Here is a 56819-nt window from a genome sequence, read left to right as displayed (position 1 = left end):
TTTCATCGTTGGACTCGGACAATTACTAGTCGCACTTGTCTTCAGTGAGATTGTTGCGCAATACCCTGTTGCAGGAGGAGTTTATCCTTGGGCACGAAGACTATGGGGGCGCAAGTGGGCGTGGATGACTGGCTGGGTTTACTTAATGGCCTTGCTTGTGACGATTGCCAGTGTCGCGTACGGAGCTGGACCTTATCTAGCACAAGTTTTGGGTTTTGAAGTATCGGTGGACTCTGCGATTCTTTGTGCAGTAGTCCTTCTTGCACTATCGACTATCATCAATTTTCTTGGCACAAAGGTTCTCGCGGCTGCAGCAGTTATTGGTTTTGCTGCTGAACTTATCGGTGCGCTTGTAGTTGGATTTTGGTTGCTTATCACACAAAGGGTGCACGGTCTTGATGTGCTCTTTGATTCTTTTGGTGCTCAAGGTAGTCATAGCTACATGTATGCATTTGCAGCAGCTGGATTAATTGGAATTTTTCAATATTATGGGTTCGAAGCCTGTGGTGATGTTGCTGAAGAAGTACCGAATCCAGGTGTTCTTATCCCAAAGGCAATGCGTCGGACCATTTACATTGGCGGTGCTGCAGCAACTTTTGTTTGCCTTGCTTTAGTACTATCAGTTGCTGATATCCCAGCAGTTATCGCTGGTAAGGACGTAACGCCTGTTGATACCTTACTAAACGATGCATTTGGTGCTGTTGGCGCGAAGATTGTACTGGGTATTGTGTTGATTTCTTTCCTTTCATGTGTAATGAGTTTACAAGCGGCAGCAAGCAGACTTGCCTATTCGTATGGCCGTGATGACATGATTGTAGGAAGCCGATTGTTAAAGAAATTTTCGGCTGCTCGTCACATTCCACCTTATGCGCTGCTTCTTGCCGCAATTGTCCCAGCCCTCATTGTGCTTGGATCAAAAGTGTCTACAGATGCGCTCACAAAGGTAATCAGTTTTGCGGCATTTGGCATTTATCTTGGATTCCAAATGGTTGTCTTTGCTGCACTTCGAGCTAGACTAAAAGGATGGAAGCCAAGTGGTAAGTATCAATTGGGCAAGTGGGAACTGCCCGTCAATATTGGTGCGCTTGTCTATGGAATCATCGCAATGATCAACATGTGTTGGCCAAGAACGCCAGATGCACCTTGGTATGATAACTATATCGTGCTCGTTTCAGGAGTCATAGTTGTAGGTATTGGTTTACTGTATATGATGATTCATCGTAGCTACGGACATAGCAATGTGCCGTATAATGTTGCGATACCGAAAAAATATATCTCTCATAAAAACAAGCGCAATGACATGTCAATGTAGGTTTGTTGCTAACTCATATTAGCCACTCTAAAGGGTTTTCCTTCTTCACTTTTTTTATTCGTAAAAATCTCTTAAACTTTGATTACCAGAAATTATATTTTCACTCGTTTTTTTTTTCACGCATCCCGTAAACTAGACTGGACACTCACATATTAAAACAGAAGGGTTCGAGATCTTTTAAAGATTCTCGAACCCTTCTGCTTATGTTCAATTATTCTATCAACGCAGACTTACATTTTACTAATTTTTTATTCATCCCCATCCGTCCTTCCATTGGCGAAAGTTAATGGACGTAATCGGTTTTTCTTTTCCAGTCATTTCACTATACATATAATCGATTCCTTTGATCATTGCGTAGAAGGTTACAACAGGGATTATCAATGCAGTCGTAAAAGGTATCATTCCTTTTCCCTCCATTTATCCAATTCTTCATCATTCACGTTAATGGCATAACTTCTGCCTTCCTTCTTCAAATACCCTTCATTTACTAATTCCACCATCATGGCATGAACCTTATTATTCCCTAAACCTATCAATCTTGCTAACTCATTTACTCGGAGCTCACCAGTGTTTGCGATCCAGTGTTTCAGCTGGTCAATTGGTTCTTCTTCTTTGACCTCTTGAATTTCACCCTCCACAACAACCCCGTCAAACAGATGAATAAGCTTATCAAAGATATCCTCCTCCTCTTCCTTATTCAGTGTTAATACTGGGGCTTGGAATCGTTTAAACTCATTCTTACTGCCCTCAATCTTAGCGATACGGTCACAAAGTAACGGGTGAGTTAATTGAATAAGGAAAAGCAAAGACCACAAAAATTGTGGTCTTTTTTTTGCTCAAAAATCAACAATTTACTTTAACAGAGCCAAAATTTAAAATTGAAAATTTTACAATTACATTCTTTGAGTTGTTGTGGTAAATGAGGTCATTTTGAGGTCAGCATAAATAAAAAGGGATAGATTTCTATCCCTTTTGTTTCTACTTGTTTTAATGATCAACATCTTATTAAATACTATATAAAACCCCCTATAAAATAACATTTATATGGAATTACATATAACCGAAGCAGCCTTTTTTAAATTGTTCTAACTGGCAGGTTAGTGAAAGAGGAATTCGCTTTCAAAACTAGAATTTAAATTAATAACTAATGGGATAGGAAGGAGATTCTTATGATAATAAAGGGTTTTGGAGGAATCTTTTGGAGGACTAAAAATCTAGAGGATATAAAAAAATGGTACAGTAAAGTCCTAAAAATTGAAATTGAAAATTGGAATGGTACCATTATTACACCACAATCAGGCAATGAAACTATCTTTTCCTTCTTTTCTGAAAATGACCGCTATTTTCCAACAGAACAACAAGTGATGTTAAACTTTCAAGTTGAAAATTTGGATGACAGTATCAAACATATAGAAAAAATGGGTATTCCCCTTGTTATGGAAAAGACGATTAATGAATTTGGAAAGTTTATTTGGATTGAAGATCCAGAGGGAAGACGTATAGAGCTTTGGGAGAAGTAATAGGATAATAATAAATTTTGTTGTTGAACTACCATGAAAATAAGTTTCTTTAATAATGAAAAATGACAATACTTAAGAAGACCCTGCTCAATCGTTTAAAAAAGAGGAGAGCGTTAATTAGTCTATGGATTAAGGTTGACTGGATTAAGGTCAGTATCAGTATGGACACTTCCCAACCATTTTCATTCTTTGTGGTGGATCGCCGATTTTTGCGATTCATGGATGGCTAACGGGTGCTTACTTCAATAAGGAAGGTTGCTGAGGCAGCCTTTTTCTTATGGCACTAACGGGGCAGGTTAGTTCAATAACAAAAATGATAAAATGATACAACCAGGCAAAGTGAGGCGAACTATTTGAGAATTGAATTAGCTACTGATAACGAGATAGAAAAAATATATACAAAATTTAAAAAATTCAACACCCATCTTTTGAAGGAGCCAAGAAAGGTGTTTCCTATTATTGGTATTATGGATGTATATAATCGAGTTCTTACTGAACAAGAGGCACGAGATTTACTAAGCAGTCATCACGAGCATAATTTAAAGTATGGTTCCAGATTTTTAAGTGCAATTACCCAAATTTATCATACAGATGGCGAAGTATTTGTTCATATCAATAAAAATGGAATAAGCAAAGAGCAAGTCAAATTCATTCTAGGCTTCTTAAATCGTGTGGAGGCGAGTGTTTTTAGAAAGATGTTCGCTATCAAAGAGGGCATATACAAAATTGGTGATGAAGAGGCACTTCAGTTTCTGGTTAACCTTTCAGTTGAAGAATTGTATTTTTCAAATTTTTTCTTTCCTTCACTTGAAACAGTTATTATCGGAAATTATGAGCTATGTTTTCCTGTGTATAGTAAGAAAATGGAAGGGTTTGATAAATGCCGAGAGATTATTGAACGAAATGGTTTATTTATACGACAGTAAGCCCGGAGCTGTCTTTAAGGCAGCTTTTTCTTATGGAACTATCGGGGCAGGTTAGTTCTATAAGGTGGGAATATTTTTATATATGAAATAGTATTTTTTTCGCTTATGCTGAGAATAAAAAAGAAGGTTAAGATGTATGAATATCACTGATTTACTTGTTTTGTCTGTGGTTTTAGGCTTAATTTATGGTTTTAGGGACAAGAAATTTAAAAAGAAAAGTTTTTTCAAAACGTTTTTAATATTTTTCACATCAGGTCTAATCTTCATCATAACAGGAGATCTATTTTTGAATAATTTATTAGATAAATATCTTCCTAATGAAAAATATGGGATATTGCTATTTGGAGGTTTGTTATTGTTATACCCTATTTATACAACAATTAAAGGATTTAAAAAAAAGACCACTAATTCACTTCGTTAATTATCTATAGGGTGCGATCCTTTCATATTGAAAAAACGGGGCAAAAAAGAATGATAGTTAAACAGTGATTACAGAAAATTGTTATAAAAGGTGGTTTTATGGATACTTCAAGTTATATATTTTTAGCAATTTATTGGGTCGGAATTATTATATGGTCGCTTAAAAATAAGGAGAAGGCTAAGAAGGAATTACTTCAAATAAAGAAAAATTGGAAGACAGGAGTATCAATATTGCTAATTGTTTTATTTCCATTTTTAGTTTTGGCTTCAATGATATTTGTATTGTAGTTTGTTTTAATTGTTAAGTTAAAGTAGCAGGATGGCAAGATTGTGAAGGAGTGTACTTAAACTAACGGGTGCGTTAGCTGAAGATCAGAGCTGTCTTTAAGGCAGCTTTTTCTTTATGCAACTATCGGGGCAGTTTAGTTGAAGTGGAGAATTAGTTATTTATCCTTTATTTTACATTCTAAAAAACACCTGAATTTTTGTTATTACCTAGTTTCCAAAAACTATCTACATATTTGGTATAGAGTCAACAAATACTAACAAAAAATGTTTAAGGAATGAGAAAAATGATGGATTTTTTAGAAGACATATCTACCTTACCTTATGTATTAAAGGCATTGTTAATTTTTTGTACTGCAATTATTCTTCTGCGTATCGCAGGAAAGAGATCACTTGCAGAAACAACAGTTTCGGAAGCTGTGTTAAGGATTTCGATTGGTGCTGTACTAATCCAACCTTTAGCATTGAAAGAGGAATGGCAAGCAGTATATGCTGGAACTTTGCTCATTATAGGAATTGTATTATTAGCAAAAATACAAATATGGTTTCCAAAATCCAGAAAGTTTATTAATGGAGTACCATCAATACTAATTAAAGATGGAAAGGTGAAGTTAGAAGAGCTAAAAAAAGCCAGATTAACGACAGATGAGATACAAAGTGCACTTCGCCAAAAAAATATAGGAAATGTCGAAGATGTTGAATTGGCGATATTAGAGTCCAATGGTAAAATAGCGACTAGCCTAAAGCCAAACAAAGCACCCGCAACCAAAGAAGATATTCAAAAAATTTTAGATATCTTAGCTGAAAATGGTATTCGTTCCTCATCACAAAATCAATCTGAAGCGAAAACGCCACCATTATTTAAAGAAGCTTATGACGAGGGAGACATAGTGGACTATAAATCTTAGAGACATTAAATAAGCTGTTTTTTTCTTTAGTACAAAGATAATACACAATACATAAGCAATGTTCTTCAACTAACGGGTGCGTTAGTTGAGATCCGGAGCTGCCAATTGGTGGCTCTTTTTCTTATGGAACTAAAGGGGCAGGTTAGCTTAATAAGAACAGGACAATCAATATACTATGTAGAATATAATAAGATGATATTGTTTAAAGATTTAGAAAAAACAGTATATAAAAATTAGGAGGGTTTGTTATGGTTCATGCAAAAGATGTTTTATCGGATCAGTTGTTGGCAAATGCTAATGACCCAAGTTGGTACCTACCATTTTCAGATTCAGTAGAAAGATTGTCTGAGGAACATGCATTTTGGAAGCCAAACGAAGAAAGTAATAGTATTGCTGAAATTGTGCAGCATCTACTATATTGGAATCAAACATGGCAAACAAGGTACCAAAAATCTCACGTTGATGCTGTGCCTTCAATAGGAAATAATAATAACAGCTTTATTATTCCTGAAAATCATACTTTTGCTGACTTAAAAAAACAACTATTAGAGGTGCTTTTACGTTGGCAAGAGTTATTATCTGAAGAAAAAGTTGAGAGAGAAGTTAATGGTTATCCTGGACACGTGAAATGGTGGGCAATACTCGGAAATGTGTCAACTCATAACGCATATCACATTGGTCAGATCATTTATATCCGGAAGTTGCAAAATAGCTGGGAAATAGATGCAGGAGTAGATAAATAAAAGTTGCACTAGTGCCTACTTGAACTAACGGGTGGGTTAGCTGAAGATCGGAGCTGTCTTTAAGGCAGGGGCATAATGCCTTTTTTGTAGAATGGGGTAATAGTGGTGAGTTAGATAAAGAGGGAGAACTTATTACTGGTGGTTTACTTCGTTGGATACAAGAAGGAACTTATGTAGAAATGGAGAGCTCACGGGTATCAAGGAATAAAATGTTGGAAGTTGCAAGGTCAATGAAATAATTTAATGAACTAAAGGGCAGATTAACAAAAAAGTGAGACCAAATGTTCATCTGGTCTCTTGCTTATTATTTCTCAGGTTTAATATAAGGGACGATTTGTGCAGTTGCACCTACAGAAGAACCACGAATAAAATCTTGATTTTCTAATGCTTTAAAATTTTGGGTTTGACCAGTCAGCATTATCCCTAATATTTTTACTTCATCAAACTTTTTATTTTTATTAGAATTTAAAAACTCTTGGATTGTTTCGTTAAAGCCATTTGCATCATATTTTTCAAGTGCTTCAATAAAGCTTTTATATGCCTCTTTAGGTGAATCAGATGGATTAAATCCATAAACCTCTATACCAGCAGGTCCTTTACTTTCATCAACAATTGGTGATGTCATATACAACCATACGATGTTTAAATTATCGGGGATTTTTGCTTGAATTTCTTGAAATGTATAAGGCTGATCGAAAGAAACCGCAACTTCCGCAACCTGGTTTTCCATTTGTGAAATTTCCCCAAGTTCATTTTGTACACCATCATGGTACTTTTGAATTGAAGGATGATAAAAAGTCGCCACTTTATTCTTAGTTTGTTTATCATACTCATAAAATTCCGTATCAGACCAATAAAATCCCGGTACTAACTCATTGTAATCAATTTGGGATCGAAGCCAATCATATGAACTTGTAAGTGTGCTCCATTGTACTAAGTAGCCATTAATATTTTTAGAACGATTCGTCACAATGTTGCCACCAAACATGGAGGAATTACTCGTAACTTGAGAATCGATTTGAATATTAGGTTCGGCAATTGCATTATGTAAAAAGAGCTGATCGTGAAGTCTTGTAGAACTTTTCGCTGCAAAGTAATTGCCAGTTTTATAAAGGATCGGTAATAGAATAAGTACAACGATAATTGAAGTAATGACGATTTTTAGTAATTGTTTTCGTTTAGCTTTTTTTAAAGCATCTTTTAACGAAGTGTCCATTAATGTTTTCCTCCTATTTTTGAGTGAATAAATTTACGTGCACGATGTAATGTTTGCTTTACACTGTTTACTTTAATGTCCAAAATAGTCGCAATTTCTTCATATGAAAAATCATAGTAATACTTTAAAAAGAAAGCTTCTTTGTATTCTTTTTTGACGTCTTTTAATAAATAGAAAATCTCATCCTTATTTAAAATGGCATCAAATTCGCGGTCTGTATATTGTAGCTTCGAATAAATTTCTTCGGTTATGAAGATGTTCTGCTGTTCCTTTTTTCTTTTCAAGTCAATATATTCATTGAGTGCTACTCTAAAAAACCACGGACGCATATTGCTCTCAGTTAGATCATCTAACAGTGTGTACACTTTGTAAAAAGTATTTTGAATTATATCTTCCGCATCTTCTTTTTGTGCTCCTTTCGCTAGTAATAGATTGAACACTTCCTCGCCTAAATTGATAAGATAGGAGGCTAGTACATTTTCTTTTTTCATCATTTTTCCTCCCTATACTTATACAACGAATAAATAGTAATAAATGTATACACTTAAATGAATTAAATAAAAAGTTTTGATTTATTAACGGGGGCTATGTTATACGATTCGCTTTCCGAAATTAAATATCTTATTATCACACACAAGAAATACTTTTGAAGGTTGGAAAGATTTAAATTACTATAATCTGTCGTAAAACCTTAATCAGTGCGTTAGCTGAAAATCGGAGCTGTCTTTTAGACAGCTCTTTTCTTATGGAACTAAAGGGGCAGGTTAGCTGCACAAGCATAGGAAATAAAACACACCGTATATCCCCACTAATGGTAAAATAATGTTATAAAAACGGAGGGGTTAGATGGGAATTACTAATATAAGCATTAAAGAGCGTATGGATTTTCATAATGTAAATGGATTGAGCATTGCAGTAATTAATAAAGCTCAAATTAGTATGGCAGAACACTATGGTTTACTTGAGGCAGGAACGACTAAAATTGTAAATAGTAATTCTATTTTTAGTGCTTGTTCGATTAGTAAGTTCTTAACCGGGATGCTTGTTTTGCTACTAACTGAACAAGGTCTTGTTGATTTAGATGAGGATATAAACAAAAAGCTAACCTCGTGGAAAGTTCCTGATAATAAATTTACTGAAAACCAATATGTCACATTAAGAAGCTTGCTTAGTCATCAATCTGGAATTATAGACCCAGAAGATAGTTTTATGGAACTTAATTCGAATGACGGTATTTCCTCAATTGTTGACCTCTTAAAGGGACACACACCCTATTGTAAAGTGCCTATTCAAGTGAACTATGAACCTCAGAGCGACTTTCAATATTCAGATGCAGGCTATTGTATAATACAACTACTTTTAGAAGATGTGACTGGTAAACGTTTCGAAGAAATAATGGCCGAACTAATATTTCAACCATTAAAAATGCACAACAGTTCATTAGCAATGACCATTTCAGAAGAGAAAAGTGATAACTTTTCTTGTGGTCATAAAAAAACTGGAGAATTAGTTGATGGAAAATATGCTATATATCCCTATCAAGCTGCGTCAGGGCTATGGACAACACCTTCAGATTTATCCATTTTGGTTATTGAATTAATTAATTCTTTAAAAGGTAAAAGTAAAATTGGACTTTCTGTAAGTAAAGCAAAAGAACTGATAACCTCCCAAGGTTGTAAAGAGTGGACTGGACTAGGGGGGTTTTTAGATGACTCAAAAGGAGAACTAGAAATTTCAGCGCTTGGTTGGGGAGTAGGCTTTCAATGTATGATGGTTGCATATCCCTATTTAGAAAAAGGATTAGTCATAATGACAAATACAAATTTAGGTGTCCATCAATTGGAAGGGATCATTGGTGAAATATATGATTCCTACACTTCTGGATTGTGAAGAAATGTACTTAAACTAACGGGTGCGTTAGTTCATTAAGGATCACTAAAAATAATCAAACTATTTAATAAAAACTGTATACTAAATCACGAGTTTTGGAACAAATAATAACTTATTTATAATATCGTGCTTAATCGATAAAGATCAAATAAACGCCAATCCCTTATAGATATGGGATTGGCGTTTTGGCGTACTTCTTAAAGTTACAAATATGTTAAGTTCATTTTATAAACAACATTTTAAGAAATGTTTTTCAATTCCTCTGTTAATCGTAGGAATTCTTCTTTGTTTTTATCCTGTAATGACTGGTCAATCTCTTTTCGGATTTGCTCTTTTCGGAAATTAAGAAGGGCTTTGTTTATCACCATTTCAGCAAATTCAGAATCCTTGACGTTTATTTCAGGTTGTGGTGGTGTATTAGCCAAATTCTTTTCCATAGGAAACCAACTCCTTGACCTTTTTTCTATTATACCAACAGTTTTCAGACTATTCAAATATTACACTTAGTAGTTCCATAGTATCTATAGCCAATGAGTTTATTTTTGTTGAAAAATAATACTATTAGTGTGAAATTACACTAAAAAGGAGTATTTAGTATATATGGAAAAAGAAGAATTCATCAATTTAATATCAGAAAAAATGAAACTTGTCCGAACAGAACAAAGTTTTTCTCAAGATAAGATGTCTGAAATTCTAGGGATTTCAAAAAAAACACTAGTTCAAATTGAAAAAAGAAGAACAGAAGCCAATTGGACCACCGTTGTTGCATTTTGTGCTTTGTTTAATCATAGCCAATTGTTGATATCATCAATTGGTGACAATCCAGTTGATTTTGTTCAGTTAATTGCTAGCAAAAATGGTGGTACGCCTAAAGAAAAAACAATGGGTGGTAAGATATGGTGGAAAGAAATCGAGTATAGAGGGGATTTTCGTTTGCAACAAAATTTGATTAGTAACCATTACCGTATATTGGATCAATATGATTATCGTTGGCATAGTTCTTTTGATAAAGAAGAGAGTTTAAGTCGTTTAAATGAATTACAGGAGGTGGGGACTATCGAGATAGACAAAGGTATAGGGATGGGGATATATGAAGAATAAGATTTTGCTTGTTCTAAGAAAAATAGTAATTGGTATTCTAATAGTCTGTTTATACTGTTTTCCTTTTGTTTATTTTTCAATGCACCAAGATTTTGCTAACCGTTCAATGCTTGGCTATTTAATTATGATTGTAGTGACTTCACTTCTTGCTTTCTTCGGCAAACTCTTTAATAATTCAATCTCTCTTATTATTGGTAATATATTATCTGTAATAATTTCATTTTATTTCATAAGCGAGATGACAGGGAACGAACGATGGGGTGGCTATTTTAAGCCACTAACTCCATATCAATTATTAATCTTGGTTAGTTTTTTGAATTTGATTCCTCAGTTCTTCGCTATGAAGTTAGCAAATAGAAACAAAAATAAAGTTAAAGATTAATTTGATTAAGAAGAGTAACTTCTTGAATTAGAAGTTACTCATTTCTTTAATAAATATCAACAATATTCATTAACATAGCCTACATAAAAAGAAAAAGTAATAAAAGCCTACTTCCTTAAATAGCAAGGATCGTAGGCTTTCTTTATTCTTATAAGTGTTTAATTTACAATAAAGTCGTACCGATTTGAAAAAAGTTTAACCGTTTTTCTTATGGAACTTGGGGCAGGTTAGTTCGAAAAGACAAGAAGGATTAAACAAATCTATTATTGAAAAAAAGAGTGATTAACAGAGATAATTTTATCAAACTAACTTGTGCTATAGTTCAAGATGTGGGGCTTCCACCACCATTATCAAATGAATTGAGGATGGAAATTGAAATGAAGAAAAATATGTTTAGTTTTACGTCAGCAATGGTTGGAGTTATAGCTCCATTACTTTTATTTGCTGCAATTGAAATAATCAAGTTTAGTGATATATTACTAATTAGTAGTTTGAGCCTGTATGGTGTTTCTATTGTTTGTACGATTATAGCTGTAAAAAGGAAAGAAAAAAATAAGATAAAGTACATCCCACTCATTTCATTAATCCCCTTTACTCTTTATCAATTATTAATTTTATTGGTTTATTCATTAGGGAAATTCATAAATGGGTAGATTAACGGGTGCGTTAGCTGAAGATCAGAGCTGTCTTTAAGGCAGCTTTTTCTTATGGAACTATCGGGGCAGGTTAGTTGAAAAGTAATAATAAAAAAAGTGCTTGTTAAAAAAGAAGAAAAACCTTAACTCGTTACAATTATGAAAGCAGCCGATCATTGTGATCGGCTGCTTTTTTCATCTAACTGGCGGTTAATCTATTTTAAACTGGTCTTTATGTTTTTCTACAAACTCTTTAAATGAAGTTAATTTGATATTGTAAGTTTTTAATAAATCAATATCTACATTATAACCAGCTACGTTATCCCATTGCTGACCTCGTACAGATAATGGATGAGTTCCTTGCTCTAATGCTTCTTCAATACTAAGTGTTGAGATTTTAATCTCTTTTCCTGTTACCTCCGAGATGATCTCGGCAATTTTATTATATGACAGCGATTCGGCAGCTAACTCAATATTATGTTCATTGAATTTTTCAGGATTTGCGAAGGCTGCACAAACAAAAGCAGCGATATCTTCAACTGCAATGTGATCTATACGTGTATCCGCAAACGTCACAGTTTGTATTTCCCCTTGTTTTAAAAGAGGATACATGGACGCCACTTTCACTTCATCAATGAAATTATTCATAACAGCTGCTGGTTTCACGATCGTCCATGAAGAAAAGCCTGCTGAACGAACAGCTTCCTCTATATCCCACTTATCTGTCCAATATTTTTCAAACCAATAACCTGTTCCCCATTCTGGGAATTCAGAATATCTGCTTGTAGCTGCAACAGAAGTATGCACAAATTGTTTTACGCCACTTTTACTTGCACTTTGAATTAATGCAAAAGCCTGTTTTCTCTCTCTATCCGTTTCAACGGTATCGACTCCAGAAATTGGCACAGAAAAAACAGCATCGACATGTTTCATTGCATTTTCCAAAGAGGATGGGTCATCGAAGTTACCTACAACAGCTTCTGCCCCTTTTTGAATAAGTGCCTGGGCTTTAGAAGAATTTTCATCTCTCACTAAAATACGAACTTTAAATCCTTGTTTTAATGCTTCATTTGCAACAGCCCCTCCTTGTAAGCCAGTAGCACCCGTAACTAAAATTAATTTTTGATTGTTCAGATTCATGTTGATATCACCTTTCATGGTCTATTTTTAGTTTCGTTGTAAATGATAGAGCTCAGCAAGTTTCTCATATAATTTTAATCGCGTATCAAAGCCTTCTTGTCCAGTTGAAACGATGAGTTCTTGGACACCTAGAGTATCCGCTAGAATATCCAATTTATGCTTCAATTCACTCCATGTACCTATCACAATAGTAGATAAAAACGATTGTGCAGCTTGATGATGCGTTTCAGAAAACCGTATCTCATGTGCCTTCAGTGGATCGAAACCGTTGAAGTGCCCTAAGCTTTGTAAAAATTTTAAACTTAGGATTTTTTTTTGATATTCCACTTCTTTCTCCGTCTCTCCGCTGATTACTGAAACACCTAATATAACATCTGGTGCTGACACGCCATGATTTGCTTGATAAAGCTTACGATACAATGAGATGGCTTCTTTTGCCCCTGCCGGATTAAAATGATATGCAAAAGAGTAGTTGGCTGCTTCAATTGCAGCAAGTTGGGCACTATAAGGGCTTGACCCTAGAATCCAGATTGGCGGAAGTGGTGCGTCTTGTGGCATCGCAATTATCTGGGCAATTGAATCATCAGACAACGACTCTGAAGGATGGTCATATCCTCTTAATTCACGAAGCAATCCCTGTAAATCATCTGCGTTTAATGCATTCATAGAGCGACGTAAGGCAAGCGCAGTTTTACTGTCAGTTCCAGGTGCACGGCCCACACCCAAATCAATGCGGTCTGGGTAAAACGTCTCCAGTAGTTTGAAGTTCTCAGCTACTTTCAACGGAGAATGATTGGGAAGCATGACGCCACCTGAACCAACCCGTATGCGCTGCGTATTCGCAGCTATTTGACCGATTAAAAGTTCGGGCGAAGCGCTGGCTACGGAGGAAATATTATGATGCTCCGTGACCCAAAAGCGTTCGTAACCTAGTTCATCCGCTTTACTCGCTAGTTTAACCGAATTTATTAAAGCTTGTTTGGCTGATGTTTCTAGATCGACTGGAGCCATATCCAATATAGATAAACGTTGAACCATGTTCTGCCTACATCCTTTCTATTGATTGTTTTCACGTCCATATTGATAAGGTACTCCTAAATGCTCACGTAAAGTTGAGCCCTTCAATTTCCATTCCTCCATCATGAAACAACTTATTTTAAAACCACAGCAAATGTGGTACTATTACCTTATTACTTACAAGTGATAATAACAAGTACTATTATTTTTAATAGGTACTATGTTTTTTGATAGTAATGAGATTTCAATTGGCTATTTAGGAGGAGAAATATGACTAAAAATACTAAGTTCCGTACACCTGACTGTGCTTTAGCAAAAGTTCAACAAATGTTAGGAGGAAAATGGAAACTCTTACTACTATGGTATCTTTCAGAGGAGCCTAGACGTTTTGGAGAGATCCGTCGATGTTTTCCGGAGATTACTGAGGCCATGTTGACAAAACAGTTGAGGGAACTGGAGCAGGATAAATTAATCCATCGTGAAGTATTCAAAGTAGTTCCGCCAAGAGTAGAGTATTCATTAACAGATTTAGGATCAAAATTTTCTCCAATTATAGAGGCAATGTATGATTGGGGGGAAGAGAATTTGAAGGATTAAACCCATTCGATAATTACTTGATATACTTGTTTTTTGATAGTCGCTAAACACGATTAGCGTTACTATTAGGGGATTCGTTTCTCATATTTTGTTATTCATTATTTATTAAGCTAACAGGGGCGTTAACAACAAGAGGAAAAGAAACACAAACAATAAAGATTTTTAGGATGGGATCGCATTGGTTCCATCCTTTTTTTGATACACATAAGAGAATGTGAAGGTTTCTACTTAAACTATAGGGTGCGTTAGTTCTATAATGATCACTAAAAAATAATCAAACTATTTTTTAAAAATTTTATACTAAATCACTAGAAAAGAACCCTTTTTGATCAATCTCTTTTCAAAATGGATTGTATTTATTTACGCTAATATGAGGGTTCAGGAGGACCTTTTGATTAATCTTTACTTCAAAGCTACTGTTGGTTCTTTTTTAACAGATGCTTTAGCACAATACATACATGAACTGAGTTGGAAAGTTCTCTCCAAAGAATAAGAAATAAGAATGGCCGAAAATCAATTTGATTTTTCGGCCATTTTAATATTTGAAAATGGGGAATTCAAGTATTATTTTTCTACAGATGCAAGAATGTCTTCAGCTAAGAGTTTAGATCCACTAGCACCTTTTAGATATTTCAATGTTCCTTCACTAGACCAATCAAATATCTTTATACTGCTCATTCTTTTATTTACTTCTTTAATGTTTAACTGGTTGGAAACAAAATTATAATTTGAAGGGATAATTTTATTGCCGGCTATAGCAAAAGCATTTAAACAGACTATATGAGTTAGTCTATATTGCTTATAATCACTCCATTCAACAGGTAACAACTCTTTAATACAATTAAAATAAGTAAGAGTTATATTAAGTATTTTTTCCTTAGGTAATTCGGCTATCTTTGTATTTTTAATTAATAACAAAAGAAAGTTATATACATTTTGTAAAGTAATATGCTTTTCTTTAGTTCTTTTAAAAATCTACTTAACGAAGTACCTATACCTTTAGCTTTTGTATTAATAATATCAAAAAATTTAATTTCTTCATCTTCATCTAAACAGTGAAAAGCTTGGAAGGGCACATTTAAAATCGCACTAGTTTCTTTTGTATATACTCCGATTCACCCAAATTCGAAGTTTTTACCTATTGACCTTCCAATATTTAGGCGGACTTTTTCATCTCCCTGAAATCCTCTTCACCGAAGATAAGCAATCATTTCATGCTTTCTACTATCAGTTCAGTAAAAACGAAGTCATATCTAGCCGATTGTGATAATTAAGGTATAATGATAGGGGAAAGATATTTTGTAACGGATTAGGTGAAGATGATCATGAAGCTAATCATTGCGGAGAAACCAGATCAAGGTTCAACGCTAGCAGCTCAATTTAAAACGAAGAAACAGCAAGGCTATATAGAAATCATGCCGAATGAACTTTTTCCCGATGGAGCTTATGTAACTTGGGCTGTCGGGCATTTATGTCAACTTGTTTCACCGGAAACCTATCATTCAAAATGGAAAAAATGGTCGATGGAAACGTTGCCGATGATTCCTGAGAAATTTCAATATGAAGTGACCCGACAAAAGGCAAAGCAATTCAATGTTGTGAAGACCTTACTTAGGAAACCGGAAGTCGATGAAATCATTCATGCAGGTGATGCCGGGCGTGAAGGAGAATTGATTGTACGCAATATCGTTAATCTATGCAATGTCAATAAACCGATGAAACGTTTATGGATTTCCTCTTTGACCCCAAAAGCGATTTATGAGGGATTCCAAAATTTGAAGAGCGAGGAAAAAACCAGGCCGCTCTATTATGAAGCGTATACGAGAGCTTGTGCGGACTGGGTTGTGGGAATGAATGCGTCTAGAGCGTATAGTATTTTATTGAAACAAAGGGGCGTTTCGGATGTGTTTTCAGCTGGAAGGGTTCAGACACCGACTCTTGCTTTGATAGTGAAGCGGGAAATGGAAATTGAGCAATTCAAGTCTGAGCCGTTCTGGGAAGTGTTCGCTGACTTCAAGATGGATGGAAAGAAATATCAGGGAAAATGGCAGCAGAACAATGATCCGAGAATAAAGACAAAAGAAATGGCTGATAAAATTGCCGCCTTTTGCAAGGGTAAGGAAGCTGAAATAGCTGAAATGGATACTGAAAGGAAAGAATTTCAGCCGCCTTTGTTATTTAATCTATCGTCATTGCAAGCTACAGTGAACAAGATTTATAAATATTCACCGAAACAGACGCTTGATATAGTACAAAGTTTATATCAAAAAGGAATCGTTTCTTATCCACGTTCAGATTCCAATTATGTAACGGAAGGGGAAGCCGAAACATTTCCCGATATCTTGCAAAAACTAAGCGGATTTTCAGAATATGAATCCCTGTTTCCTTTGCCACAACCGAACATCATGAATAATAAAAGGTTTGTAAATGAAAAAAAAGTGACTGATCACTATGCAATTATCCCGACAGAGCAGGTAACCGACCCGAAGCGGCTTTCCGCCGAAGAACGGAATATTTATGACTTGGTGGTACGCCGGTTGATTGCGGCTCATTATGAAAAAGCGATTTTCGATTACACCACCATTAAAACGCTTGTCGATAAGCGTGCGGAATTCATTTCTAAAGGCAAACAGCAGATTCAAGAGGGATGGCGCAAAGTGATTTTCCAAGATGACAAGGATGATGATATCATTTTGCCGTCCGTTTCCAAAGGGGATACTGGAAAGGTCGCCAATATAAAGGTGAAAGAAGGAAAAACCCAACCTCCTAAGCGCTATACAGAAGGTCAGCTGATCACTTTGATGAAAACAGCCGGAAAGCATCTGGATAATGAAGAGTTAGAAAAAGTTCTGATGAAAACCGAGGGTCTCGGAACCGAAGCAACTCGGGCTGGCATCATTACCATGCTCAAAGACCGTAAATACATCAATGTCAAAAAAAATCAGGTTTTTGCGACAGATAAAGGGAAAGTGCTGATTACTGCCATCGGGGAGAAAATCCTGGCTTCACCTGAAATGACAGCCAAATGGGAACAGCGTTTGAGGGAAATCGGTGAAGGAAAGGCTTCAGCCGGCGGATTTATGGAAGCTGTTAAAAAGATGTCAGCAAAAATCATCAGTGATGCCGTGGAATCATCGGAAAAATGGGATTTTCAAGGGCTGGATACCGAGTCGATTCAACGGAGCGGCTCTAAAAAAAGAAGCTCGGCATCTGTGGGCAGCTGTAAACTATGCGGTTCTAAGATTGTCGATAAAGGGGAATTCTATGGATGTGTAAGTTATCAAAAAACAAAGTGTAACTTCACCATCTCCAAAAAAATCCTTAATAAGAAAATCAGTCAAGCAAATATAAAAAAGCTGTTGGCGAGCGGTGAAACGGATCTGATAAGCGGTTTTAAAAAAGGGGAAAAAACCTTTGATGCCATTCTATCGTGGTCCGATGCTGAAAAGAAGATCAGTTTTACATTCCCAACAGAACAAAACATCAAGCAAACTTGAGAAGAAGCATCATTAAAGGCGCCCTGAGACTTATATCTTCTTGTTTCGGGGCCGTTTATATAGTAAAATTTTTAGATATGCGTTTGAATGGGAGGATTCCGAATGCCTACACCGAGCATGGAGGATTACATAGAACAAATTTATTTACTTATTGAAGAAAAAGGATATGCAAGAGTTTCCGATATTGCCGAAAATCTTTCCGTCCACCCATCTTCTGTTACAAAAATGGTACAAAAACTGGATCAGGAAAAATATTTGATATATGAAAAGTACCGGGGTCTCGTTTTAACCGCAAATGGGAAAAAAGTTGGTAAAAGGCTCGTATACCGTCATGAACTTTTAGAACAGATGCTAAGGTTGATTGGGGTCAAGGAAGAAAATATTTATCAAGATGTAGAGGGGATTGAACACCACCTTAGTTGGAATGCCATCGATAGGATTGGAGACCTGGTTGAATTCTTTGAAGAATCTCCTGACCGTGTCGAGGATTTACGTAAGATACAAAAAAGAAATGAAGAAAATTCAAAATAAGCTGCCGCTGGCAGTTTTTTTTATGTATTTGAAAATCGCTAGGGGTGACGTTTTAAAGGAGGATTTTTGAATTAAGAGCAGAATAGCTATAGGGAAGCCCCGGTCGGGAATTAGGGGGTATATGGGAGGATGAATTTCAGATGAATTTACATACATGGCATGAAGAGTCGAAAAAGGAATGGGATGTTTTTGCACCTATGTGGGTGAAGAATTCGCAAGAAATGTGGGAAACTGGGAGCCGGAAAAACATTATTCCTTTCTTTTCTGAATTTGTACCTTCGGGAGTGAAGGTGGCTGACATAGGCTGTGGAGATGGAGTTGGTTCCTTTAAATTGGCCGAAGCGGGATTTAAAGTAACCGGAGTTGATTTATCCAATGTGATGATTGAATTTGCAAAGGGAAAAACCGCTCAACAACCAGGACTTTCTTTCCTGCAAGGAGATTTTTATAATCTTCCATTCAAAGATGAAGAAATGGATGCAGCAATGGTCATTAATTCTTTGGAATATACGGGTGAACCATTAACGGTGATGAAGGAAATCCAACGGGTAATAAAGCCTGGAGGTTATGTCTGTTTTGGAATACTTGGTCCAACAGCTGAACCACGAAAAAAATTCAGTTTTCAACGGTTATTAGGGGACCAAGTCATCATGAATACAATGCAGCCTTGGGAATTTGAAAAAATGGCTTTAGAAACGGGATGGAAGGCAGTAGCTGATACCGGCGTTGCAAAGAGAGGGGTGGACTATGCAAAGCTGGGACATTTTTCAAAGGAATTAAAGCAAGCTGTATCGTTCATGTGGCTGTTTCTCCTGCAAAAAGAGGTGGGGCAGTGATGGAGAAGTATCAAATCGATCAATTCGTTGAAAAGACGAAGCAGCAGGATAAAGGGCAAGGATTATTCGAACTTGAAACGGAACGAATCCTGGAGATTAATTTGGAAAAGCAGATCTGGGCAAAAATGGGGACGATGGTTTCTTATCGAGGTCATGTTAAATTCGAGCGGGAAGGCATCTTGGAGCATGGTCTTGGTAAACTCTTTAAAAAAGCTTTGACTGGTGAGGGGGCATCCTTGATGAAAGCGACCGGAAGCGGCAAGCTATACATCGCCGATCAAGGGAAGAAGATTTCTATTTTACAGTTAAATGGTGAATCGATCTGTGTTAACGGAAATGACTTACTTGCATTTGAGCCGGGGATTTCATGGGATATAAAAATGATGCGGCGCATTGCCGGGTTATTGGCAGGGGGATTGTTCAACGTAAGGCTCGAGGGGAGAGGCATGGTCGCATTCACTTCTCATTATGAGCCGCTTACTTTAATGGTGGAACCTGGGAATCCGGTCTATACGGACCCGAATGCCACAGTAGCTTGGTCAGGGGAATTGCAGCCTGAATTCGTAACGGATGTTTCATTGAAGTCGTTTTTTGGGAGGGGAAGCGGCGAATCCGTTCAAATGAAATTCGAAGGTCAAGGATTTGTGGTCGTCCAACCTTTTGAAGAGGTGTACTTCGGTAATAAGGAATCATGAAACAAACAACCTGAGTCAGAAACTCAGGTTGTTTCCCATGATAATCCGAAGTGGCTTCCCAAGAAAACGATTCACTTAAAAGTGAAAGCTTCTTTTTTCTTACCCTTTCAATCCCACTCATAAGGGGTAGATTGATAGACATAATAGTTCAGCCAATTAGAGAACATCAAGCTGCAATGGCTCTTCCAGCGGTGGAGAGGTACCTTGGTCGGATCGTTATCAGGAAAGTAATTTTCAGGGAGTTGCGTATTGATCCCACGCTCTCTATCGCGCCTGTATTCTTCACCTAGGGTATCGGCATCATACTCGAAATGGCCGGTAACCATAATTCTTTTTCCGTCAATCGAAGCAGCGATCAATACACCAGCTTGATCGGACTGTGCGAGAACCTTCAATTCAGGATGGTTAACTAATTTTTGATAGTCAATATCCGTATGGCGTGAATGAGGGGCCATAAAATAATCATCGAATCCGCGGACTAGATTTTCATTCGGTTCAAGGACCTCATGGGTGTATACGCCGAAGCATTTCTCTGGAAGTTCGTATTTGCCTATTCCATAATGATGGTACAGGGCAGCTTGTGCCCCCCAACAGATATGTAGGGTGGATGTGACATTTTCGCTTGACCAGTTCATGATATTCTGCAGTTCTTCCCAATAATTGACGTCTGAAAATTCCAGCTTTTCTACTGGAGCACCTGTAATGATCAAGCCGTCATATTTCTTCGTGCGAATTTCATTAAATGATTTGTAAAATTGATCTAAATGAAATTTACTTGTGTTTTTTGATTCATGTGTGCTCAAGCGCAGGAATGATATATTTACTTGAATGGGAGTATTGCCAAGAAAGCGCAGTAACTGGGCCTCCGTTTTTTCTTTCTCTGGCATTAGGTTTAATATTAATATATTCAATGGACGGATTTCCTGATTGGTAGCTCTTTCCTCATCCATAACGAAGATATTTTCCTGTTCTAAAATTTCTCTTGCTGGCAGTTGTTCTGGAATTCTGATTGGCATGATTAGCCTCCTTCTTCAAAAATCATAATATTTTAATTATATAGAAAATTATTGAATAGAAAAGCTATTTTAATAATTTCTTGTAAATCCCGAAGGAAATGGCCCGGAAATGGTAAAATGGGAAGATCATGAATACATAAACTTATAAGTTGGAGAGGTGTTTGGAGATTGTTTGATCCTACAGCATTTGAGAACATGAAAGTGGTATTGGAAGGAGCGGTTTACGATCGTGACTTCATTGGGGATATATTGGTCATAAACCGTGATGATATAGTGAATCTCTCGACCATGTCCAGATCATATAAGATTGAGATGGGATTGAAAAAAACAATGGCGCCCATTTCGATTAGCGGTGCCATCGAGTTACACGCTTCTCTCAAGAACCTAAGTTCGGAGTTACTCGATGCCGATATTGATGATACGCATACGGGCTGCACGGTCAATATTTTCATTTCTTTTCCCAAAAAGCTTGATGAGGTTAATGCTGAACAATTGTTGAACGACCTGGAAAAAATTTGGGGAGATCAAAGAATCATTACAGTGACGACCAGCGATACGGTCAGTAAAAAAATGCAACCCGTTACTTCATCTATATATAAAGTATCATTTGGAAGACTGGTAAAAGAAGAGCAAATGGATGATTTGGAAGACATGGTAGAGTATTTGATTCAATCCATCCAAGCAGTGAAGATTCCAGGATGATAGGCAAAGGATAAAAGTTGGTAAACGTACCTTTAAATACGGTAAAATGAATCATCATACTAAAGGGAGAGATCATATATGTCCATTTACGAATTTGAAGTCAATAAAATTAATGGCGAAACCATCTCGCTTGAGGAATATAGAGGGAAAGTGATGATCATAGTGAATACCGCAAGCAAATGCGGTTTTTCGCCACAGTATGATGATTTGCAAAGCCTGTATGTACAATATAAAGAGGATGGGATTGTCGTACTTGGTTTTCCGTGTAATCAGTTTTTGAATCAGGAGCCTGGTGATGATCTGGAAATCGATTCATACTGCAAATTGAATCATGGTGTAACTTTCCCGATGTTTGCCAAAGTGAATGTTAATGGAAAGGAAGCCCATCCCTTATTCAGCTATCTGACTGAAAATGCTCCCGGAGTGATGGGATCCAAATCGATAAAATGGAATTTTACAAAGTTCTTGATTGACCGAGATGGAAATATCGTCAGCCGGTATGCGCCTAAAACAAAACCTCTGGAAATGGAAGAGGATATAAAAAAATTATTATGAGAAATGATTCGAGTCCAACGGAAGCTTCTGTTGGGTTCTTTTTTTTAGGTTAGAAATTTAATGCATGCATCCGGTTTTAAAAGGGGACAGATGGTTGGGATGTTGAATATAATAGAAGACACAAATGAGGGGGGAAAACATGGAACGAATTGCATGGGTAACAGACAGTACGGGAACTTTAGACGAAGAATTATCATTGAATGAACATGTATACGTCGTTCCGATGGTCGTCATCATCGATGGGAAGGAATATGAAGATGGCGTCGACCTATTACCTGAGGAATTATACCGTCGGATGAGTGAGGATAAAATCACCGCCACTACGTCACAGCCGTCGGTCGGCAGATTCCATGAGTTATATAAGGAGCTTGAAAAACGCTATGATCGAATCATAGCCGTACACCTTTCAAGTGAATTGAGCGGCACCGTTTCCGCGAGCAGGCAAGCTGCACAAATGGTTACAATCCCCGTTGACGTTTTTGATACTTTACTTATTTCCTTTCCGATGCTATTAATCTTGAAACGGCTCATGCATCATATTAATAATGGCGATTCCATCAATGAGGCCTTCGTCAAAACGAGAATGTATGCGGATAACCATGAAACTTATGTATTAATAGGTTCTTTAGATCAGCTGCACCGCAGCGGCAGACTAACAAACGCACAGTATATTCTAGGAAGCCTGTTAAGCTTTAAACCCATCATTTCAATCGAAAACGGTGTGCTTCATACTAAATCTAAGCCCCGGAACCTTAAAAAAGCGGAAAAACAGATCTTCACTGATTTTCGCAGATCAGTCGAAGCAGGAAATGTAAAAGAATGCACCATATTATATGGAGCAATGTCGGAGCAGGCACAGAGATGGAGAAAGATGATTTCCGAAGAATTTCCTCATGTGTTGACCCATGTATCCCCACTTGGCAGTGCCATCGGGGTGCATACCGGTGAACAGACGATTGGAATCAGTTGGTTCAATGAAGATTAAAGCACACCATTATTGAGAACCATGGTAAAATAGATAGGACATGGAGTGGTGAAATGAAACAAACGATGATTGAATTAACGGAGAAGTATGTATATGACCAATTGAATTCTGATGCCAGCGGCCATGATTGGTTCCATATCGATCGTGTACGTAAGCTGGCTTTACATATTGCAAAAGAAGAACGAAAAGGAAATGAGTTCATCATTGAATTGGCGGCCCTGCTTCATGATATCTCGGATGATAAATTAAACCAGGAAGCCGATGGAGGCTGGAAAAAGCTTGATTCTTGGTTCGATGAAATAAAGTTGGATAATGATAGTATGGATGCCATCAAACAGATCATCAATACAATTTCATATAGTGCAGGGCAGATGAAGCTTCCCTCGATCGAGGCTGAAATTGTTCAGGATGCGGACCGCTTGGATGCAATTGGTGCCATTGGCATAGCCAGGACATTTGCATTTGGCGGAAAAAAGGGACAACTTATGTATGATCCTTCATTGCCCATAAGGGAAAACATGACCAAGAAGGAATACAGGAATGGCAAAAGCTCTTCCATTCATCACTTTCATGAAAAGTTATTGCGTTTGCAAGATATGCTCAATACTTGTACAGCCAAGAAGATTGCAAGTGAAAGGCATGAATATATGATTGGATTTTTGGATGAATTTAATAAGGAATGGGATGTACGATTATGAAAGTTTTTAGCATGGAAAATGTAATGAAAACCCAAGGGGAAAAGCTGCTTTTTAAAGATGTCTCTTTTTCCATAACCGAAGGGGAGAAAATCGGGATCGTTGGAATAAACGGCACCGGTAAATCGACATTATTGAATATTATCGCAGGATTGGAAGACAGTGATTTAGGAAAGAAAGATCACCCGAATGATTACACGATTTCCTATCTATCCCAAGACCCTCATTTCGATGAGGAATTGACGATCATGGAATATATGTATGAAAGTTCAACTCCTGTATTTTCGTTGATTAAAGAATATGAAAAGACACTCGTTCAACTCCAGGTAGATCCGCAGAATGGCGCAGTACAGGACCGTTTGTTAAAGCAACAGCAGGATATGGACACGCTTGGCGCCTGGGATACAAGTGCCAATGCCAGAACGATACTGACCAAGCTTGGACTTCCTGATCACTCAAGGAAATTGGGGGAACTGTCAGGTGGCCAAAAAAAACGTGCGGCCCTGGCAAAAACCTTGATTGAGACCCCTGATTTACTGATTTTGGATGAGCCTACCAACCATCTCGATTTCGAAAGCATCACTTGGCTTGAAGAATATATGGGGAAATATCAAAAGTCCGTTTTATTTGTAACCCATGATCGATATTTCCTTGATCGTGTGTCCAATAAGATTTGGGAAATTGCCCAAACGCAGCTTTTTGAATACAAAGGAAACTATGCGGATTATTTAGAATCAAAGGCCATTCGTGAAGAGAACGAGTCAGCTGAAAGAACGAAAAAGGAAAGTCTATTCAAAAAGGAACTGGCCTGGATCCGTAAAGGAGCCAAGGCCCGTACAACGAAACAAAAGGCCAGGATCCAACGCTTCGAAACATTGGAATCAGGTGTAAAGGATAAGCAGAAAACAGAGAACCTGGAAATGGAATTAAGCGGTGCCCGTCTTGGGAAAAAGGTGCTTGAGATGCAGGATGTTTCAAAATCCTTCGGTGATCGAACCATCATCAACCATTTCTCCTTCCTCTTCAAACCGGGTGATCGGATTGGGATCGTCGGTAATAATGGCAGTGGAAAGTCAACCTTGTTAAATATCCTGGCCGGTCGGGAATCCATAGATGAAGGTAACATGGAAAAAGGGCAAACCGTGAAAATAGGATACTATACTCAAGAAAGCGTCGATATGGATGAGAATTTGCGCATGATAGAGTATATTCGTGAAACGGCGGATTCCATTGCCCTTAAAGATGGCAGTTTCATATCGGCTGCGCAGATGCTTGAAAGGTTCTTGTTTCCAATGGGATCGCATGGAACGCCAATCCGCAAGCTGTCAGGAGGGGAGAAAAGGCGTTTATATCTCCTTAACATATTGATGTCGGCACCTAATGTCCTGCTTTTGGATGAACCGACGAATGATTTGGACACGCAAACCTTGACCGTTCTGGAGGATTATTTAGAAACGTTTTCAGGTGTAGTCATTACCGTATCACATGATAGGTATTTCCTGGATAAGACGTGCCATCAGCTCCTTGTTTTCAAGAATAAAGGTGATATTGATTTCTATTACGGCAATTATTCAGAGTTCTTGGAAGAAAAAACGGAAGAGACCGTGCCGGTAAAAGCACCGGAACCTCAGATGAACCGGACCGAAAAGAAAAAGAAAAAACTGACCTATGCGGAAAGTAAGGAATGGGAAGGAATCGAAGGGAACATGGAACGGGCCGAGCTGCGCCTGAAAGACATAACATCAGAAATGTCAGCGGCGGGAAGCGATTTTGAAAAAGTACGCCTGCTGCTTGAAGAAGAAAAGGAACTAACGGATAAATTAGAGCATTTGATGGAAAGATGGACGTATTTAGCGGAAAAATTGGAAGAGGAATGAGTATGGAGACTGGTCCAAGGGAGCAAACTTGGATCGGTCTTTTTTTTGCCAATCTCAATTGCATGAGAATCTGTTGCCGATGTGATAATATCTAGTACATGGAAACGTCTTGTAAAAGGAGAGAAATGCATTGAAAATTAAGTCGATAGAACCTACACCAAGTCCGAATACAATGAAAATCAATTTAACTGAAGAGCTATTAGCTGGTAAGAGCAATAATTATAAGAAAGATCAAGCTGACCAGGCACCCCAGCTGATCAAAGATTTATTTACGATCGAGGGAGTGAAAGGGGTATATCATGTTGCGGACTTTTTAGCCGTTGAGCGAAATGCGAAATATGATTGGAAAGATATCTTGGTCCAAATCCGTCAGGTTTTCGGGGAAAAAACCGAAGAACAAAATCAACAAACAACGCTAAATGAACATTACGGAGAAGTAACTGTTGCCATTCAACAATTCAAGGGCATTCCGATGCAAATTAAAGCAAGCGATAGCCAACATGAAAAACGTTTTGCCTTACCGGATTATTTCATAAAGGGCATTGCCGCTGCCCAAAAAGAAGATGACAATGTAGTCCTGCTTCGAAAATGGAAGGATTATGGCGTAAGATATGGTGATATGGAAGATATCGTGAAGGAAGTATCGGATGAGCTGATTGCAGCTTATCCGGAAGAACGAATTAATCGGCTAGTAGCCGCTGCAAATGAAATGGTGGATACGAAGGAAGCATTTTTGAAACGACCAAAAATTAAACTGACTGCAGAAATGCTGAATGACGAAAGCTGGGAAAAGCGTTATCAGGCTTTAGAACAAATGGAAGATCCAACGGTTGATGATATACCTGTATTGGACATGGCACTCTCCGACAGTAAGGTCTCCATTCGAAGGCTCGCGGTCGTATACTTGGGTATGATCGAGGATAGAAAAGTGCTCCCGAGCTTGTATAAAGCATTGAAAGATAAAAGTGCGGCCGTAAGACGAACGGCTGGTGATTGTTTATCAGATCTTGGCTTCGAAGAAGCGATGGGAGAAATGTCTCAATCACTTTCGGATAAAAATAAATTGGTTAGATGGAGGGCGGCGATGTTTTTATACGAAGTGGGAAATGAAACGACCCTCCCTTATCTTAAGCAAGCGGAACAGGATCCTGAATTCGAAGTGGCCCTTCAGGTCAAGATGGCCATTGACCGTATAGAAAATGGGGAAGAAGCAAAAGGTTCGGTTTGGAAGCAAATGACAGAATCAAGACAAGCGAATGACAAGTGATTTGGAATAACCCAGGCAAAAGGCATGCGGATGATTTAATCCGCATGCCTTTTTATTTTTGAGGGTCGTTTCCAGTCGTTTGACATAAGTTCCCCTCACGTCTAATCCCAAAACATTAGTTTCTATTATATAAATTGATCTCTATTATTTTAGTAAAATGATTTTTGTAGATATTTAGTGTTGAATGGTTGCATTTGTATGTAAATATGTTAGAATTTTTAGAGTATACTAAAAATTATATTATATTGAATCATTAAACATTTAGTGGAAATTGGGGGTACAACAAATGTCTACATCAAATATGAGAAGTGACATGATTACAAAAGGGGTCGATCGAGCTCCACATAGAAGTCTGCTGCGGGCAGCAGGTGTTAAAGAAGAAGATTTCGGTAAACCGTTCATCGCGGTTTGTAATTCATATATCGATATCGTTCCAGGTCATGTCCACCTTCAGGAATTCGGAAAAATAGTGAAGGAAGCGATTCGCGAAGCGGGCGGTGTTCCTTTCGAATTTAATACGATCGGGGTAGACGATGGAATTGCGATGGGTCATATTGGTATGCGCTATTCTTTGCCAAGCCGTGAAATCATCGCAGATTCCGTAGAAACTGTTGTATCGGCACATTGGTTTGACGGTATGGTCTGCATTCCAAACTGTGACAAGATAACGCCGGGAATGATGATGGGAGCACTTCGTGTCAATATTCCTACAATATTCGTAAGCGGCGGACCCATGAAAGCAGGTAAAGATAAAAATGGTAAATCTCTTTCATTAACATCCGTTTTTGAAGGGGTGGGTGCTTATCAAGCAGGTAATATCAATGAAGAGGATTTGCAGGAAATCGAGCAGGTTGCATGCCCTACTTGCGGTTCTTGTTCAGGAATGTTCACAGCAAACTCCATGAACTGCCTGGCTGAAGGATTGGGACTTGCACTTCCGGGAAATGGTACGATTTTGGCGGTAGCTGAGGAACGTAAGGAATTCGTTAAGAAATCCGCTAAACAGTTGATGGAGATAATCAAACAGGATATCAAGCCTCGTGATATCGTAACGATTGATGCAATTGATAATGCATTTGCCTTGGATATGGCGATGGGCGGTTCGACCAACACCGTTCTTCATACACTTGCATTGGCACATGAAGCAGGTTTTGAATATCCGATGGAACGCATAAATGAAATAGCTAACCGCGTACCGCATCTAGCGAAAATCGCACCGGCATCCGATTATCATATTGAAGATGTACATAATGCCGGTGGTGTAAGTGCCGTCATTAATGAGTTACTCAAAAAACCAGGTGCCTTTAATGGAGATTGCCTTTCTGTCTCAGGTAAAACGCTCCGCGAAAATGTTGCCGGTTGTGAAATATTGGACAAGGATGTAATCCATCCATTGGATAATCCGCATTCTGAGCGTGGCGGGCTTGCTGTATTGTTCGGTAACCTTGCTCCTCAAGGCTCCATCGTAAAAGTGGGGGCGGTTGACGCATCAGTTGGTGGCTACCACAGGGGTCCTGCCATTTGTTTCGATTCCCAGGAAGATGCACTTTCCGGGATCATTACCGGAAAGGTTAAAGAAGGGGATGTAGTGGTCATTCGTTACGAAGGGCCTAAAGGTGGGCCGGGTATGCCGGAAATGTTGGCACCAACTTCCCAAATCGTCGGGAGGGGACTTGGAGCGAAAGTCGGTTTGATCACTGATGGCCGCTTTTCCGGTGCATCTCGAGGCATCAGCATTGGTCATATATCCCCTGAAGCAGCTGAGGGAGGCCCAATTGCCTTTGTTGAAGATGGTGATATCATCGAATTGGATTTGAATAATCGCAAAATCCAATTGGAAATTTCCGATGAAGAATTCGAAAAACGCAAAGCGAATTGGAAAGGCTTCGAGTCAAAAGTCAGAACAGGCTATTTAGCACGTTATTCCAAACTTGTAACGAATGCCAGCTCAGGCGGAGTGATGAAAGTTTAAGTTAAAAGGAAGACTAAAACATGGTGGCAGAATGAAAGTGGATTCTGTCACCATGTTTCTTTGTGGGAAACAATGAATTTTACAAAGCTTTAAGCGTCATTTTTGCATATTCACTTAACAATATAGTATGATTATTCTAATTGAAGAAATGTAACCAAGGGGGTTTTTTTATGTCGATGGCATATGATGAATATATGAAGCAAATGGTGAAACCAATGCGTGCGGAACTGGTGCAAGCAGGTTTTGATGAGTTGGAATCCGCTGAAGCGGTTGAAAACTTTATGGAATCGGTAGAAGGTACGACACTTGTGGTCGTGAATTCCGTTTGTGGATGTGCTGCCGGGTTAGCCCGTCCAGCTGCTACTCAAGCCGTACTGCAAGCAGACAATAAGCCAGATCATTTGGTAACTGTATTTGCCGGCCAAGATAAGGAAGCGACTGCTAAAATGCGGGAATACTTTGATGGAATAGAACCTTCTTCACCATCAATGGCTCTTTTAAAGGGCAAAGAGGTCGTACATTTCATTCCACGCCATGATATAGAAGGACAGCCAATGGAAGCTATCATGGAAAATTTATTGGCAGCGTTCAGTCAAGTAAAATAAGTGATAAAGCGGAATGTCCTGGAAACAGGGCATTCTTTTCAAATTTAAGAGAGTATGAAGGGGTAGGGATCCATGTTTGTCACAACAGTAGGAAGAGCCGATAAAGAAACGATGATATTAGCAAAAAGGTTAGCTGAAGAATTACATATCCCCTTTATAGCCCGAAGAAAACAATCGGTGAGAGATATCCAAGCGGAACAAAATGAAGATGATTGCCTTGTTTTTGGTAAAAAACGGATGGAGTTATATCGATACCAGGAAAAAGAACCATTCTTTTTCCACCCGAACCTAGCGATGATCCGTATAAAAAGAATAATGCGCGGAGAGAGTGATCCATTTCTCATTGCCGGAGATATAAATGAAGGGAACTCTGTGCTTGATTGTACCTTGGGTTTGGGCTCTGATGCGATTGTCGCAAGTTTCAAAGTGGGTGAACATGGACAGGTTGTCGCATTGGAAGGAAATCAATATTTGGCCTTGCTCGTGGACCATGGGATGAAGACATGGGAGGATGCAGAAGAAACGATGATTTCTGCGATGAGAAGAATAGAGGTCATGCAAGGTGATCATTACGAAATTTTGAAAACATTGCCGGATAATCATTTTGATGTCGTATATTTCGATCCCATGTTTGAAGAAACGATTCAGGAATCGAATGGGATCAGGGGACTGACTCATTTTGCGGAAGGTAAGGATTTATCTGTGGAAATAATGAAAGAAGCCAAGCGGGTTGCGCGAAAGAGAGTCGTGTTGAAAGACCATTTTCGCAGCTCCCGCTTTGAGGAATTTGGATTTGATGTAATAAAAAGAAAAACATCCAAATTTCATTTTGGCTTCATTTCCATTCAGTGATCAAGATTTATAATCTGTTTCGTCCAGGCCCATGGCACAGCCTTCTCGGCTTGAATCGGCAGCACCATAGTTAGAGCCATCAGGGTTGATTTGAATCGCTTGGACATTCCCTATTGAGTGGGGAACTTCATTAAAGGCGAAGCCCATTGCTTCCAAGTGGCCTTTGCTGGTCATATCAATTCCTGCTTCCCATTCAATATGAGGGCCCATTGGAGTGAAAATTCTAGGTTCTTCGATGGCTGCTTTCAAATCCATTTTCATATCGAGTACATTGATGATCGTTTGCACGACTGAACTGATGATGGTTGGTCCTCCAGGTGAACCCAGCGTCAAGATCGGCTCGCCGTCTTTAAAGATGATCGTTGGGCTTTTACAGCTGACTGGGCGTTTATTGGGCTGCACTTCATTCATGCCGCCTGGAATGGAATCGAAATCAGTCAGTTCGTTATTCAGCATGAAACCATAGTCGGAAACCATGATGCCTGATCCGAATGGATGTTCCACTGTAGACGTGCATGCTGCGATATTCCCCCATCTGTCACGGACGGTGAAGTGTGTGGTTTCACTGATATCCTCTTCATTAGGCTGAGGTATGACTTCCCTTTGCTTCACGGAATCATAAATCCAAGGGTTTCCGAAGTCAATGGCATTATTTCTTGTTTTGAAATTAATGAATGAACGGCGTTTAGCTATATAATCATCATGCATGAGACCCGCCAACGGCAATTCGGCAAATTCGGGATCAGCGAGAAATGCCTTTTTGTCTGTAAATGCCAGACGCATCGCTTCTGCTATTAAATAATATTTTTCCCAAGAACGGACGTCATATTGTTCTATTTGGAAGCTCTCCAATATTTTCAGGATTTGGATGACCGTGAATCCGCCAGCACTTGGGGCATTTGATGACGCAATTAGATAATCCTTATAAGTCCTATACATTGGTACATCGATTGTAGCTTTATAGTCCTTTAAATCAGAAAGCTCCATGAACCCTCCAAGCTCCTGTATACAGGAAATGATGCCTTCTCCGATTTCACCTTCATAAAAAGCGGAAATTCCTTCACGTTGTAAGATCCGATAGGTATTCGCCAGCTTTTCTTTTATAAGCAAATCGCCATCCTGATAGGGTTTTCCGTTTGGCATGAAGAATTTACGCGCTTCATCGCCCAATCGATATTCAAAGTTTTTAAGAGCGTCGCAAAGAACCCAATTGACGGGAACTCCCTTTTCTGCAAATTCAATGGATGGCTCGATGAGGTCCGCTAATGGCTTACTGCCATTTTCAGCGAGTGCTTCATCCATAGCTTTCAGTATTCCGGGTATGCCTACCGCTGTGGCTTTGATTGATCTTTCTTTAAATGGGATGACTTTCCCTTTTTCATCAAGAAACATGTCTCGATGTGCTGCTTTAGGTGCTCTTACATGCCCATCGTATATTTTCGTTTCCTTATTTTTAGCGTTATATACCATTAGGAAACCACTTCCGCCGATACCGGTCATCATGGGTTCCACAATATTCAGGGCAAATTGGATGGCGACCGCCGCATCGACAGCATTTCCACCTTCACGTAATATTTTTTCCCCTATGGAAGTGGCTACCGGATGAGCTGTAACGACCATTCCGGCGCCCCCTGTAGCTGTTTCCCTTTTATAATCCTTATCTTTAATGATTTCATTGTTGTTTTCCAAAATAATTCCTCCATTATTCAGTCCTTTTATCTGCCAAAAGGTAAGGCTTATGTTTGAATGAAAAGAAAACCTTGCCATTGTAGAAGAATGACAAGGAGATTTTTCGTAGGTATTCATTTATTCTTAATCAGCAAATGATAAATATACGAAAAATGCTAATGTTACAAGACATAAAGCCACCATGGCAGTCGAAGCCATATAAGACCCCTCCTTAAAAAGACTTGAATCTAATTAAGTTCTCCAAAAATCGTCAAAATCCTTCATTTAAATGTAAATTTATTGATATTTAATAAAAAAGTTCGAGTTCATAAACTTTATATAGGTATTTATCCTTTTTTTTGATTTTTAAAACATGGGTAACTATATATTCGTAATTACCAAAAAATAAAAGTATACTAAATATAAAGACAATACAAAAAAGGAGGGGGAGTGTGATTTGAAAGCGGCGGTTTGGTTCAGGAAAAGTCTCGTCATTTTAGTATCCGTTTTGACGTTTGGTCTTGTCACTCCTTCAGATCTGGCGTGGCTTGCGGAAGCCGATTCGTTAAAGGATACTAAAAAAGGGTTAGTGGAAGAAGAGGGATTATCCTATCTTCCTTCGCAAAATTCTACTGAACTAGAAGAGGAATTCAACCGGGAAGAATTTTTATCGGGCATAATGAATAAGGCAGAGGAAAACGCATTTGTGAAATTTGGCGAGAAGATCAATCCTAAAATTGGTGATGAGTTCAAAATGGTCATATTACCAAAGATGGAAGAAGCCATTACCGAAATGGCTGCCCAATTTCCAGACGAGAAATTACAGCAATTAACCATCACTGAGCAGCCGAGTGCGGGCAGGGCCGAAAAAATATTTCATATTTATGATACAAACAGCGGCAAGGATATCATCAGATTCCATGTCAGGCAGGAAAATCCTCCACTGGAAGGGTATTGGTTCGATTTTCATTATCATACCCATCATGATTCATTTGCCACCCATTATAATATAGGGAAAATATATTGGGATAAAAATACGCCGCCAGAGTGGACGAGTAAACAAAGGATCTCATAGCGGTTGGTTTCGTTGATTTTATGTAAGTGTAAGAGTATGATGAAAATGAAGTGAATTTCTAATAGCATCGAAATGATACGTTGTCATGCAACGTATTTATTTTGTGTTGAAATAAAAGCAGAGTTTTTATCATAACGGGGAACAATGTGAACAATGTTATTTTAAAAGGTTTTCTAATTTTGCGGTTATAGTAGCAGAGGAGTCTTTATCATGTCAGAGTTGTTAAATAACATCATGCAAACGTATGCACAGTTTTTTGACTGGCATATGTGGGTCGAGGTTTTATCCGACCCGGTGAGCTGGGGATTGATTGGAACGCTCGTATTAATGGAAGGGTTGCTATCAGCGGACAACGCTTTGGTATTAGCGGTAATGGTCAGGCACCTTCCGGAAAAACAACGGAAAAAAGCACTTTTTTACGGTTTATTAGGTGCTTACGCTTTTAGATTTATAGCGATTGGAATCGGTGTTTTCCTCATTAAGCTTTGGTGGGTGAAGGTAATTGGAGCAGCCTATCTTGGTTGGCTCTCATTTAAATACTTTAGGGATAAAAGAAAAAAACAAGCTGATGAAGATATTCAGGGAATGAATAAAAACAGCATACTGATCCGTATGTTTGGTACCTTATGGGGAACGGTTGCCGCAGTGGAATTGATGGATATAGCATTTTCCGTCGATAGTGTCTTGGCCGCATTCGGGGTGAGTGAAAAAGTCTGGGTGCTTTTGACAGGGGGAATGATTGGTGTCTTGATGATGCGGGGAGTGGCGGGATTATTTCTAAAATTGATAGATAAGGTTCCTGAATTGGAAACTGCCGCATATGTCCTTATCGGATTCATTGCTATAAAAATGTTATTGGCCGTTGCAAGGATAGAAATCCCGCCTGCAATCTTTTTTGCCTTTATTTTGCTGATTTTTGGCACCACGATCGTATTCCATTTGAAGAAAGGGAAAAAGCTTAAGGAACATGGTTGAGCACTATTTAAAAAAGCTGCCATCGAAAATGATGGCAGCTTTTTGTCGCAAAAGTTTCAGAATGGTATGATTATTCAGGTGTTCTTGGTAGAAGAAGAATCGTCAAAACTCAATTAGAAAATGCTATCGGCAATAAATTGTCGTCGGACAATACATTTTGCACCGATGCTTGGAGGGCATTTTCTCAAAGTGATAATATATCAATAAGTAGTATGATAGTAGAAAATTGTCTTTTCAAGACAGATGTTACTTATAAAGAGTTAAGATTATCAACCTTTAATAAATGAATACATTGGAACTACGGGGGCGGAAAATTGAATATAGAAGTTGGCTATTTCCCGAAGAGATATTATGACTCAAATCCTGATGCTGGAGGTTTTTTCCCGTTTGCAATAGAAGGCACTACGCCATATGTTTTCTCAATGGATGGCTTTTATCTACCAGAATGTGATCAAAATTTCCTGCCATTGTGGATGAGAAACATTCAAGCATTTCCACTTTATTTTTGTGCTGAGGTTTCTTCTTATTGCAAAGATGAGTTTGAACATAATTGCAAGGAATTCAATATCAGTTATAGATACTTAACTAACCGATACGTTGTTACTGAAATCCAGAATGAAAAGCAGTTTCAGGAGATTTTCCCTTTCTACATTACTCTTGGTAGTGGGAATGATTTAGTTTTATGGTCTACAAACAAAGATGTATTTAGAGTAGAACAAAGAGAATGGAAAGGAAATTGGGAAGGGAAAATTGCGGGAACAGTAGTGGTTAAAGTAGAAGTCGATACAAGTATTTTTTGGATTGGCTATGATGGAGATAACATTGCGGTTATCTCAAGTCAATCGAATTTCGCAACATATAAAAAAATAATCAAGACTTTTCCCGATTTTGTAGTTCCAAAGCTATGTAAGTACGAGTAATTTTAAAAATTAAAATGATTATGAGACCCCTGATAAGAGAAGGTCTCATTTATTTGACTAAAAAACAACAATATTATTTAACATAACCAAAATGTTAAAACAAAGTTGATTGAAGCGGAAGGTGCGAGACTCCTGCGGGAAAAGCGAGTCGAGGGTAGACCCCACAGGCACAAAAGCGCCGAGGACGCTACCGGACCGCCCGCGGAAAGCGAGTGCCTGGAGCGGAAATCAACGTCTAAATTGTGTACATATAAAAAAACTGTAGGCAAACTTGATTTTTCATCGAGGTTGCCTACCCGTCTGAAGCTGACATCAAATATGATGTCAGCTTTTATTTTGGAAAATATCAATTATTTGAAGAAGGACTGTAAATGTTGTGAAGAAAAGCAATGGCAATAAAAAGTTAAGCCAAAGTGAAGACAGTAGCGGATGCAGCAGTATGCCAAATAAGATGGAGAAGAGAAAAAGGTCGAGAATGATGAACACTCTTAAACTGTAAATATCAAGCACTTCTTCAGCAAGTTCTCGGTGCTCATTCAAGATTGCTTTTTTATTATTGGTTTCCATGCGATCACCTTAAACCTTTTACGATTATATACTGTTGATATATGAAAAGTGCGGATCAATGGTTCTTCTCATGATGAATGGCAACCGAAATTACCAAAAAAACATAGAGTTTTTACATTAGGGCAATATGTTATACTAATATAATAGTATCGAAGGTTTAGAGTTTTTAAATAACATATATTTTCTTAACATAAATGAGGAATGAAGAAGGGGGGAGAAGCGTTTGAAAAGGAAGAAATGGTTATCCATACTTGCATTATTTGTCTTTTTATTCTCAATGCTCTCCTATTCATTAGCGAAGGATGAAGGGGTGAAATGGCGGAATTTACCCAAAGATAATCTTTTAAGACAAGCTGAGCTTTTTAAAGGCAATAAAGAATTGCAACGAATATTTTTATTTCCAGAAGAGGAGTACGATGAAAGGGAAGCACTTAAAATTGCTGGTACAATTAATAAACTGCCTCATTCCCTTTTGAAGAAAACTGCTGAAAGTGGTGTGAGGATCAAACTATTCGATGGTGATTTAACAGAAAATCAATCCGCGGCAAAATTAAAGGGGAAAACTCCGCGTGGTTATTTAAATAAAGAAACAACTTGGGATGATGTGCCTGGTATGGGCGGATCACATACGGTATTGGTTAAAATCGGGGCAAGTGACAAGGGCAACGGGCATGGCTCCGTTAATTTGGAACTGCATGAGCTGGGGCATTCTATCGATAATATAGTGTTTGATGGAATCCGTGAAGACATGGATTATTTGAAGATTTGGGGTAAGGAAGTGGATGGGCTGTTTCCCGGGATTACGTATTTTTCCAATTACCCTGAGGAATACTTTGCAGAAACGTTTGCCATGTTTTATGTGAACGATGAACAAAATCAATTGCTTAGACAAAAAGCCCCCAAGACTTATAATTTTATTAAACAATTAGATTAAACATTGGGCAATAATACGTTAAAATAAGGAGAATGAAAGTAGAAAAGGTGGTTTATCATGAAGCAATATTTAGATTTATGTAAGCATGTACTCGAAAATGGAACGCAAAAGGGTGATCGTACGGGAACAGGAACGATCAGTACCTTTGGATATCAAATGAGATTCAATTTAAAAGATGGATTCCCTGTACTTACAACGAAAAAGGTTAGTTTAAAAGCGATTATCCATGAACTATTGTGGTTTTTGAAGGGTGATACGAACGTTGGCTACCTTCAGGAAAATAGCGTGCGCATTTGGAATGAATGGGCTGATGAAAAGGGAGAATTAGGTCCGATCTATGGTCATCAATGGCGTTCTTGGGGAACGGCTGATGGAAGGCAAATCGACCAAATCAGTGAGTTGATCGAACAAATCAAAACGAATCCAAATTCAAGAAGGCTGATAATCAGTGCTTGGAATGTTGGGGAACTGGACGAAATGGCCTTGCCGCCTTGCCATGCTTTCTTTCAATTCTATGTCGCTGATGGTAAGCTTTCATGCCAGCTATACCAACGTTCAGCGGACGTCTTTTTAGGTGTTCCTTTTAACATAGCTTCATATGCGCTCTTAACGATGATGATCGCCCAAGTGTGTGATTTGGAAGTTGGCGAATTTGTACATACTTTCGGGGATGTCCACATCTACTCTAACCACCTTGAACAAGTGGAACTGCAGTTGACTCGTGATCCCAAACCATTGCCAATCATGAAAATCAATCCGGATGTGAAAAATATCTTTGATTTTAGCTTCGAGGATTTCGTTTTGGAAAATTACGAAGCTCATCCCCATATAAAAGGTGAGGTTAGCATATGATTTCATTGATAGTTGCTATGGATCAAAATCGTGTGATAGGTAATAACAATAAACTGCCGTGGCATTTACCGGCCGATTTGCAGTATTTTAAAAAAGTGACGATGGGCCATCCGATCGTCATGGGCCGAAAAACATTTGAATCGATCGGCAGGGTCCTGCCTGGCCGGGAAAATGTCATCGTTACCCGCAATCAGGATTTTAAAGCGGAAGGCTGCGTAGTTTTACATGATATAGCACAAATCAAAACGTTTGCAGATAGCCATGATGAGGAAGTTTTTGTGATTGGCGGAGCCGAAATCTTCAAGGAAATCCTTCCTGTTACCGATCGCCTGTATATAACGGAAATCCATGAAACCTTTGAAGGTGATACTTTCTTTCCAGTGATTGATGAAAATCAATGGGATAAAGTCTCCTCAAAACCAGGCAGCATCGATGAAAAAAATCATTATGCACATGATTTTATTATTCTACAAAAAAAATAAAGTGCTAATCCGATTATGGGGAAATGACCATAATCGGATTTTTTTGGTATGAAACGAACAAAAGAAAGAATTTTTAGAAAAATCAATTACATTAATAACAGTAAAGTGCTATAATGATTGAATTCATTAAGGAAGGAAATGAGGGATTGTTATGAATCAGACTGCATCTAAGAATAGGGGGATTCAATTGGAAGATATTCTAATTGCCTATAGAGAACTGAAAGAAATCGTTTTGCATACTCCTTTACAAAAAAATCAGAGGCTCTCTGAAAAATATGATTGTAATGTTTATTTAAAACGCGAGGACCTACAACACGTACGTTCCTTTAAATTAAGAGGGGCTTACTATAAAATGAAAAGCCTGACCGCTGAAGAGACGAAGAATGGAGTCGTTTGTGCCAGTGCAGGAAACCATGCACAGGGAGTAGCTTTTTCCTGTAGCCAATTAGGTATCCATGGGAAAATTTATATGCCTGCTACAACTCCAAGGCAAAAAGTCGATCAAGTGCAGTTATTCGGAAGGGATAATGTGGAAATCATCCTTGTCGGGGATACTTTCGATGATGCATTTGCCATGGCGATGGAATGCTGTGAAAAAGAAGAGCGTTCCTTTATCCATCCATTTGACGATGAAAAGGTAATCGCCGGGCAGGGTACAACGGCTGTAGAAATCCTGAATGATTGTGAAGATGGAATCGACTATGTATTTGCCGCTATGGGCGGTGGCGGTTTAATGGCCGGAGTATCGAGTTATTTCAAATCGGTTTCCCCAAATACGAAATGCATTGGAGTTGAGCCGCAAGGTGCTGCTTCGATGGAATACTCCTTCAAGGAAGGAAAAGTTTCTGAGCTTGAAAACATAGATACATTCGTTGACGGGGCAGCTGTCAAGTGTGTGGGACAGTTGACATATCAGCTTTGTAAGGAAAACCTGGAAGATATCGTTGTCGTCCCTCCAGGCCAAATCTGTACGACGATTCTCGATTTATATAATCAGCATGCGATCGTAGCAGAACCGGCAGGGGCTATATCTGTAGCCGCGTTGGATTTATACAAAGAACAAATCAAAGGCAAAACGGTTGTATGCATGGTCAGCGGAGGGAATAACGACATTGGGCGTATGCAGGAAATTAAGGAGAAATCCTTATTATATGAAGGGCTGCTTTATTACTTCATCGTGAATTTTCCGCAACGTGCCGGAGCTTTAAGGGAATTCCTTGATGAGGTGTTAGGACCGAATGACGATATAAGCCGTTTTGAATATACGAAGAAAAATAATAAAGAAAGCGGGCCGGCCCTAGTTGGTGTAGAATTAAAAGATAAAAATGATTATGAAGGGCTCATTCAGAGGATGAACAAGAAAGGATTCTCTTTCGTAGAGGTCAATAAAGACAGTAATTTATTTCACTTATTGATTTAATCATGGATTAAATGTTAAATTAGGATAGAATAATACCTATGTTTTTACATTTTATTCTGCCGGCCCAGTCGTATATGGGCATACTGTCGATAATTGTTACCATTCTATGACGAATTGCCAGTTTCCTTTCAATTGGTTGGAAATGGTATTATAATCGGGGTAGGTCTAATTACAACACCAAAGGGGATGTATCCATGTCGAACATTGGAGTACCTGGTCTAATTCTCATCTTAATATTGGCTTTAATTATCTTTGGTCCGAAGAAACTACCAGAAATTGGACGCGCATTTGGACAAACACTTCGTGAGTTTAAAAAGTCCACGAGTGATTTAACAAAAGGTGATTATGAAGAAGATAAGAAGCTGCAACAAAAAAATCATGAATGATTGAATGCTGGGCGTAAGATGCAACCGTCTTGCGCCTTTATGCTGGAACAAAGATACGGATTTTCAGATGAAGGCGTGATCAACTTTGGAAGATAAAGAATTAAATATCATCGATCATCTCGATGAATTGAGAAAACGGCTCATCATTACAGCTGTTGCTTTTGTCATCTTTTTTATCGCCAGTTTTATTTATGTTGAGGAGATTTATAATTGGTTCGTGAAAGATCTCGATTTTGAACTGATGGTATTGGGACCGAGCGATATTATCTGGATTTACTTTATGCTTGCAGGTGTCGTAGCCATTGCGGCAACGATACCGGTAATTGCCCTGCAAATCTGGTTATTCGTTAAACCCGCTTTGATGCCAAATGAAGTAAGGGCGACCCTTGCATACATTCCGGCACTTTTCCTGCTTTTTATCGGAGGGCTTGCTTTCGGTTATTTTGTCATCTTCCCGACCATTCTTCAATTTTTGATTGAATTGGGCGATGGGATGTTCATAACCAGTTTTACAGCGGATAAGTACTTTTCATTCGTATTTAATATGACGATACCTTTTGCTGTTTTATTCGAGCTTCCCGTCGTTACCATGTTTTTGACCTCCCTTGGCATAATTAATCCTTATGTGCTTCAAAAGTTAAGGAAGTATGCATACTTTGTACTTGTTGTCATAGCGATATCGATTACGCCGCCCGACTTTATGTCAGACTTTATGGTGATGGTTCCGCTGCTGTTATTATATGAAATCAGTATTTCTTTATCTAAAGTCGTCTATAAACGAAGGGTGAAACGTGAAAGCTTGCGGGAAGGCACCTACGAGGAAGGTTTATAAAAAGAGGTCCATAAAGGCATTTTGTCCTTTATGGGTCTTTTTTTTTGTGAAAGTCAATCTGATTTGTCTGTTTTTTTACACATTTGAATATTTATACTTTTGGATTTATTGTGTATAATGTAAGCAATCGGTGAAAAATGAGGATTGATATTTTGATGTTCAAATGCTTGGAATTCAAAGATTGTTTTGGACATAAGGTCACAATTTCAGAAATACCTGTCTTACTGCCTAGTGATCCGAATTTTTTTATGTTGACCGTGCGTTTGGAAGTATTTGTAAAGAAGGTTTTTGCCAATAAAGATCATAAAGAAAATTACTCATTTAAGCATTATTTAGCATCCGTACTCAAATGGCCCGTTTATAACAAGCTTTTTTTTGGAAGTTTACTAAATAATGCTTAATGCGGACTGTTCCATAGCTAACATCTCCGTTAAAAGAGATGACACGAATGCCATGCAATATCTAATAAATCGGCATGTGTTCAGGTTAGCTCATGGGACGGTCTTTTTTTTGTGTGAACATTTCAAAAGACTAGTATCACTTCACTTGATAAAAAAAGACCTTTGGTTTGAATGCGTACCTTGAATAGGTATAATACAATAGATATGTTAATTTAGGGATGTGTAATGATGAATAAAGTAAAGATAGTAACAGACTCGACAGTAGATATGACACCAGAGGAACTGGAATTTTATGATATAACTATGGTCCCTTTATCGATTTTTATAGATGGGGAGACTTTTTTGGATAAGGTTGAAATCGAACAAGAAGAATTCCTGAAAAGAATGAACCAGTCAAAAGAACTGCCAAAAAGCTCACAACCAGCCGTAGGTACCTTTGTGGAGGTATATGATGAACTAGGAAAAGACGGAAGCGAGATTATTTCCATACATATGACAGGTGGCATGAGCGGTACAGTTCGCTCAGCGGAAAGCGCAGCAAGCATGTCTGAAGCGAAGGTTACCGTTCTTGATTCGAAATTCATTTCAAAAGCGATGTCATTCCAGGTGATCGAGGCAGCGAAGATGGCGAAGGAAGGGAAATCCGTAGCTGAAATAATTGATCGACTGGAACATATTAAAAAGCAGTCAAGTTTAATCATTGTCATAGAAACACTTGATAACCTAGTTAAGGGTGGAAGAATTGGCAAAGTTTCTGCTTTTATTGGTTCATTGCTGCACATAAAGCCGATTGCACTTCTTGATGATGGTGTACTGAATCCTGTATCCAAAGCTAGGAGCCAGTCACAGGTCGTGAAGTTCATCATCAAGAAATTCAAAGAAGATACTCAAGGCAAAAAAATTAGAGGCATTGGTTTTGTCCATGCGAATGGTCTTGAAATAGCCGATAAAGTCCGCCACGCCATTTCAGACTTAACAGGATATCAAGACATAAAGATAGAAGCAACGACTGCCGTCGTAAGTACCCATACGGGTGAAGGCGCAATGGCAATCATGTATTATTGGGACTGACATGGATAAACCATGTGAAACTGCGTTTGGCGACGGTTTTGTCACTTTTACAATTGTCTTTAATTCGTAGAAATAGTTGCTGTTCTCATTCCGATTGGTCTGTTAGAATAAATGAAGTAACAGAATATTTTATACATAAAGGACGGGGTAGGGATGAGAAAGCTGCAATTGCTTATGGCAGCTATGGGAGCATCAATTTTTTTGCTGTTGACAGCATGTGGTTCCAATGGTGTACCTGATGCCAAAAATTGGGACCTTGAAGATTTCAGTTACATCGATCAGGAGGGTAAACCTTTCTCAAAAAGCGATCTCAAAGGAAAGGTTTGGGTAGCGGATTTTATATTCACTAGCTGTGAGACGGTCTGTCTCCCCATGACTTCGAATATGACGAAGCTGCAGCAGCAATTGAAGGATGAAGGTATTTCGGATGTAGAGTTCGTTTCATTTTCCGTGGACCCGGAAATTGACAAACCTGATGTTTTAAAAAAGTTTGGTGACCAATTTAATGTGGATTACGGCAACTGGCACTTTCTGACCGGTTATGGACAGGAAGAAATCGAGCAGTTTGCATTGGATAACTTTAAAACGATCGTCAAAAAGCCAGAAGCAGAAGATCAGGTGATTCATGGTACCAGCTTTTTTCTGATTGATCAAGAAGGAAAGATCATCATGGATTATACAGGCCTGCAGGATATTCCCTTTGATGAAATCATTAAGCATATTAAAATTTTACAGAATTATTGAACAGGTTAAATGACCTGTTCTTTCTGTTTTCATCCATCTTTATTATGATTTCAATGTAGTTTTAAAGATGCTGAAAATGAGCAATAATTTTATGAAGAAACAGCAGTGGTGAAGAATGATTTTACATGCTCAGTACATGCTAATTTTTATAGGACTAGCTTTAATTCACTGCATTTTTCATATTGTATAGTAAGGAATGCTCAATTCTGGAAGTACAATGAAGTATATTGTTTGCAATCTTTCGTTTTCTGCATGATATAATATATGGGTAGGAAGGTGAGGGTCATGAGATACAAAATCACCTGTCTTTTCATATGCCTAGTTTGGATTTCAGGCTGCAGTCAAAGTGAAACAGCCTCAAATCAGCCATCTGTTCAGCAGAAAAGCATAGTTGAGCTGAGTAAAAAGGAAACTATTCCTGCCAGCTTTTTTCCGGACCCTGTGAAAATCGTATCGATTGGCGACTCCTTGACTCAAGGTGTCGGTGATAGTAAAGATAATGGCGGGTATCTGCCTTATTTACAAAATAAGCTGGAAAAAGAACCATCGATTACTTCAGTTGAGATGATTAATCATGGCATACGTGGAAATAGGACCGACCAACTATTGAAAAGACTGGATAAGACTAGGATTAAAGAAGACATAAAGCAAGCTGACTCGATTGTCGTCACAATCGGTGGAAATGATATCATGAAGGTCTTTAAACAGAATTTCTCCAACTTGGAACTGAATCAGTTTGATTCGGCAAAAATAGGGTATGAAAAAAGATTAAGGCAGATACTTGATAAGGTTCGTTCCGAAAATGAATCTGCGCAAATTTACCTTGTAGGCGTCTATAATCCATTTTCCAAATGGTTCGGAGATTTTTATGAACTTGATATGATCATGAATGATTGGAATGAAAGCGGAAAAGAGATCATTGAAGAATATGATTCAGCCTATTTTATTGAAATAGCAGACATTTTCGAGAATTCCGAAGAAGATTTGCTGTATGCCGAGGATTATTTTCACCCAAATGACCGCGGGTATGAATTAATCGCAACAAGAATCTATAATGATATGGATATTACCACTATCGGAAAGGACACATTGGAAGCGAGTGCCAAAGGAGATGATGACCAAGAATGACAAATGTCAAATGGAAGACTTTGTTTATTTCCCTATTAGCCCTAAACATCCTGGTCATCCTGTTTGTAACGATTTTAGTTAATCTGCCGACTAAAGATAAAGATCTGATACCCAAAGTAAGCCATGAAGAAGATATCCAATTTCAAATTCATACGAATCGGGAAGATTTGACAAGATTAATCAACCAGTATCTGGATAAAGAGGGATTGACGGGATCCATTCACTACGAAGTGTATTTAACGGATGAAGTCGAATTATATGGAACAATGCCATTTTTCAACCGTGAAGTGGAAATGAAATTGACTTTTGAACCAATTGCCCAAAAGAATGGGGATTTGATCCTGAAGCAAAAATCAATTGCAGTCGGTAAAATGAACCTTCCTGTTTCATATGTAATGAATTTAATAAATGAGCGTTATAATATGCCGGATTGGGTTAGCATCAGTCCCAATGATGAAAGTATTTATGTGTCATTACAGGATATGGAACTGAAAAGCGATATTAGGGTTAAGGCGAATGAATTCGACCTGAAAAATGATGATATTTCATTTTTATTGACCATCCCATCATCATTACAGTGATAGTGAATAGATGGATAAAAAACCAGGATCGATGCATCCTGGTTTTTTATCCATTTATGGAGATAGTTTTAAGGTTTCTAGTGAGGATGTCTGCCGATTCGAACCAATTAAATAAATGGTTGTAGGAGTATTGACTTGGAAGGCTTTGTTTGGCAAAGGGAGTGCGATCTCTTTTGTCCCAGCTATCCTCACTTCGAAGTCTACTATCATGGGATGTATATTAAGATATTCGCTTGCTTTCCTGAAATGAAGTTGATCAAAAACGACATCTCCATCTTTGACGGCAATATCCACCGAGAGTAAATCATGTGAAAGGTGGATGAATCGTACCTTTGCTTCATTTGGAGGAACAAATGGATTATCTTCGAAAGTTAACATGTTCAATGATTCATTTGCCAGGGCAGATGCAACAGCAATGGTATAGAAAGTCCCGCTTTCAAGTGTCACTTTACAGCTTAAAAGAGGTAAGGCGCTTTGTCCCCTGCGGTATATTTCCAATGGGTACTTGCCAGCGGGGAGTGGTAAATAACCATTGTTCTCTTTATATGAGAAATTTTTAAGGATAGGCATTTCATTTACATAAACATCAAATGAGGGAGCTGTTGGGGCAGCATGTAAAAAGCGTACTTGTGCAGGCGGTAGTACACTCATTTGTTCATATCTCAATTGTTGTGTTGATTTTTCGAGACTTTTCAAATGCTTATGGAAATAATAATCATGTAATTGCGGATCGCTGTTTTTGTAATAAGACGATAGTAAATCATATGTTACTGATTTTTGTGAATATGATTGTTTATCGCTCATTTCCAACACCTCTCATTTTTCCAGTATGTTCATATCATATGTTGTCATGCTTGGGCGTGTGTCTCCCGTTTAAAAAGAGTAGGGACGATTTTTCGTGAAAAGGGTCGATCGGCATATTATTTTACAGGGTCATATAAAAGCGTTAAAATTCATTCAATGGATTGTTTGTAAAAAAGGAGGATTTTCATTTGACAAAGCAATTAGAGAAGGCAACATTCGCAGGCGGATGTTTCTGGTGCATGGTGAAACCATTCGATGAACAGCCTGGCATCGAATCCGTTATCTCTGGCTATACGGGCGGGACTACGGAAAACCCTACGTACAAAGAAGTTTGCTCCGAAACGACTGGCCATTATGAAGCAGTTCAAATCACCTTTGATCCAATCGTATATCCATATGAGGAGATAATCGGGTTATTCTGGCAGCAAATTGATCCGACAGATGCTGGCGGGCAATTTTATGACCGGGGAAGTTCTTATCAAACGGCCATTTTTTATCATGACGAAAACCAACGTGCAATAGCAGAAGCATCCAAGGCTAAGCTGCAGGCAAGCGGGAAATTTTCAGGACCGATCGTAACGCCGATTATACCAGCCAAAACGTTTTATCCAGCCGAGACTTACCACCAGCATTATTATAAAAAGCAACCTGAGCATTATGAAAGATATTCGATTGGTTCAGGACGGAAAGCATTTATACAACATCACTGGGGGGAAAAAAATGAAAAGTAAAGAAGAATTAAAACAGAAACTCACTCCGATTCAATATGAAGTCACACAAAATAATGGAACGGAACCAGCCTTTAACAATGAATATTGGAACTTGAAGGAGGAAGGATTATATGTGGATATCGTTTCAGGAAATCCTCTTTTCACTTCAAAGGAAAAGTTCGATTCAGGCTGTGGTTGGCCAAGCTTCACTAAACCGCTTAAAGAAGAGGAAGTAGTGGAAAACCTCGATACGAGTTATGGTATGAGAAGGATAGAAGTCCGCTCAAAAACTGCCGATTCTCATCTGGGTCATGTTTTCAATGATGGGCCGGGACCGTCGGGATTACGCTATTGCATCAATTCTGCATCATTAAGGTTCATCCCGCTCCACGATCTTGAAAAAGAAGGATACGGAGAGTACAAAAAGCTGTTTGATTGAATGCAAAACCCCCTATCAGCTAATGATAGGGGGTTATTTATTGGGTAGTATTCAATCTGTGATGATTGATGCGATCCGGACATATGGAATGGTGGTAAGTTCCATTGCTTTAGTCCTGCCAGTCACCTCAAAACGGACAGTATGTGAACCGGGACGGAGCCCATTTGTGATAAATAAATATCTTTCACGGGCAAATGGCCACCACGTATTCAAAGTCGTGATTTCATTTCCGTCGATCCATACATTCACTTCCCCGCCATCAGGACTTCTAAGCAGTTTAACACCAAGCATACTTCCATTGAAGGTATATTCAATCACACTGCCCTTTTCACTGCTAGTGTAATAGCCACCCCTTGGGCGGAAACCGCTCATTTTTCCATAGTGGTCAATTTCCGATAATTCAAATTCAGAACGGGCATGCAGCTTAGATGGAAGGCCTGCTACAGCCTTTTCCCGTTTGAAGTTATCCAGGAACCGTTCATAAATTGCATCAGCATATAATTTATAACCCAGCCCATTTGGATGAATCAAATCTCTTGTCAGCTGTTTTTCCGTATATCCTGAATCTTTGAATATGGGTCGCATATCCACATTGGTTGCACCGTAATGTTTGGATAAAAGTCCGATGGCTGACGCAAATTCCTCATATTTCAAGGAACTCTCTGTTATTGTGAATAATTCAGCATTAGGGTGGAGACGTTTCGCCTTTCTCATTAACGCTTCATATGTCATGGTAAAATCATCGACGTTCATATATTTGCGATCATTCTCACCAAAAACGAAGAAAATCAGATCTTTGTGATCATGCTCCCTTTTTTGGGAAAGCTTGAATAGGCCTTCAAAAGCTGTGGCTCCGCTTTGGACCACGTAGTCACCGTGTAAAGAAATATCATTGGCTTCATTCATCTTATTTTCTAACTGTTTGAACCATGTTAGATTAGGCTTTTCAGCTCCCGACCCTCTTCCGATACTGTCACCAATGACGAGATATTGAATGGGCTGGCCTGATTGGAATTTTTGATAAACATTTATCGAATCATCTGATCCATATGTTTTAGGGACTTTTTGAAGGATATAGCTGATTAGAAGGATCGTGGCGAGTGCAGCGAAAGGGATGAAGGATTTTGCGTTCGTTTTCAATTATGTTCCCCCGTATTGCCTTTTATGTATCCATGTAGGTATGAGATAGCTTAAAGAGGCTAAGAATTCTTTTTTCCTTATTATATCCCAATTTTAACGTAACACAATAAGTATGAAATGTTTTTTTGACATTTTTCATGGTTAGTCGCGGTAATTCAGCCATTGAATGATTACAGGTGAAGATGGTGTTGCTTGAAGTTTTTTCTTAAATCCAGAAAAATGGGCAAATGCACAGACCAAGGCGGGCGTATTGACATATGGTAAGGTGTAAAGAGAAATAAGAATTCTAAAAGGAGTGAAACTTAATGTACGGATATGGTGGAAATGTTGCAGGACCAGGATTTGGTTATGGTGGCGGTGGATACGGCGGCGGCGGCGGCGGTTGCTGCGGATTTGGATCAGGCTTCGCATTAATCGTTGTCTTGTTCATTCTATTGATTATCATCGGCGCTTCATTCTGCTGCTAATACGATAACCTAAAGACCAGCTGATAAAGCTGGTTTTTTCTTTATGTTAGGAATGTGGGTGGACCTTTTTAGGTTCCATGGTTGGTGACTGAAAAGGCAGGTTAAATCCAAGGTGGACAGGCGATACATAACCAATCCTAATTCCATTTCAGATACCGGCATGGCCAATCTGCATCAAAATAGCTTGTGTGAAAGAATACCATGAAGGTTCTGGGTTTTTCTTTGTTCACCATTTCTGCTAAAATAACGACAGAATGTAATTAATTTAGGGGGATAAAGATATGAAACCTTCCCGTTTACAAGCAGGGGATGAAATTCGCGTAATTGCTCCTTCAAGAAGTTTGGCGATTGTCAAAGGGGAACAACGCAGATTGGCAGAAGAAAGGTTAACTGAACTTGGTTTTAAAGTGACATATGGTGAAACGGCTTTGTTCCATGATGACTTTTTCTCGAATTCGATCGAAGACCGGATCGAGGATTTGCATGAGGCGTTCAGGGATCCAAATGTGAAGGGGATTTTTACAAGCATCGGGGGGTATAACGCTAACCAATTGTTACGATATATCGACTATGATTTGATTAAGGAAAATCCAAAAGTGTTGATGGGTTATAGTGATATAACCGCAATTTTATTGGCCATTTATAATAAAACAGGTTTAACTACATATTCAGGTCCTCATTTCTCGACGTTCGGGATGAAGGCTGGTCTGGAATATACGATGGAATATTTTAAAAAGGCTGTAATTGAAAGTGAAGGCTTTTATCTTGAGCCAAGTGAAACGTGGAGTGATGATTCCTGGCATTTAGAACAGGATGACCGAACTTTCCACCCGAATGGTGGATATATGGTCATTCAGGAGGGTGAAGCGGCTGGAACAATCATTGGAGGTAATCTTTGTACACTCAATCTATTGCAAGGGACAGAGTTCATGCCATCTTTAAAGGACAGCATCCTTTTCATAGAAGATGACGAAGAAAGCCATCCATTCAGTTTTGACCGGGATTTACAATCCTTGCTCCATCAGCCGGGTGCAAGTGGGATTAAAGGAATCGTCATCGGCCGTTTCCAAAAGGATTCCGGAATGACTGAATATGCCTTGCAGGAAATCATCACTTCCAAAAAGGAGATAAATGGCATACCTGTGATCGCAAATGCCAACTTCGGTCATGTCCATCCATTTGTAACGGTGCCGGTTGGTTCAAAAGCTGTAATGAAGGTGAAGAATGGAAAAGCGACGATCCAGATCCTTTCCTGACACATTATGTAGACGCCGTTCAAAAAGTGGACGGTGTCTTAATCTGTTCGGGATATGTAAGAATATATTTTGCATTCTGGTGTATTTTAGGAGTCTTTCCTCTTGTAAGCCCTGGAAATTGTCCTATTTTACAAGCATTATTAGGGAATATGAGTCTAATAGTTCAAATTCTTTATTTTTCTGATATAATACTAAGAGATTTAAAATAGAAAAGGTGATTATGTGTTATTAACAATTCCAGCATCCATTCGTTTAGAAGGGGCTTTGGCCGAGTATAATAAAAAAGGCCGTGTGAGCCATACATGTTTCGTATGTAACGAAGACACTTCTAATGGGGATGCAAGTAACTTAAACTACTATAAGTTAGGAACTAAAAAAGTTTGTCATTCCTGCATGAAAAATGTTTTGCGTCATCCGTCTTTAAAAGAGTATGAATATGTACATACTTCAGTTATCGATAAAGCTGCTTTTTATAAAAATGTGCTGGCTGTTTTAAAGGATGAAAGCTTTTTGGAGTCAATTCGTGAAGAAAAACTAAATAGCGTATTGTAAGAAAAAAGTGTATCTTTTGCGGATACACTTTTTTTGTCGCCTTTTTTTACGATCTCCCATGAAACCAAGAAACTTATCCGATTACATGCCTAGGGCAATTTCTTTAGCAAGATTGCCTTCACCTGGACATACACTTTATTATATTGCATTTGTTTTTAAAGAGAAGGAGTGTGCAGGCTTATGGAGCAGTCTTCATTGATAAAACCGGTCCTGGGAGGAGCCTACCCGACTATCAGTCATGGTCAGGGAGTTTTTTTGTACGATAAAGATGGAAAGGATTACCTAGATGCTTCTTCCGGTGCTGTTACAGCCAATATTGGCCATGGAGTCCAGGAAGTCATTGAGGCGATGGTCAAACAGGCTAAGCAGGTTTCATTCGTGTATCGTTCCCAATTTACCAGCGATGCTGCAGAGAAACTTGCCGGAAAAATTGCAGAATTGACCAAAGGGGAGCTAACATACAGCTTTTTTGTAAACAGCGGCTCCGAAGCGACTGAAACGGCATTGAAAATTGCCATTCAGCATTGGCAGGAAAAAGGGAAGCCTAAGAAACAAAAAATCATATCGAGATGGATGAGCTACCATGGCATCACGATGGGGGCTCTTTCAATGTCCGGACATCCGATTCGCCGGGAACGATTTACTCCTTTGCTTGAATCATATCCTTCTGTATCTCCTCCATATTGTTACCGATGTCCACTTCAACTTGATTCGCATTCGTGCGGAATGGCCTGTGCTTCGGAATTGGAAGCATCAATCCGGCGTATTGGCAGTGAAAATATAGCTGCATTCATTGCTGAACCTGTTATCGGCGCTGCAGGAGGGGCCATCGTTCCTCCTGATGGTTATTATCGAAAACTCAAGAAAATATGCGAAGAGAATGATATTTTATTCATTGCGGATGAAGTAATGACCGGCTTTGGACGTACCGGTAAGATGCTTGCTTCCGAATATTGGGATGTGGAACCTGATATCGTAACATTTGGTAAAGGTATGAGTGGAGGATATACCCCGATAGCAGCCGCAGTAATGACCAAAAACGTGATGGAGCCCATAATGAAAGGCTCGAAATCAATTATAGGAGGCCATACGCTTAGTGCTAATCCGTTATCGTGTGCGGTATCTTTGGCCGTTTTGGAATATGTCGAAAGGAATGATCTTGTCGAAAAATCGGCCGACAGAGGGAATTACCTGATTAGGGGCCTAAAAAATTTGGCAGGGAAGTATTCCTTTATCGGTGATATACGCGGGAAAGGTTTATTGATAGGCATCGAATTTGTCCAGGATAAAGCAACATCGGCCCCATTTCCGAAGGAGGCAGACGTGACAAATGAAATCATTGAATTGGGGATGGGAAATGGAATACTTCTTTATCCCGCCGCAGCAGGTCTTGATGGTGTAACCGGGGCAGCCATCATCATCTCCCCTCCGTTAACGATATCGGAAGAGGAGTGTGCTGAATTGTTAATGAGGGTCGATATAACTTTTAGACAATTCAATGAATCGATAGGTAAACGTTCATCACAACAAGGAAGTGAGTCATAGTGGTGGAAAATACATTCAGGAAGATTTGTAGTTTGGAGGATGTGCGCCATCACTTTAAAGATAATCAGTCCATCATGTATGGGGGATTCGGTGGCATAGGGTCGCCTCCTGGATTGATCAATCTGATTTTGGAATCAGGCATTAAGGATTTAACCTTGATTGGTAACGATACAGGTTTCCCCGATATCGGAATCGGAAAACTGGTCACGCAACGCCGAGCGAAAAAGATCATCGTTTCCCATATCGGTTCCAATCCTAATGCAGGACTATTAATGAACAATGGAGAACTCGAAGTGGAGTTCTCTCCGCAAGGGACACTTGTCGAACGTATACGGGCCGGAGGGATGGGGCTAGGCGGTATATTGACCGATATTGGAATTGAGGCCGATATCGTCCGGGACGGCAAGCAAACCGTAAAGCTAGGTAAGAAAAATTATCTGGTGGAACCGGCATTAACTGCAGATATCGCCATTGTTTACGCAGAAATGGCAGATCCTTATGGAAATCTTATATTTGATAAAAGCGCCCGGAACACGAATCCAATCGTTGCTGCAGCTGGACAAATCACTATAGTCGAAGCCATGCAAATCGTTCCGCTTGGCTCTTTGGATCCAGAGGACATCATTGTTCCGGGTGCCTTTGTGGATTATATCATTCCATCAAAAGGAGTCGATTGGAAATGGGTTTGGGAACAGAAGATAGAAATAGAATAGCGAAACGGGCAGCAGCAGAAATAAGCGATGGGATGCTGGTCAATTTGGGAATTGGCATTCCATCACTTGTACCGAATCATCTTTTGAATGACCATAAAGTTATGTTTCATGCGGAAAATGGCCTTGTGGGAATTGGCAGTACTCCTGAAACAGGGAAGGAAGATGCGCATCTTTGCAATGCAGGCGGACTGCCGATTACCATTAGAGCCGGGGCTTCCTACTGCGACAGTACTGTTGCATTTGGGATGATACGGCGTGGCAGGGTGGATATCACGATTCTAGGAGCCCTTCAAGTAAGTCAAGCGGGGGATCTCGCTAATTGGATTGTCCCGGGAAAGCGGGTGCCAGGCATGGGCGGTGCCATGGAGCTGGCGGCAAAGGCCAAAAAGGTCATTGTCTTGATGGAACATAACGATAAAGCGGGCATGTCTAAATTAGTCAAAAAATGTACGTTACCGTTAACTGCCAAGAAATGCGTACATATGATCATCACCGAATTAGGCGTGTTTTCCATAACTTCGGGGGGCCTCCTTTTAACTGATGTATTTGATACATCCAGCATTCAGGAAATCAGGAATCGGACCGAAGCCTCGTTTACCGTCTCTGAAAACATCCATATTTTAAAAGAATGAGAGAGGAGAATGGATATGTATGAGGAAAAAATAAAAACATGGTTGAATGAACATCGGATGAATGGGGTTCAGCTTTTGCAAAAACTGGTTCAGGAACCGAGCAAAAGGGGACAAGAAGGAAGTGCACAAGCCATAGTGGTCGAGAAGTGCAGACAACTTGGTCTAGAAATAGATCTTTGGGAAATCGGGGATGAACAATTAAGAAAACATCCCCATTTTTATTGCGACCGCCGGGACTTTAAAGGAAATCCGAATCTTGTGGCTATTAAAAGAGGAACGGGCCAGGGGAAATCCCTTATATTAAACGGACATATTGATGTAGTTCCTGAAGGAGATCTTGCAGCATGGCACGATGAACCCTATAGCGGCAAGTTAATGGACGGGAAAGTCTTCGGGCGGGGAACGACGGACATGAAAGGCGGAAATGTATCTTTATTGCTGGCCATTGAAGCGATCGTCGAATCCGGAATCAAATTGAAGGGCGATGTGATATTCCAGAGTGTGATTGAAGAGGAAAGCGGTGGTGCCGGCACACTTGCGGCAGTCATACGGGGGTACAAAGCTGATGGTGCAATCATTCCGGAGCCTACAAATATGAAACTATTCCCTTTACAGCAAGGTTCGATGTGGTTTCGACTGAAAATAAAAGGCAAGTCTGCACATGGGGGCACTAGGTATGAAGGAGTCAGTGCAATAGATAAAGCGGTTAGTGTAATGAAAGAAATCAAGATGCTCGAAAAAGAACGGAATGAGTCACTTCGTCATTCACTCTATAAAAATGTCCCTATCCCCATTCCAATCAACATAGGTAGCATTCAAAGCGGGAATTGGCCTTCCTCCGTGCCGGATACAGCCGTTCTGGAAGGTAGATTCGGCATCGCCCCGACAGAAACCATGGAAGAAGCACAAAAATCGCTGATGGAGCGAATAGATGCTTTAAATGAGAGTGATGCATGGTTTAAAGAAAAACCGATTGAATTAGAATGGTTTGGGGCCAGATGGCTGCCTGGCAATCTCGAAATAGAACATCCGCTCATGAAGACAATTGGCACTTATTATGAAAAAGTGGTAGGGGAGGAACCGCTTGTCGAAGCGTCCCCTTGGGCGACGGACGGAGGGTATCTTTCATCGGTTGGCTCTACCCCCGTAGTTGTGTTTGGACCAGGGGAAACGAAGATGGCCCATGATTCGAACGAATATATAGTGGTGGATAAAATGATGGAGGTTGCGGAAATCATTGCATTGACCATGATTGAATGGTGTGGGGTGGACCAGGAATAATCATTTTTCTGGAGGTCTGATTCCAGGAAGGGTCAGGCCTTTCGCAACAATTTCGAAGTTTTGAAGGGAGCGGGACAAATGGAGGCTGGAATCACTGAAAAAAGGATTCAAAAGCCAAGGTGCACCATACATATTACGATTGACCATTTTAATAAGCGAATCAGGATTGATGATTATTTAGGTCATTTTCAAGAATGCGTGGAGGAATCTTTAAGGGTGGCTAAAGACATTTCAGCAGAAAAAATCATCTTCAAGTCACGCAAGGAAAACGTTTTGGCATTGCTTGCTCAGGGCTTCCTATATGAAGGAAGCATCGACAAATTCTTTTTGGGAAGCGATTGTTTCTTCCTTGTTAAATATAACCGGAATGCAAGGCGCAACAGTGCAGAATGGGTAAAGGAAGATCAAATCCTTACCGATGTTCAGAGGCTGCCGATAAAATCCGGTTTAGATAATCCGCCGTCAGCCTATCAAGGCCGTAAAGCGGAAGTTACCGATGCACCTCAACTGGCCCAATTGTATGGGGAGGTTTTTGAAGTGTATCCCACACCGATGAATGATCCGGTATATGTGAAAAAGTGCATGGAAAAGGGAACGGTTTTTTATATTTATGTCCATGAAGACAGGATTGTCAGTGCTGCTTCAGCAGAAATTGATTCCTTTTACCATAACGCAGAAATCACCGATTGTGCGACATTGCCGGAACACCGGCAGTACGGCTTGATGAAACACTTGATTTCCGCGCTTGAAGAATATCTTATCTCTCATGAAATTTATTGTATTTATTCGATTGCCAGGTCGCTCTCATTCGGCATGAATGCTGCATTGCATCAGCATGGATACTCGTACCGCGGACGTTTGGCCAATAACTGTTACATCTTCGATAAACTGGAAGACATGAACCTTTGGGTGAAAAATTTCACTTGAATGCTCAATTTTAGGCGGTACATGACAAGTTTTTGGCATTTCCTCATATACATCTAGCAAGAAGGTCTTGAGGAGGGATATCTTGCCAAGTGAATTTATTAATACAAGTGAAGTATTGGAAGCAATATTAGAAACCATTGATGAAGGCATTCATGTGATAGATCCAAAAGGACAGACCATCTTTTATAACGAAGTGGCGGCCAATCATGATGGGATGAAAAGAAGTGAGGTGCTTGGGAAACCTTTGCTTGAAGCCTTCCCTTCTTTGAATCACAAATCATCGACATTGCTGAGAGTCATTAAATCTGAAAAACCAATCTACAACTATAGCCAATCGTATGTAAATGCACATGGGCGAATCATTGAGACGTTAAACACGACGCTCCCCATATATGTAGAAGGGTTTATGATAGGTGCTATCGAGATTGCCAAGGATTATTCAAGCTTGAAGCAATTATCTGAAAGGCTAGCAGACCTGGAAAGCTCGCTCAAGACGATCAAAAGTCCTGAAAGGAAAACTCCCGGGACCGATGGATTATATTCTTTCACTGAAATCCTGACTATTGATGGTGGATTTAAAGGTCTGATCTCACAAGGGAAAAAGGCTGCCCGCTCCTCCTCATCGGTGTTGGTTTATGGGGAAAGCGGTGTAGGAAAAGAGCTTTTTGTTCAAAGCATACACCAGGGTTCGAGCCGCAGTAAAGAACCATTCATCGCGCAAAATTGTGCGGCCTTACCAGAAAATTTATTGGAATCGCTTCTATTCGGTACGGCTAAAGGAAGCTACACTGGTGCTGTGGAACGCCAGGGACTGTTTGAATTGGCCAATGGCGGAACCTTGTTTTTGGATGAATTGCAATCGATGCCGATTGACTTGCAGGCAAAGCTTCTGCGTGTGCTCGAAGATGGGTTCATAAGAAGGATAGGAGGTACAAAGAGTGTACAGGTGGATGTGAGGATCATGGCAGCGATGAATATAGATCCGAAAAAGGCAGTATCGGATAACAGGTTAAGGCCCGATTTATTTTACCGATTGAACGTATTGAGCTACGAGCTGCCTCCGCTAAGGGAGCGGATTGATGATATAGAGCTTCTTACTGAACATTTCATATCAATATTTAACAGTAAATTAGAATTAACCATAAAAGGCATGGATGAGCAGACAAAGGTTTTTTTTCGGGAATATCATTGGCCTGGAAATGTAAGGGAGCTTAAACATACCGTAGAATTCATGATGAACCATACGGAGAATGATGTTTTGAACCTTGCAGATTTGCCCCAGTCTTTAAAAAAGCGCACCCCGTCTGAAAAAATACTTCCGCTTCGTGAGGCCATGCTTGAAATGGAAACAAAGTTGATTACCGAGGCCCTTCTTCAAACGAACGGTAACGTTTTTCAGGCATCGAAGCTATTGCAAATTCCAAGGCAGACCTTGCAATATAAAATTAAAAAGCATATTTGAATGGAAAAAATCCGGATGCAGCCTGCAATCCGGTTTTTTTTATGGGCCTTCGAATTATTGGGTCATTTTGGCACCCTTCTTGCATTTAATACTACTATCATAACTCAGGAGGTATAACCATGTTATTTGACTTATATAAGCCAGATCGCAATTGGAAAGATATAGAGCTATGGAAAGATGTAACCGAAGAACAATGGAACAACTGGCTGTGGCAGCTTACGAATACGATCCGGACTGTTGATGATTTGAAGAAAGTGATAAACCTGACTCCGGATGAAGAGGAAGGTGTGAGGATTTCCACAAAAACCATTCCATTGAATATCACCCCATACTATGCTTCGTTAATGAATAAAGATGACCCAAGGTGTCCAATCAGAATGCAATCGGTCCCAATCTCGGAAGAAATGCATAAAACCAAATATGACATGGAAGACCCCCTTCATGAGGATGAGGACTCCCCAGTGCCGGGACTGACCCATAGATATCCGGACCGCGTTCTTTTTTTGGTGACGAATCAATGCTCCATGTACTGCCGTTATTGTACGAGGAGACGCTTTTCAGGACAAATTGGCATGGGCGTGCCCAAAAAACAATTGGACGCTGCAATCGGTTATATACGTGACACACCGGCAGTTCGGGATGTCCTTATTTCAGGCGGGGACGGATTATTGATCAATG

63 protein-coding genes and 1 pseudogene (2 of these 64 cut by a window edge) are annotated in these 56819 nt (G+C 39.1%); 51 read left to right on the top strand and 13 right to left on the bottom strand.

Annotation, left to right across the window (positions count from 1 at the left end):
• On the top strand, positions 1-1312 hold the 3' portion of the coding sequence (locus tag ACYP5M_RS06335; protein ID WP_459734793.1) for an APC family permease. The gene continues 224 nt to the left of window position 1, outside the view; the window shows 1312 of its 1536 coding nt (coding positions 225-1536); its start codon lies beyond the left edge, outside the window; it ends in the stop codon at positions 1310-1312.
• 252 nt (positions 1313-1564) lie between these two features.
• Here ACYP5M_RS06335 and ACYP5M_RS06330 read toward each other — a convergent pair whose 3' ends face one another.
• Both ACYP5M_RS06330 and ACYP5M_RS06325 read right to left on the bottom strand, forming a co-directional pair.
• A complete protein-coding gene (locus ACYP5M_RS06330) occupies positions 1565-1714 on the bottom strand; it encodes a hypothetical protein (protein WP_214795833.1) in 150 nt (49 codons plus the stop codon).
• Positions 1711-2127 (bottom strand): helix-turn-helix domain-containing protein, encoded by a 417-nt coding sequence (locus ACYP5M_RS06325; protein WP_459734792.1) that lies wholly within the window; start codon positions 2125-2127, stop codon positions 1711-1713. Before ACYP5M_RS06325 ends, ACYP5M_RS06330 begins: the two co-directional genes overlap by 4 nt.
• 357 nt (positions 2128-2484) lie before the next feature.
• On the opposite strand from ACYP5M_RS06325, the gene ACYP5M_RS06320 reads away from it, so the two are divergent.
• The 5 genes from ACYP5M_RS06320 to ACYP5M_RS06300 all read left to right on the top strand — a co-directional run bounded on the left by ACYP5M_RS06320 (position 2485) and on the right by ACYP5M_RS06300 (position 6114).
• Positions 2485-2832 (top strand): VOC family protein, encoded by a 348-nt coding sequence (locus tag ACYP5M_RS06320; RefSeq protein ID WP_260358072.1) that lies wholly within the window; start codon positions 2485-2487, stop codon positions 2830-2832.
• A 353-nt stretch (positions 2833-3185) separates the two neighbouring features.
• Positions 3186-3758 (top strand): hypothetical protein, encoded by a 573-nt coding sequence (locus tag ACYP5M_RS06315; protein ID WP_434167203.1) that lies wholly within the window; start codon positions 3186-3188, stop codon positions 3756-3758.
• A 136-nt stretch (positions 3759-3894) separates the two neighbouring features.
• Positions 3895-4179 (top strand): hypothetical protein, encoded by a 285-nt coding sequence (locus ACYP5M_RS06310; RefSeq protein ID WP_452445275.1) that lies wholly within the window; start codon positions 3895-3897, stop codon positions 4177-4179.
• A gap of 571 nt (positions 4180-4750) precedes the next feature.
• Entirely contained in the window at positions 4751-5371 is a 621-nt protein-coding gene (locus tag ACYP5M_RS06305; RefSeq protein WP_241637999.1) for a DUF421 domain-containing protein, read from the top strand.
• 248 nt (positions 5372-5619) lie between these two features.
• A complete protein-coding gene (locus tag ACYP5M_RS06300; protein WP_434167201.1) occupies positions 5620-6114 on the top strand; it encodes a DinB family protein in 495 nt (164 codons plus the stop codon).
• Positions 6115-6418: 304 nt separating this feature from the next.
• On the opposite strand, the gene ACYP5M_RS06295 is transcribed toward ACYP5M_RS06300, so the two are convergent.
• Together ACYP5M_RS06295 and ACYP5M_RS06290 are read right to left on the bottom strand one after the other, a co-directional pair.
• Positions 6419-7330 (bottom strand): sigma factor regulator N-terminal domain-containing protein, encoded by a 912-nt coding sequence (locus ACYP5M_RS06295; protein WP_452445274.1) that lies wholly within the window; start codon positions 7328-7330, stop codon positions 6419-6421.
• Entirely contained in the window at positions 7330-7821 is a 492-nt protein-coding gene (locus tag ACYP5M_RS06290) for an RNA polymerase sigma factor (protein ID WP_452445273.1), read from the bottom strand. The genes ACYP5M_RS06295 and ACYP5M_RS06290 overlap by 1 nt, the downstream gene beginning before the upstream one ends.
• A 355-nt stretch (positions 7822-8176) precedes the next feature.
• Between ACYP5M_RS06290 and ACYP5M_RS06285 the strand changes: the two genes are divergently transcribed.
• A complete protein-coding gene (locus ACYP5M_RS06285; RefSeq protein ID WP_459734791.1) occupies positions 8177-9220 on the top strand; it encodes a serine hydrolase domain-containing protein in 1044 nt (347 codons plus the stop codon).
• Between the two features lie 239 nt (positions 9221-9459).
• Here ACYP5M_RS06285 and ACYP5M_RS06280 read toward each other — a convergent pair whose 3' ends face one another.
• A complete protein-coding gene (locus tag ACYP5M_RS06280) occupies positions 9460-9657 on the bottom strand; it encodes an IDEAL domain-containing protein (protein ID WP_056527760.1) in 198 nt (65 codons plus the stop codon).
• 163 nt (positions 9658-9820) lie between these two features.
• On the opposite strand from ACYP5M_RS06280, the gene ACYP5M_RS06275 reads away from it, so the two are divergent.
• The 3 genes from ACYP5M_RS06275 to ACYP5M_RS06265 all read left to right on the top strand — a co-directional run bounded on the left by ACYP5M_RS06275 (position 9821) and on the right by ACYP5M_RS06265 (position 11356).
• Complete coding sequence (locus ACYP5M_RS06275; protein ID WP_377378933.1) at positions 9821-10321, top strand: helix-turn-helix transcriptional regulator; 501 nt, start codon at positions 9821-9823, stop codon at positions 10319-10321.
• Positions 10311-10703, top strand: coding sequence for a hypothetical protein (locus ACYP5M_RS06270; RefSeq protein WP_144481193.1), 393 nt, complete (start codon positions 10311-10313; stop codon positions 10701-10703). The genes ACYP5M_RS06275 and ACYP5M_RS06270 overlap by 11 nt, the downstream gene beginning before the upstream one ends.
• Before the next feature lie 377 nt (positions 10704-11080).
• Positions 11081-11356 carry a hypothetical protein gene (locus tag ACYP5M_RS06265; RefSeq protein WP_459734790.1) on the top strand — a complete coding sequence of 92 codons (276 nt, stop codon included), beginning with the start codon at positions 11081-11083 and terminating at the stop codon, positions 11354-11356.
• Between the two features lie 192 nt (positions 11357-11548).
• On the opposite strand, the gene ACYP5M_RS06260 is transcribed toward ACYP5M_RS06265, so the two are convergent.
• Positions 11549-12478, bottom strand: a complete 930-nt coding sequence (locus tag ACYP5M_RS06260) for an NmrA/HSCARG family protein (protein WP_459734789.1) — start codon at positions 12476-12478, stop codon at positions 11549-11551.
• 27 nt (positions 12479-12505) lie between these two features.
• Entirely contained in the window at positions 12506-13516 is a 1011-nt protein-coding gene (locus tag ACYP5M_RS06255) for an LLM class flavin-dependent oxidoreductase (protein ID WP_459734788.1), read from the bottom strand.
• Between the two features lie 249 nt (positions 13517-13765).
• Between ACYP5M_RS06255 and ACYP5M_RS06250 the strand changes: the two genes are divergently transcribed.
• Positions 13766-14092, top strand: coding sequence for a winged helix-turn-helix transcriptional regulator (locus tag ACYP5M_RS06250; RefSeq protein WP_434167195.1), 327 nt, complete (start codon positions 13766-13768; stop codon positions 14090-14092).
• 564 nt (positions 14093-14656) lie between these two features.
• Here the strand turns inward: ACYP5M_RS06250 and ACYP5M_RS06245 are convergent.
• Positions 14657-15010, bottom strand: a complete 354-nt coding sequence (locus ACYP5M_RS06245; RefSeq protein WP_452445268.1) for a ParB N-terminal domain-containing protein — start codon at positions 15008-15010, stop codon at positions 14657-14659.
• A 407-nt stretch (positions 15011-15417) separates the two neighbouring features.
• Between ACYP5M_RS06245 and ACYP5M_RS06240 the strand changes: the two genes are divergently transcribed.
• The 4 genes from ACYP5M_RS06240 (at position 15418) to ACYP5M_RS06225 (ending at position 19651) form a co-directional block, all read left to right on the top strand.
• Entirely contained in the window at positions 15418-17589 is a 2172-nt protein-coding gene (locus ACYP5M_RS06240) for a DNA topoisomerase III (protein WP_452445267.1), read from the top strand.
• A 102-nt stretch (positions 17590-17691) separates the two neighbouring features.
• On the top strand, positions 17692-18120 hold the full coding sequence (gene mntR / locus ACYP5M_RS06235) for a transcriptional regulator MntR (RefSeq protein ID WP_048687667.1): 429 nt from the start codon (positions 17692-17694) through the stop codon (positions 18118-18120).
• 140 nt (positions 18121-18260) lie between these two features.
• Positions 18261-18956: a class I SAM-dependent methyltransferase gene (locus ACYP5M_RS06230; protein WP_452445266.1), complete on the top strand. Its 696-nt coding sequence runs from the start codon at positions 18261-18263 to the stop codon at positions 18954-18956.
• Positions 18956-19651 carry an AIM24 family protein gene (locus tag ACYP5M_RS06225; protein WP_452445265.1) on the top strand — a complete coding sequence of 232 codons (696 nt, stop codon included), beginning with the start codon at positions 18956-18958 and terminating at the stop codon, positions 19649-19651. Before ACYP5M_RS06230 ends, ACYP5M_RS06225 begins: the two co-directional genes overlap by 1 nt.
• A 107-nt stretch (positions 19652-19758) precedes the next feature.
• Here the strand turns inward: ACYP5M_RS06225 and metA are convergent, their stop codons facing one another.
• Complete coding sequence (gene metA, locus ACYP5M_RS06220) at positions 19759-20667, bottom strand: homoserine O-acetyltransferase MetA (RefSeq protein ID WP_101225302.1); 909 nt, start codon at positions 20665-20667, stop codon at positions 19759-19761.
• 168 nt (positions 20668-20835) lie between these two features.
• Here metA and ACYP5M_RS06215 point away from each other — a divergent pair, with 168 nt between their 5' ends.
• From ACYP5M_RS06215 to ACYP5M_RS06175, 9 genes are all read left to right on the top strand, one after another.
• Positions 20836-21369, top strand: a complete 534-nt coding sequence (locus ACYP5M_RS06215) for a hypothetical protein (protein ID WP_101225301.1) — start codon at positions 20836-20838, stop codon at positions 21367-21369.
• A gap of 78 nt (positions 21370-21447) precedes the next feature.
• Positions 21448-21924, top strand: coding sequence for a glutathione peroxidase (locus tag ACYP5M_RS06210; RefSeq protein WP_101225300.1), 477 nt, complete (start codon positions 21448-21450; stop codon positions 21922-21924).
• A gap of 139 nt (positions 21925-22063) precedes the next feature.
• Positions 22064-22909: a DegV family protein gene (locus ACYP5M_RS06205; protein ID WP_101225299.1), complete on the top strand. Its 846-nt coding sequence runs from the start codon at positions 22064-22066 to the stop codon at positions 22907-22909.
• Between the two features lie 53 nt (positions 22910-22962).
• A complete protein-coding gene (locus tag ACYP5M_RS06200) occupies positions 22963-23607 on the top strand; it encodes an HD domain-containing protein (RefSeq protein WP_459734787.1) in 645 nt (214 codons plus the stop codon).
• Positions 23604-25481 (top strand): ABC-F family ATP-binding cassette domain-containing protein, encoded by a 1878-nt coding sequence (locus ACYP5M_RS06195; protein ID WP_452445264.1) that lies wholly within the window; start codon positions 23604-23606, stop codon positions 25479-25481. Before ACYP5M_RS06200 ends, ACYP5M_RS06195 begins: the two co-directional genes overlap by 4 nt.
• 130 nt (positions 25482-25611) lie before the next feature.
• Positions 25612-26748, top strand: coding sequence for a conserved virulence factor C family protein (locus tag ACYP5M_RS06190; protein ID WP_434167189.1), 1137 nt, complete (start codon positions 25612-25614; stop codon positions 26746-26748).
• 301 nt (positions 26749-27049) lie between these two features.
• Entirely contained in the window at positions 27050-28720 is a 1671-nt protein-coding gene (ilvD, locus tag ACYP5M_RS06185; RefSeq protein WP_034311212.1) for a dihydroxy-acid dehydratase, read from the top strand.
• Between the two features lie 170 nt (positions 28721-28890).
• On the top strand, positions 28891-29325 hold the full coding sequence (locus ACYP5M_RS06180; RefSeq protein ID WP_452445263.1) for a BrxA/BrxB family bacilliredoxin: 435 nt from the start codon (positions 28891-28893) through the stop codon (positions 29323-29325).
• A 72-nt stretch (positions 29326-29397) separates the two neighbouring features.
• Complete coding sequence (locus tag ACYP5M_RS06175) at positions 29398-30177, top strand: class I SAM-dependent methyltransferase (protein ID WP_434167187.1); 780 nt, start codon at positions 29398-29400, stop codon at positions 30175-30177.
• Here the strand turns inward: ACYP5M_RS06175 and ggt are convergent, their stop codons facing one another.
• Positions 30178-31866, bottom strand: coding sequence for a gamma-glutamyltransferase (ggt, locus tag ACYP5M_RS06170; protein WP_459734786.1), 1689 nt, complete (start codon positions 31864-31866; stop codon positions 30178-30180).
• Between the two features lie 436 nt (positions 31867-32302).
• Between ggt and ACYP5M_RS06165 the strand changes: the two genes are divergently transcribed.
• The 4 genes and pseudogenes from ACYP5M_RS06165 to ACYP5M_RS06150 all read left to right on the top strand — a co-directional run bounded on the left by ACYP5M_RS06165 (position 32303) and on the right by ACYP5M_RS06150 (position 34815).
• The gene (locus tag ACYP5M_RS06165) at positions 32303-32920 is read left to right on the top strand and encodes a YpjP family protein (protein ID WP_452445260.1); all 618 of its coding nucleotides are present in this window, start codon (positions 32303-32305) and stop codon (positions 32918-32920) included.
• A 210-nt stretch (positions 32921-33130) separates the two neighbouring features.
• Positions 33131-33895 (top strand): TerC family protein, encoded by a 765-nt coding sequence (locus ACYP5M_RS06160; protein WP_101225292.1) that lies wholly within the window; start codon positions 33131-33133, stop codon positions 33893-33895.
• Positions 33896-33933: 38 nt separating this feature from the next.
• A pseudogene (locus ACYP5M_RS06155) lies at positions 33934-34182 on the top strand (hypothetical protein); the annotation flags it as partial.
• A gap of 27 nt (positions 34183-34209) precedes the next feature.
• A complete protein-coding gene (locus ACYP5M_RS06150; protein WP_452445259.1) occupies positions 34210-34815 on the top strand; it encodes a hypothetical protein in 606 nt (201 codons plus the stop codon).
• 324 nt (positions 34816-35139) lie between these two features.
• Here ACYP5M_RS06150 and ACYP5M_RS06145 read toward each other — a convergent pair whose 3' ends face one another.
• Positions 35140-35382 carry a hypothetical protein gene (locus tag ACYP5M_RS06145; RefSeq protein WP_434167183.1) on the bottom strand — a complete coding sequence of 81 codons (243 nt, stop codon included), beginning with the start codon at positions 35380-35382 and terminating at the stop codon, positions 35140-35142.
• Positions 35383-35605: 223 nt separating this feature from the next.
• Here ACYP5M_RS06145 and ACYP5M_RS06140 point away from each other — a divergent pair, with 223 nt between their 5' ends.
• The 11 genes from ACYP5M_RS06140 to ACYP5M_RS06090 all read left to right on the top strand — a co-directional run bounded on the left by ACYP5M_RS06140 (position 35606) and on the right by ACYP5M_RS06090 (position 44213).
• Positions 35606-36316, top strand: coding sequence for an anthrax toxin lethal factor-related metalloendopeptidase (locus ACYP5M_RS06140; RefSeq protein ID WP_260357900.1), 711 nt, complete (start codon positions 35606-35608; stop codon positions 36314-36316).
• A 57-nt stretch (positions 36317-36373) separates the two neighbouring features.
• Positions 36374-37168, top strand: a complete 795-nt coding sequence (locus tag ACYP5M_RS06135; protein WP_452445258.1) for a thymidylate synthase — start codon at positions 36374-36376, stop codon at positions 37166-37168.
• On the top strand, positions 37165-37650 hold the full coding sequence (locus tag ACYP5M_RS06130; RefSeq protein WP_452445257.1) for a dihydrofolate reductase: 486 nt from the start codon (positions 37165-37167) through the stop codon (positions 37648-37650). The genes ACYP5M_RS06135 and ACYP5M_RS06130 overlap by 4 nt, the downstream gene beginning before the upstream one ends.
• 151 nt (positions 37651-37801) lie before the next feature.
• Positions 37802-39070: a threonine ammonia-lyase IlvA gene (gene ilvA / locus ACYP5M_RS06125; protein ID WP_101225287.1), complete on the top strand. Its 1269-nt coding sequence runs from the start codon at positions 37802-37804 to the stop codon at positions 39068-39070.
• Positions 39071-39264: 194 nt separating this feature from the next.
• Positions 39265-39456, top strand: coding sequence for a twin-arginine translocase TatA/TatE family subunit (gene tatA, locus ACYP5M_RS06120; protein ID WP_034307557.1), 192 nt, complete (start codon positions 39265-39267; stop codon positions 39454-39456).
• Positions 39457-39541: 85 nt separating this feature from the next.
• Entirely contained in the window at positions 39542-40288 is a 747-nt protein-coding gene (tatC, locus tag ACYP5M_RS06115; RefSeq protein ID WP_101225286.1) for a twin-arginine translocase subunit TatC, read from the top strand.
• A gap of 137 nt (positions 40289-40425) precedes the next feature.
• A complete protein-coding gene (locus tag ACYP5M_RS06110; RefSeq protein ID WP_306804680.1) occupies positions 40426-40689 on the top strand; it encodes a DUF2535 family protein in 264 nt (87 codons plus the stop codon).
• Between the two features lie 228 nt (positions 40690-40917).
• The gene (locus ACYP5M_RS06105; protein ID WP_101225285.1) at positions 40918-41760 is read left to right on the top strand and encodes a DegV family protein; all 843 of its coding nucleotides are present in this window, start codon (positions 40918-40920) and stop codon (positions 41758-41760) included.
• A gap of 153 nt (positions 41761-41913) precedes the next feature.
• On the top strand, positions 41914-42504 hold the full coding sequence (locus ACYP5M_RS06100) for an SCO family protein (RefSeq protein ID WP_260357899.1): 591 nt from the start codon (positions 41914-41916) through the stop codon (positions 42502-42504).
• Positions 42505-42789: 285 nt separating this feature from the next.
• A complete protein-coding gene (locus tag ACYP5M_RS06095; protein WP_101225283.1) occupies positions 42790-43632 on the top strand; it encodes an SGNH/GDSL hydrolase family protein in 843 nt (280 codons plus the stop codon).
• The gene (locus ACYP5M_RS06090) at positions 43629-44213 is read left to right on the top strand and encodes a YpmS family protein (RefSeq protein ID WP_101225282.1); all 585 of its coding nucleotides are present in this window, start codon (positions 43629-43631) and stop codon (positions 44211-44213) included. Before ACYP5M_RS06095 ends, ACYP5M_RS06090 begins: the two co-directional genes overlap by 4 nt.
• Before the next feature lie 54 nt (positions 44214-44267).
• Here ACYP5M_RS06090 and ACYP5M_RS06085 read toward each other — a convergent pair whose 3' ends face one another.
• Complete coding sequence (locus tag ACYP5M_RS06085) at positions 44268-45017, bottom strand: DUF4397 domain-containing protein (RefSeq protein WP_459734785.1); 750 nt, start codon at positions 45015-45017, stop codon at positions 44268-44270.
• A gap of 188 nt (positions 45018-45205) precedes the next feature.
• On the opposite strand from ACYP5M_RS06085, the gene msrA reads away from it, so the two are divergent.
• Both msrA and msrB read left to right on the top strand, forming a co-directional pair.
• Positions 45206-45748: a peptide-methionine (S)-S-oxide reductase MsrA gene (msrA, locus tag ACYP5M_RS06080; protein ID WP_459734784.1), complete on the top strand. Its 543-nt coding sequence runs from the start codon at positions 45206-45208 to the stop codon at positions 45746-45748.
• Positions 45738-46166, top strand: coding sequence for a peptide-methionine (R)-S-oxide reductase MsrB (gene msrB / locus ACYP5M_RS06075; protein WP_214750307.1), 429 nt, complete (start codon positions 45738-45740; stop codon positions 46164-46166). Before msrA ends, msrB begins: the two co-directional genes overlap by 11 nt.
• A 51-nt stretch (positions 46167-46217) precedes the next feature.
• On the opposite strand, the gene ACYP5M_RS06070 is transcribed toward msrB, so the two are convergent.
• Positions 46218-47306: a GDSL-type esterase/lipase family protein gene (locus ACYP5M_RS06070; RefSeq protein WP_459734783.1), complete on the bottom strand. Its 1089-nt coding sequence runs from the start codon at positions 47304-47306 to the stop codon at positions 46218-46220.
• Between the two features lie 305 nt (positions 47307-47611).
• Here ACYP5M_RS06070 and ACYP5M_RS06065 point away from each other — a divergent pair, with 305 nt between their 5' ends.
• The 10 genes from ACYP5M_RS06065 to kamA form a co-directional block, all read left to right on the top strand.
• Entirely contained in the window at positions 47612-47773 is a 162-nt protein-coding gene (locus ACYP5M_RS06065) for a YjcZ family sporulation protein (protein WP_434167177.1), read from the top strand.
• Between the two features lie 281 nt (positions 47774-48054).
• Positions 48055-49029 carry a S66 peptidase family protein gene (locus ACYP5M_RS06060; protein ID WP_101225276.1) on the top strand — a complete coding sequence of 325 codons (975 nt, stop codon included), beginning with the start codon at positions 48055-48057 and terminating at the stop codon, positions 49027-49029.
• 222 nt (positions 49030-49251) lie between these two features.
• On the top strand, positions 49252-49581 hold the full coding sequence (locus ACYP5M_RS06055; protein WP_101225275.1) for a hypothetical protein: 330 nt from the start codon (positions 49252-49254) through the stop codon (positions 49579-49581).
• Between the two features lie 180 nt (positions 49582-49761).
• Positions 49762-51126 carry an aspartate aminotransferase family protein gene (locus ACYP5M_RS06050; RefSeq protein ID WP_452445253.1) on the top strand — a complete coding sequence of 455 codons (1365 nt, stop codon included), beginning with the start codon at positions 49762-49764 and terminating at the stop codon, positions 51124-51126.
• A 74-nt stretch (positions 51127-51200) separates the two neighbouring features.
• Complete coding sequence (locus tag ACYP5M_RS06045) at positions 51201-51839, top strand: CoA transferase subunit A (RefSeq protein WP_402940074.1); 639 nt, start codon at positions 51201-51203, stop codon at positions 51837-51839.
• Positions 51806-52471: a 3-oxoacid CoA-transferase subunit B gene (locus tag ACYP5M_RS06040; RefSeq protein WP_230175681.1), complete on the top strand. Its 666-nt coding sequence runs from the start codon at positions 51806-51808 to the stop codon at positions 52469-52471. Before ACYP5M_RS06045 ends, ACYP5M_RS06040 begins: the two co-directional genes overlap by 34 nt.
• A gap of 9 nt (positions 52472-52480) precedes the next feature.
• Positions 52481-53752 carry a peptidase gene (locus ACYP5M_RS06035; protein ID WP_459734782.1) on the top strand — a complete coding sequence of 424 codons (1272 nt, stop codon included), beginning with the start codon at positions 52481-52483 and terminating at the stop codon, positions 53750-53752.
• 78 nt (positions 53753-53830) lie between these two features.
• On the top strand, positions 53831-54679 hold the full coding sequence (gene ablB, locus ACYP5M_RS06030) for a putative beta-lysine N-acetyltransferase (protein WP_260357893.1): 849 nt from the start codon (positions 53831-53833) through the stop codon (positions 54677-54679).
• A gap of 82 nt (positions 54680-54761) precedes the next feature.
• Positions 54762-56141, top strand: coding sequence for a sigma-54 interaction domain-containing protein (locus ACYP5M_RS06025; RefSeq protein ID WP_459734781.1), 1380 nt, complete (start codon positions 54762-54764; stop codon positions 56139-56141).
• A gap of 119 nt (positions 56142-56260) precedes the next feature.
• Positions 56261-56819, top strand: the beginning of a protein-coding gene (kamA, locus tag ACYP5M_RS06020) for a lysine 2,3-aminomutase (protein ID WP_101225269.1). It continues 845 nt past the right edge of the window; 559 of the gene's 1404 nt are visible here — the first part of the coding sequence; its start codon is at positions 56261-56263; its stop codon lies beyond the right edge, outside the window.

It is taken from the genome of Peribacillus sp. N1, assembly GCF_054600815.1.
The sequence above is the reverse complement of the archived record's forward strand: the minus strand, read 5'-3'. Positions and strand labels throughout refer to the sequence as shown.

What these genes read in the sequence shown, in the direction of transcription:
- metA (WP_101225302.1), bottom strand. Translation starts at nt 20,667, where the DNA reads ATGCCAATCAGAATTCCAGAACAACTGCCAGCAAGAGAAATTTTAGAA.
- ACYP5M_RS06300 (WP_434167201.1), top strand. Translation starts at nt 5,620, where the DNA reads ATGGTTCATGCAAAAGATGTTTTATCGGATCAGTTGTTGGCAAATGCT.
- ACYP5M_RS06255 (WP_459734788.1), bottom strand. Translation starts at nt 13,516, where the DNA reads ATGGTTCAACGTTTATCTATATTGGATATGGCTCCAGTCGATCTAGAA.
- ACYP5M_RS06145 (WP_434167183.1), bottom strand. Translation starts at nt 35,382, where the DNA reads ATGGAAACCAATAATAAAAAAGCAATCTTGAATGAGCACCGAGAACTT.
- mntR (WP_048687667.1), top strand. Translation starts at nt 17,692, where the DNA reads ATGCCTACACCGAGCATGGAGGATTACATAGAACAAATTTATTTACTT.
- ACYP5M_RS06110 (WP_306804680.1), top strand. Translation starts at nt 40,426, where the DNA reads ATGAGGATTGATATTTTGATGTTCAAATGCTTGGAATTCAAAGATTGT.
- ilvA (WP_101225287.1), top strand. Translation starts at nt 37,802, where the DNA reads ATGAATCAGACTGCATCTAAGAATAGGGGGATTCAATTGGAAGATATT.
- ACYP5M_RS06160 (WP_101225292.1), top strand. Translation starts at nt 33,131, where the DNA reads ATGTCAGAGTTGTTAAATAACATCATGCAAACGTATGCACAGTTTTTT.
- ilvD (WP_034311212.1), top strand. Translation starts at nt 27,050, where the DNA reads ATGAGAAGTGACATGATTACAAAAGGGGTCGATCGAGCTCCACATAGA.
- ACYP5M_RS06305 (WP_241637999.1), top strand. Translation starts at nt 4,751, where the DNA reads ATGATGGATTTTTTAGAAGACATATCTACCTTACCTTATGTATTAAAG.
- ACYP5M_RS06275 (WP_377378933.1), top strand. Translation starts at nt 9,821, where the DNA reads ATGGAAAAAGAAGAATTCATCAATTTAATATCAGAAAAAATGAAACTT.
- ACYP5M_RS06035 (WP_459734782.1), top strand. Translation starts at nt 52,481, where the DNA reads ATGGATATGTATGAGGAAAAAATAAAAACATGGTTGAATGAACATCGG.
- ACYP5M_RS06135 (WP_452445258.1), top strand. Translation starts at nt 36,374, where the DNA reads ATGAAGCAATATTTAGATTTATGTAAGCATGTACTCGAAAATGGAACG.
- ACYP5M_RS06180 (WP_452445263.1), top strand. Translation starts at nt 28,891, where the DNA reads ATGTCGATGGCATATGATGAATATATGAAGCAAATGGTGAAACCAATG.
- ACYP5M_RS06065 (WP_434167177.1), top strand. Translation starts at nt 47,612, where the DNA reads ATGTACGGATATGGTGGAAATGTTGCAGGACCAGGATTTGGTTATGGT.
- ACYP5M_RS06195 (WP_452445264.1), top strand. Translation starts at nt 23,604, where the DNA reads ATGAAAGTTTTTAGCATGGAAAATGTAATGAAAACCCAAGGGGAAAAG.
- msrB (WP_214750307.1), top strand. Translation starts at nt 45,738, where the DNA reads ATGAAAAGTAAAGAAGAATTAAAACAGAAACTCACTCCGATTCAATAT.
- ACYP5M_RS06050 (WP_452445253.1), top strand. Translation starts at nt 49,762, where the DNA reads ATGGAGCAGTCTTCATTGATAAAACCGGTCCTGGGAGGAGCCTACCCG.
- ACYP5M_RS06090 (WP_101225282.1), top strand. Translation starts at nt 43,629, where the DNA reads ATGACAAATGTCAAATGGAAGACTTTGTTTATTTCCCTATTAGCCCTA.
- tatA (WP_034307557.1), top strand. Translation starts at nt 39,265, where the DNA reads ATGTCGAACATTGGAGTACCTGGTCTAATTCTCATCTTAATATTGGCT.
- ACYP5M_RS06225 (WP_452445265.1), top strand. Translation starts at nt 18,956, where the DNA reads ATGGAGAAGTATCAAATCGATCAATTCGTTGAAAAGACGAAGCAGCAG.
- ablB (WP_260357893.1), top strand. Translation starts at nt 53,831, where the DNA reads ATGGAGGCTGGAATCACTGAAAAAAGGATTCAAAAGCCAAGGTGCACC.
- ACYP5M_RS06240 (WP_452445267.1), top strand. Translation starts at nt 15,418, where the DNA reads ATGAAGCTAATCATTGCGGAGAAACCAGATCAAGGTTCAACGCTAGCA.
- ACYP5M_RS06290 (WP_452445273.1), bottom strand. Translation starts at nt 7,821, where the DNA reads ATGAAAAAAGAAAATGTACTAGCCTCCTATCTTATCAATTTAGGCGAG.
- ACYP5M_RS06085 (WP_459734785.1), bottom strand. Translation starts at nt 45,017, where the DNA reads ATGAGCGATAAACAATCATATTCACAAAAATCAGTAACATATGATTTA.
- ACYP5M_RS06285 (WP_459734791.1), top strand. Translation starts at nt 8,177, where the DNA reads ATGGGAATTACTAATATAAGCATTAAAGAGCGTATGGATTTTCATAAT.
- ACYP5M_RS06230 (WP_452445266.1), top strand. Translation starts at nt 18,261, where the DNA reads ATGAATTTACATACATGGCATGAAGAGTCGAAAAAGGAATGGGATGTT.
- ACYP5M_RS06095 (WP_101225283.1), top strand. Translation starts at nt 42,790, where the DNA reads ATGAGATACAAAATCACCTGTCTTTTCATATGCCTAGTTTGGATTTCA.
- ACYP5M_RS06060 (WP_101225276.1), top strand. Translation starts at nt 48,055, where the DNA reads ATGAAACCTTCCCGTTTACAAGCAGGGGATGAAATTCGCGTAATTGCT.
- ACYP5M_RS06130 (WP_452445257.1), top strand. Translation starts at nt 37,165, where the DNA reads ATGATTTCATTGATAGTTGCTATGGATCAAAATCGTGTGATAGGTAAT.
- ACYP5M_RS06260 (WP_459734789.1), bottom strand. Translation starts at nt 12,478, where the DNA reads ATGAATCTGAACAATCAAAAATTAATTTTAGTTACGGGTGCTACTGGC.
- ACYP5M_RS06205 (WP_101225299.1), top strand. Translation starts at nt 22,064, where the DNA reads ATGGAACGAATTGCATGGGTAACAGACAGTACGGGAACTTTAGACGAA.
- ACYP5M_RS06250 (WP_434167195.1), top strand. Translation starts at nt 13,766, where the DNA reads ATGACTAAAAATACTAAGTTCCGTACACCTGACTGTGCTTTAGCAAAA.
- ACYP5M_RS06280 (WP_056527760.1), bottom strand. Translation starts at nt 9,657, where the DNA reads ATGGAAAAGAATTTGGCTAATACACCACCACAACCTGAAATAAACGTC.
- ACYP5M_RS06045 (WP_402940074.1), top strand. Translation starts at nt 51,201, where the DNA reads ATGTATGGGGGATTCGGTGGCATAGGGTCGCCTCCTGGATTGATCAAT.
- ACYP5M_RS06100 (WP_260357899.1), top strand. Translation starts at nt 41,914, where the DNA reads ATGAGAAAGCTGCAATTGCTTATGGCAGCTATGGGAGCATCAATTTTT.
- ACYP5M_RS06040 (WP_230175681.1), top strand. Translation starts at nt 51,806, where the DNA reads ATGGGTTTGGGAACAGAAGATAGAAATAGAATAGCGAAACGGGCAGCA.
- ACYP5M_RS06175 (WP_434167187.1), top strand. Translation starts at nt 29,398, where the DNA reads ATGTTTGTCACAACAGTAGGAAGAGCCGATAAAGAAACGATGATATTA.
- ACYP5M_RS06270 (WP_144481193.1), top strand. Translation starts at nt 10,311, where the DNA reads ATGAAGAATAAGATTTTGCTTGTTCTAAGAAAAATAGTAATTGGTATT.
- ACYP5M_RS06295 (WP_452445274.1), bottom strand. Translation starts at nt 7,330, where the DNA reads ATGGACACTTCGTTAAAAGATGCTTTAAAAAAAGCTAAACGAAAACAA.
- ACYP5M_RS06265 (WP_459734790.1), top strand. Translation starts at nt 11,081, where the DNA reads ATGAAGAAAAATATGTTTAGTTTTACGTCAGCAATGGTTGGAGTTATA.
- ACYP5M_RS06105 (WP_101225285.1), top strand. Translation starts at nt 40,918, where the DNA reads ATGAATAAAGTAAAGATAGTAACAGACTCGACAGTAGATATGACACCA.
- ACYP5M_RS06210 (WP_101225300.1), top strand. Translation starts at nt 21,448, where the DNA reads ATGTCCATTTACGAATTTGAAGTCAATAAAATTAATGGCGAAACCATC.
- ACYP5M_RS06200 (WP_459734787.1), top strand. Translation starts at nt 22,963, where the DNA reads ATGAAACAAACGATGATTGAATTAACGGAGAAGTATGTATATGACCAA.
- ACYP5M_RS06310 (WP_452445275.1), top strand. Translation starts at nt 3,895, where the DNA reads ATGAATATCACTGATTTACTTGTTTTGTCTGTGGTTTTAGGCTTAATT.
- ACYP5M_RS06330 (WP_214795833.1), bottom strand. Translation starts at nt 1,714, where the DNA reads ATGATACCTTTTACGACTGCATTGATAATCCCTGTTGTAACCTTCTAC.